Consider the following 48,618-nt stretch of genomic DNA (forward strand, 5'->3'; position numbering starts at 1 on the left):
GCGGCTGCCGCTATCCCATGACGCCGGGCCACGAGATCGTCGGCCGGATCAGCGAAATCGGCCCGGCCGTCACCGATTTCGCGGTGGGCGACAGGGTGGGCGTCGGCTGCCTGGTCGACTCGTGCGGGGAGTGCGAGTTCTGCCTGGCCGGGCAGGAGGAGAACTGCTCGGGCGGCAAGGCCGGCACCTACAACTCGGTGGACCTGGTCGACGGCTCGATCACCCAGGGCGGCTACTCCACCCACATCCCGGTCAAGGACGACTTCCTCATCCGCATCCCGGAATCGCTGGACCCCGCAGCCGCGACTCCCCTGCTGTGCGCCGGGATCACCACGTACAAGCCGCTGGCGCGCTGGGGCGCGGGACCGGGCAAGCGGGTCGCGGTGGTGGGCCTGGGAGGGCTGGGCCATGTGGCGCTCAAGCTGGCCGTCGCCATGGGCGCCGAGGTCTGGGTCGTCTCCCACTCCCATGCCAAGGACGACGATGCGCTGCGGTTCGGGGCGGCGGGCCTGATCCACACCGGGGACGACCCCGCGGCCCTGCGGGCGCACCCATCGGAGTTCGACCTCATCATCAACACGATCTCCGCACAGTTCGAACCGGCCGACTATATGCGGATGCTGGGGCCCAATGGCGCGATGGTGCTGGTAGGGCTGCCCCCGGAGGACCTGCCGGTGCCGGCCGGATCCCTGACCGGCGGTTCGAAGGTCCTGGCGGGCTCGAACATCGGCGGGATCAAGGAGACCCAGGAGATGATCGACTTCTGCGCCGCCCACGGGGTCACCGCGGAGATCGAACTGATCAACGCCGACCAGATCAACGAGGCCTACGACAGGGTCGTCGCCTCCGATGTACGCTACCGCTTCGTGATCGACGCCGCGACGTTCTAAGACGGTCACGGACGGTGGCTCCAAAAATGCACGCGTGGCTTGAAAACTCACGATTTTTCGAGCCACAGATACATTTGTGGAGCCACTCCGGCATGGCGCAGGCACCCAAGGCGACCGGCGGTCTCCGGTAGGGCCATTCCTCCGTTCCTGACCGCATCGCATGCGCAAACCTGCAACACATACGGACATACGCGTATGTGTTGCAGGTTTGCGCATGCGATGTCGAGAAGTCGAGGACGACCCGGCCGGTCCGCCCGGATAGCTCAGTGCATCAGCGACTCATCGGCGCGCGGTCGCCGTCGAACCTACGCTGGCGCCCACCACCAGGGCGATCGCGGCCAGACCCAGTACGCCGATGCTCTGGCCCAGCAACAACCAACCGGCCAGGGCCGCGATCGCGGGTTCCACGCTCAGCAGCACCCCGAACGCGGCCTTGGGCAGCCTGCGCATGGCGGAGAACTCGAGCGAATAGGGCAGCACCGAACTCATCACCGCCACGGCCAGGGCCATGAGCAGCAATTTCGGATCGGCGCTCAGATGGGGCACGGTGGCGGGCACGAACGGCAGGCTGAGCGCCCCGCCGATGCTCACGCCCACCGCCAGACCCGCCTTGCCGGGCACCACGCGGGATGTCTTCTCCCCCACCAGCACGTACATCGCCCAGAAGCCGCCGGCCACCAGCACCAAGACGACGCCGATCGGGTCCAGCGCCTTGCCTGCGCCCGCGTGCACCCCGGAGACGGCCAGCAGGTCGCGCACGAAGAACAAGGCGATACCCGCCAGGGCCAGGCCGGTCCAGGCGAAGTCGGCGGCCCTGCGGGACAGGCAGGCCGCCAGGACCAGGGGACCCAGGAATTCGATCGCCACGGCCACACCCAGGTCCAAACGGGCCAGGGCCGCGTAGAAGAAGCCATTCATCCCCGCCAGCACCAGGCCGTAGAGGACGACCGCACGCCACTGTTGCCCGGTGAATCGCCAGAACTTGGGCCGGAAGACCAGCAACAGGATCAGCCCGGCCAGGCCCAGCCGCAGCCCTGTGGTCCCCCAGCTGCCCAGCACCGGGAACAGTTGCACGGCGAAGGCCGCGCCGAACTGCAGGGACAGACACGACCCAAGGACGAACAGCGCACCCTGTACGGGGCGGTGGCGGGGGCCGAGCGCGCCGGGGCCCGGAGCGGTGCCCAGCGCAGTACCGGACGCACCAGAGACACCACTGGCACCGACGATTCCAGTGTTTCCGGCGCCGGCGGGAACGATGGGCAAAGAGGCCGTAGAGGGCCCGGGGACTTCAAAAGAGGAGGTGGTCACGAATCAATATTCGCGCTCGTAAACGGATAAATCTAGTTAACGTTTATGATGCGAATAGGTGATCTTCACTAATGTTTCCAGGAGGCCCCGTGCTCAACCTCAAACACCTGCGGGTGCTCCACGAACTGGCCCGGCAGGGCACCTTGGCCAAGACCGCCCAGTCCCTGCACTTCACGCCGTCCGCGGTGTCCCAACAGCTCTCCGCCCTGCAGCGCGAGGCCGGGGTGCCGCTGCTGGAACATGTCGGCCGCCGAGTGCAGCTGACGCCGGCGGCCCAGCAGTTGGTGGAGCACACCCAGGCCGTGTTCGACCGTTTGGCCCTGGCCGAGTCCGAACTCGCCGCAGCGCAGGACCGCCCACGCGGCAAGATCCGCGTAGCGTCCTTCCACACCGTGCTCCTGGAGATCGCCCCGCTGGCCCTGTCGAAGCTGGCCAGGTCCGCACCGGAGCTCGACGTCCAGCTGATCCACCAGGAGGTCGAGGCCGGGCACGCCGGGCTCTTGGCCCACGACTTCGACCTGGTCCTGGGCGAGGAGTACCCCGGCCTGCCGGTACCCGCGCAGCCGGGCGTGCACCGCGAGGACTTCTACACCGACCCACTGCGTTTGGTCGTGCCGGCCCGCGGCATCCCGGGGCCCGCGCCCGCGGACGAAGCCGGCCAGGACCTCGGCGACGGAGAGGATGCCGTCCCGGATGCGCCGCGGACCCTGGCGGATCTGGCGCAGGCGGCCTGGGCCTTCGAGCCGCCGGGCACGCGGATCTACGAGTGGGCGGCAACGCAGTGCCGCACCGCAGGGTTCCATCCCCGGGTGCTGTTCGAAACCCCGGATCCGCTGCTGCACCTGCAGTTGGTGCGCCGCGGCCACGCGGTCGCCTTCGTCCCGGCATTGCTGGGCGATGTGCACCTGGCCGGGGTGGTGCCCCTGGACCTGCCGGGACATCCTGCGCGCACCCTGTTCACCGAGGTGCGCGCAGGCCGGCAGTCCCATCCGGCACTGTTGGCGGTGCGCCAGGCCTTCCAACAGGCGGCCGAGGCCCTGACCCGCTCCCCCGCCTCGCGCACCCTGGAGGCCTGAACCCGCGGTGGCTCCACAAATGCACGTGTGGCTCGAAAACTCACGACTTTTCGAGCCACTGATGCATTTGTGGAGCCACTCCGGCAAAGCGCGCGCACCCTGGAGGGATGACGGGTTAGAGCTCCAGTTTGCGCAGGACGCCGCGCTGGACCTTGCCCGATTCGGTCTTGGGCAGCTGGTCGACGAAGTGCACGCAGCGCGGATAGGCGTGGGCCGAGTAGTTCTCCTTGACCAGCAGCTTGAGCTCGGTGGCCAGGGCGTCCGAGCCGGCGACCCCCGGGGCCAAGACGACGAAGGCCTCGGCCAGTTCGCCGCGCACGCCCGAGGGGTCGGGACGGCCAACCACCGCCACATCGGCCACCGCGGGATGGTTGATGATGACGCTTTCGACGTCGAAGGGCCCGATCCGGTAGCCGGCCATCAGGATGATGTCGTCATTGCGGCTGATGTAGTAGAAGTAGCCGTCCTCGTCCGTCCGGCCCAGGTCGCCGGTCAAGTACCACTGGCCGTCCGCGGTGTAGCGCGTGGCGGTCTTGGCCGGGTCGTCGGCGTAACCCATGAACCACAGCATGGGGCTGTCGGCGGCGAATGAGATGACCCCGTCGCGGATCGTGCCCTCGATACCGGGCAGCGGCGTGCCCATGGACATCGGCTTGACCTGGGTTTCGGCGACCGGGTTCCAGTGCGTGCAGATGAGCATGCCGGTCTCGGTCTGGCCGTAGTGATCGCGCACCTCGGACCCGAGGACGCGCTGCGACCATTCGGTCACATCGGCCGTCAGCGGCTCACCGGCCGAGGACGCGACCCGCAGCCGGGCGGTGGTCGGCAGGCCCGACTTCGACAGCGCTCGGTACACCGTGGGCGCCGAGGCGAAGTTCGTCACCTGGAACTTCTCCATCACCGCGAAGGTCGATTCGGGGGTGAAGTGCATATGGTGCAGGATGTTCTTCAGCCCGCGGATCAGTGGGCCGACGATCCCGTAGTACAGGCCGTAGGCCCAGCCGGGATCGGCGTTGTTCCAGAACACGTCGTCGGCCCGCTGGTCCAGGCTGACCTCGTGATAGGCGTGGAAGGCGGCCATCGCGCGGATCGGCACCGGCACGCCCTTCGGGCTGCCGGTCGTGCCGGAGGTGTAGAGCTGCAGGAACGGGGCATCGGGCCCCAGCGACGCCGAGGTCTCCAGCGGTTCCGCGGCCTCCGCGGCTGCGAAATCCGGGCCGGCCACGAGTTTCTGGATGTCCGGCAGACCGGCGAGCTTCTCCACCTGGCCGGGTTCGGTGACGACGAGCTTGGCGCCGGCGGCCTGCATCCGCATCTCGACCGCACCGTGGGCGAAGGCGGTGAACAGGGGGATGTAGACCGCGCCGACCCGGGCCAGGGCCAGCAGGGTCACGGGCAGTTCCGCGCGCTTGGTCAGCAGCACGCCCACCCGGTCACCGACCCCGATCCCGCGCTCGTGCAGGGTGGTGGCCAGCCGGGCCGAGCGGTCGTGGAGTTCGCCGAAGGTCATCTCGCGGCTGGACAGATCGTCGTCGACCAGGGTGAAGGCGACGGTGGCCGGATCGTGCCGGTCGCACATGAGGTACGCGGCATTGGCGTCGGGGCCCGCGTACTGGGCCAGGAGGGAATCGACATAATCGGGCGCAATCGCCATGGGGACCTTCTCGCATACTGTCGGTGGGCCCCGCCGGGGCGTAGGTGCCCCGAACGGCCCACCGACCGGTTCGATGTTCCCTGCCATGGTGGCACCCGGGGCCCGGAAATGCGCCGAACGTCCACATGGGGATATTTCGGTAACGGACCCGGTAACCGGGGCCTGCAGCGGGTACTCCGCGTGTCCTGGGTCTCAGGAAACGGCCCCTGTTCGCGGGTGGGGCCTCGCTGTAGGATACAAGGAATCCTGCCGTAAAGGACATGTTGGGAGGACACCATGCGGGATATCATCCTCGCATTCGCCCTGGGCATCGGTTTCGCCTGCAGCGTGCTGGCGGGCACGTCCGGACCCGGCTTCGGTCCGCGGGTGATACTGCTGGTCGTCGTCTTCCCGGCGGTCGCTCTGACCGGAATCATCGTCCTCGCAGTGCAGCACAGACGGGCGGGCGACCGGCGATGAAACAGGACTTCCGACCGCTGTGAACCAACGCTTCACCGCCACGCCTCACAACCCCTCGGGCGAACCCTCCGGGGCGACGGCCGAGACCGAGAGCCTACGGATCCCGCCCAGCTCCCACTCCTTGAAGATCTCCGCGGTGTCCGCGTCATCGCCCAACAGCACGATGCCGCAGTCCCCGCCGCCGGCGCCGGACGGCTTGGCCGCCCCACCGTGGCGTTCCGCGGTCTCGCACAGGGCCTCGAGTTCGGCCGTCTCGATGCTCGAACCGGCCGCCTTGCCCAGGCCCTGCAGCAGCAGGCGGGCGCGGCGGATGCCGGCCAGGACCTCGGCGGTGCCGGCGGTATCCCCGGCCTCCCAGGCGGCGATCAGGTCCGCGACGCAGGCGCGGGTCTCGTCGAGGAAGGTCGCGTAGCTCGCGGCGAATTCGGGTTCGGCCTTCTTCACCCGCGTGACCAGGCGCTCGGTCGAGGCCGGCGACCCGGTCCAGCCCACCAGCAGGCGCAGGCCGGGCGGATGCGGCAGGCGGCGCACCTTGCACAGGTCCCATTCCGAAGCTGTCAGGGCCTCGCGCACGGTGGACACCGCTGCGCGCAGGCGCAGGGCCTCGCGGTCGGGCGAGGTGTAGGCGATCCAGCCGCCGAAGGTGCTGGTCGCGACGTCCCCGCCGCTGGCCGCCGGGGCCACCTGGATCGTGGTGAGCATCGCCAGTTTGAAGCGCTCCACGCGGGACAGGCCCATTTCGTAGAACTCCTCGATCGCGGCGATCACCGCGACGGCCACGGCGGCCGAGGACCCCAGGCCGAACTTCCGCCCGGACTTGTCGTCCAGTTCGCTTTCGATCGCGATGTCGAAGTAGCGCGGCTCGAGGTTCAGCTCCGCGCGCAGCCGCTCCATCAGGTTGATCGCCGCGACCACATAGTCATAGGGATTGTGTTCGAGGATGATCCCGTCGCCGTTGGGGTCGCGCTCCCACACCAGCGGCGCACGGCCGTACTCGCTGGAGATGACGCGGCCCTGGTCGGCCGTGCCAGGGGTCAGGCGCACGGTCAGGTAGCGGTTGACGGCCACCAGCAGAGCGGTGTGGCCCGGTTCCACCACGGCGTATTCGCCTGCGATGTACAGTTTGCCCGGCGCACGGGTCTCGATCACGGCCGAGCTCATTTCGTTCCCTCCGCAGTCGCTTCCGAGGTCGTCGCTTGCGCGCTTGCCCCCATTCCCGGGGCGGCCGCTCCCGCGCTGCCCGCGCCCGGGGCTGCGGTCGCCTCAGCGGCAGCACCGGTCTCAGCGGCACCCGCGGCCAGCGCCTCCTCCAGCGTCGTGGCGCCGACCAGCGCTGCGCCGGGGCCGGGGCCCACCACGCGCACTGCCCCGGCGTCGCCGATCACGGCGGTCGCGGCCTCGGCCACGGCAGCGGCATCCTCCGGGGTGGTCAGGATCGCGACGTTCGGGCCCGCGTCAGCGGTGCCCCAGGCCTGCAGCCCGGCCGCGCGCAGGCGAGCGCACTCGTCGAACAGCGCGATGGACGCCGGCTGCAGGTAGCGGATCGGCGGTTCGCAGGACTGGATGAGCGCGTGCATGCGCATCGCGTGGGTTTCCGTGAGCGCTCCGATGCGTTCGAAGTCTCCGGCGGCGCAGGCGGCCTGCATATCCTGCAGGCTCTGTTCGGTCGAGGTGATCCAGGCGGGGTAGAACGGGCTGGTCGCAGCGGTCGCGCGCATCGCGGTGCGGCTCGACACGGCCTTGGTTCGCCCATCGACCGTGACGATGACCAGGCGCATATCCGGAGCGGCCAGGACCTCGGCGAAGCAGCCGGCGTCGGCGGCCCGACCCATGCCCTCGCCCGCGTGCCAGATCGCGGTGCCGGGGATGATCGAGCGGCTCGCCGAGCCGGAGCCGCGGCGGGCCAGGCGGGACAGTGCCGCGGAGTCCAGCTCGAGGCCATAGGCGGCCGAGGCGGCGGTGGCCAGGGCTGCGAATCCGGCGGCCGAGGACGCGAGTCCGGCACCGGTGGGCGCCTCATTGTGGCTGCGCACCCGGGCGGCGCGGCCGGCGGTGGGCAGTCCGGCCTCGGCGGCCAGGGCGCGCACCACGTCGAGGAACGCGGTGACGCGGGCGGTCGCCTTGGCGTCGGCGGGCGCCCCGCCCAGTTCGAAGGTGTCGGCGGGCGAGGAGGAGGTGCCGTCGGGCACAGCGGCTGTGGGCACAGCGTCGGCGAGCGTCACCTCGGTCGTGGTGGCGAAACCGTCCAGAGTCAGCGACATTGAGCCGGCCACCGGCAGCATCCAGGCCTCGTCGCGCTTACCCCAGTACTTGATGAGTGCGATGTTCGGATGCGCCCGTGCGATCGCGTGGCCCGGCGTCGCGTCTCCCGGCGCAGCCTTTTCCGGCGCGACATCTCCCGGCGCAGCCTTTTCCGCCGCGGAGTCTCCCGGTACCGCGTGCCCGGCCGCAGTCGTCGTGCTCGTCATATCGCGTTCACCGTCGTCTTCCAGGTTCGTGCGGCGCCGGCGCGCAGCAATGCGGTTTCGATCGTGCGGGCGGAATCGTCCTGCGCGGCATCCGTGTCCCCGGCTGCCAACGCGACAATGCAGCCGCCGCGGCCCCCGCCGGTCAGCTTGGCGCCCAGCGCACCGGCGTCCTGCGCGCAGCCGACCAGGGTGTCAAGGCCCGGGGTGCTGATACCCAGACCCGCCAACAGGGAGTGCACCCGGGTCATCCGGGTACCCAGGCGGACGTCATTGCCCTGGCCCAGGTCCCCAGCTGCGGCGTACGCGTGTTCGGTCAGTGCACCCAGAGTCTTGTCGAAGAACGACGGGTCGGCATCGTGGCGGGCGCGTACCTGGGCGACCGCGGTGGAGGTGGAGCCGGGCACGCCGGAGTCGGCCAGCACGAAGGTCAGCGGCCTGCCCACCCGCAGTGGCGAGGCGACGCGGTTCTGGAAGCTGATGGGACCCTCGGACACCACGGTGTTGGGGTCCAGGCCCGAGGACGAGCCGTGCGCCACGCATTCGGCCTGGCGGATGATCTCGAGGAACTCGGGCCGGTCCAGGGAGTCCTCGGAGGTCTCCGTCAAGTCCATGAAGGCGCGCACGATCGCGGCCCCCACCGCCGCCGAGGACCCCAATCCGCGCTCATAGGGCACTGAGGAGTCGATCCGTAGAGTCATATCCGCATCCAGCACCGACACGTGGCGGGAAGCGGTGTTCGGTGCCAGGCGCTTGCCCGCGATCCGCAGGGCGGTGAGCACCGGGGCCAGACGCTCGGGGGCGTCCTTGGCCTCGCCGGTGTAGAGCTCGCATTCCAGGGCCAGGCCGGCCCCGGGCTCGCGCGAGGTGATGCTGGCGGTGGCCGCCAGGGCGCGCACGGGGATGGCGATGGCCGGCGCCCCGTAGTTCACGGCGTGTTCGCCGAACAGAATGGCCTTGGCGTGCGCGCGGCCGCGCGCGGGAAAGTGCAGCAGATCGCCCTGCAGGACCGAGGTCCGAGCCGGGTCGGAGCCGGTGAACCCGGTGGCAGCCGGCGGAGCCGCCGACGGGTCTGCGGGCACAGCGCGTCCCTCCGCTTGCATATCCGACCCCATCCGGCCCTTTCCTTCCAACTGCGGTCTGGGCCCGAGCCCAGGGCGACAGACGACTGGTTCTTCAACTGTCCCAGTGTACGCACCGGCCCTGAACCCTCCCTGCGGCTGTCCAAGAGGCCTTCATCACAGGCGGCCCTGGCGGGTACCGCTACGCAGCGCGGCACAGACAGCGCCCGGACACCGTAAACACCACTTCAGCGCGCGAATGACTTGCTGCAGCAGGTAATCCGCGCGCCAAGGTGGTGTCTATGGACGTGCTTCAGTCCGCCCGCCTCAGTCCGCCAGGGTCTCGCGGGTCGCCGGACGCTCCACCACGGTGCCCGGATCGAACTCGCCCTTCGCGTGGCGGCCGGACAGCAGCCCCGTCAGCGCCACGATGATGGAGACGGCCATGATGATGGCCAGCGGCAGGGTGGATTCGCCGGCGATGCCCACCAGGCCTGATGCCACACCGGCGATGACGAACTGCAGCAGCCCCAACAGGGCCGAGGCCATTCCAGTGGACCCGGCGGGGACCTCTCCCATGGCCAGTGCCGTGGAGTTGCCCAGCACCAGACCCAGCGGAGCGATTGCGACGAACAGCGGGACGATGAGCGTCACGGCCGGCGCACCCACCACTGTCAGAACGACGACGGCCAGGATGCCCACGGCGCTGATGAGCTCGCCGATCAGCGTGACGCGGCGCAACGGGAACTTCCCGGCCAGCTTGCCGGCGATCGCCCCGCCGATCATCATGCCCACAGCGTTGACCGCGAACATCAGGCCGTAGGCGACATGCCCCATGCCGATCATCTGCTGGTAGATGAACGGGGAGGCGGAGATATAGCCCATGAGCACGCCCATCGCGAAGCCGAAGGACAGCAGATTGCCCACGAAGTGACGCCGACCCAGGGCCTTCGAGGCGCCCGGCTGCTTGTTCGCCAGGCGCTCGGCCCGGACCTCGGCCGGCAGGGATTCGCGCAGGAACGCGAAGGTCATGATGAGCACGACGGCGGCCAGCGCCGCGACGATCGCCAGCAGGCCGCGCCAGCCCAGGGAAGCGGCCAGGGTGGACCCCAGCAGCGGGGCGATGACGGGGGCCACCCCGCCGATCAGGACCATGACGTTGAGCGCCTTGGCAGCGGCAGCACCGGTCTGGAGGTCGAGGATCATCGCACGGCCGATCACCATGCCGGACGAGGCGCCGATGCCCTGCAGGAGGCGCGCGATGACGAGCACGGCCACGCTGGGCGCGCACACCGACACGATGCTGGCGACCAGGTAGAGCACCAGGCCGGAGACCAGCGGGACCATCCTGCCCTTGCGGTCCGACCACGGTCCGAAGATCACCTGGCCCACGCCGGAGCCCAGCAGGAATGCGGTCAGGGACAGCTGCGCGCCAGTCGTGGTGGTGTGCAGATCGGTGACCATATCCGGCAGGGCGGACAGGTAGAGGTCGGTGCTCAGGGGCGCGGCCGCGTTGAGGACGGCCAGGGTGATCAGGCCGATGACGCTGAGCCGGGTCACAGTCCCGGACGCCGTGGTGGGGTGGTTCATGATGCCTTTCGACGGTGTTCCGTCGGATGCGGCGGATGAGAGAGCGCGTGGGAGCCACTGCAGGAGTCGGCAGTGGGAATCACGCTAGATGGTTATGGTTTAACAACCAATTCAAGCTTAGAATCTAACACATGAACACGCAGCGCGTAAGCGGAAGTGACCCAGCCGACGCCACGGGAGCAACGGGAGCTGGGACCGCCTCGGCCCCTCACGCAGAGTCGGCTGAGGACGCCTCTGCTCTGGTCGACATCGCCGAGGCCGTGCAGCACCTGGCGCGCAAACTCTCCGCCCGGGTGCCGGCCGACGACGGACTGGACCCGCTGACGCCCCTGGAGACCCTGGTGCTGCAGAGCATTCAGCGCAACCCGGGCATCGCGCCCTCGGCCCTGGCCCAGAATCTGCGGATCCAGCGCTCGAACACCTCGGTGGCCGTGCGCAGACTCGAAGAGCTGGGCCTGGTCGTGCGGGCCAGGGATCCGCAGGACGGCCGGAGGATCGGGCTGGAGCTGACGGACAAGGCGCGGACCAATCTGCGCCGCATCCAAGCAGCCTGGCAACACCTGCTGGGAACAGGTGAAGGCGCAGGTGCCGGACCCAGCCCCACCGACCTCCTGACCACCGCCCGCACCCTGCAAGCCCTGGATGCACACCTGGCCGAAACGCATGTTGTACCCCCAGTCCCATATCACCGCTGAGTTCAGGGGTGTTAAGGGACTGGGGGTACAAGATGCGGGGCCGTTACCCGCGCGCCGCGCGCCAGCGGGTGGCCACGCCGGCGGCCACCCGCCGCCAGCTGACGTCGCGGATGAAGATCGAGTCGATCGCGATCATCGCCAGGGAGAACCAGGGCAGACCCATGAGCACGCCGATGGCCACATGGAAGAACATGATGCCCGCCAATCCGACCAGCCGAGTGGGGCGCGAGAGCAGTGCCAGCAGGAAGGTCATCTGCAGGATGATCGAGCCCCAGGTCGCCGCCGCCACCGCGGGTCCCCAGGCGGTGGCCAGATCGGACAGCACCGGCCAGGTGCCGAACCGCGCGGTGTGTAGCGGGTTGTACACGGCATAGCCCTGCTGCCACGGCGCGCCCTCGGCCTTGTACAGGGCACCCGAGGCGTAGACGAAGGCCACCTGCAGGGTCAGCGCCACCAAGGTCAGATTGTGCAGAACCGTGCCGATCTGGTTTCCGGAACTCCCCTCGTCGCTCCAGGCGCGCCGCCAGGCGGGAACCCGGGAGCGGTCCGCGGCCTCGCGCGCCCGGCGCCGGGCATCGAGCGACCAGCGGGCGGCCGGGTCTGCGAAGAACAACAGGATCAGCGCGATGCGGAACATATTGTCACCCTGATCGCCGACCATATCGTTCATCTCGATGAAGCCGATCCACAGTACGAAGAAGATCGGGTGCACGATCCGGAAGCGCCAGCCCAGTACGAACAGCACGGCTAGAACCGTCAGGACCAGATACCAGAAGGTCAGCCAGAAGTCCGAGCCAGCAACATTGTGGAACAGACTGAACAGCCAGATCTTGGGGAAATCACTGACCGGCTGGCGCATTTCGCCGTTCCAGGCCGAGCCGGAGCCGAAGGTGTAGAGCCGGGTGTTCCAGTTCGTCGCCAGGATCCCCAGGGCCGTCAGGCCGAACAGGATACGGGTCACGGCCAGGCCGTACAGGGCCTTCTTACCGGTGAAGAGCCAATCCTCGACGAAGGCCACGATCCGGCCCACGGTCTCACGGAAGGCCCGCCAGAGTCCTGCGATCAGACTGCCGATGAAGGTCGCGATGGATGACAACAGGTTCACTTCGACATCCTCTCGTAGGCACGCACGAAGGTCTTGCGGAAGTTCTCGTCATTCTGTCCCTGCTCGACGACCGGTGCCCTCCAGCCGGGCAGCACCACCACGGGATCTGGCCGCTTGGCATCCGGATCGTGCCGCTTCTCGAAGGGCACCACGTTCTGCCGTGACACCCGGTACTGCACACGCTTGACGTCCTCGCCCCAGATCGCCCTGGCCACCTGCGTGGCATAGGCGGTGGAGCGGTGCTCCTGCGCGGCCAGTTCTGTGCGCTTGGCGGCCGGGGACTGGCGGGTGGATTTTCCACTGTCGGCCGCAGGGGCCGCGCCCGGTTTGGCTGCCAGCGCCGCCTCCAGCCCCACTTCCCAGTTCGAGGCGGTGAAGTCCCCGCGCACAATCGCCTTCTCCCTGTCCGTCAGCCCGTCGAAGGAATCCTTGTACGCCGAGGCCAGCTCATTGGACTGGATACCGGCCCGCGGCGGAGCCAGGTTGTAGCGGATCATGGAGATCTCCACGTCGGTGGCGCTGACCCAACCGGTGGTGGTGTCCTTGCCATCGGCGCCGGGGACGATCGCGCGGACGTTGAAGTGATAGTCGCCGTTGATCGGCTCGGGGGCGAAGACCGACCAGGACTGCCCGAAGAACGGCAGCATGTACTTGCTCAGCGTATTGCCAGGGACGACCTCGCGCGCGCTGGAGGAATAGGGGGCGATCCACAGGAAGGACGCCAGGATGTGCCAGGCCGTCAGAAGCACCGCGAGCCAGGCGACGATGCGGACCCAGGTCTTGCGGCGCGGGGCCGGGTCGCCGGGACCATCTGCCGCGGTCGCAGTCGCGGTTGCGACTGCGGTCGCAGTCGCAGTCGCTTCGGCCGTGTCATCTGCAGCCGCTGCAGTCTGGGCCCCGCTGGACTCACCGGGCCGAGCGGACTCCGGCTGTTCTGAGTTCACTGCGCTTCTCCTCAAGGACATGTGATGAACACTGGACGCCATCGGCTTGCACGTTACACGGCCCGGTGGCACCCCGGCGCGGACGCGGGACGCGGACCGGACGAGGGTCAGACGCAGGCCGGGTGAACTTCGCGCTCCGGGGCCCGGCATCCACTAGGTTAGACACCATGGTAGATAACGCCGCGGTCGTCGGCGCCGGGCCCAATGGCCTGGCAGCCGCCGTCACCCTGGCCCGCGCCGGGGTGCCGGTGACCGTCTTCGAAACCGCCGACACGATCGGCGGCGGCACCCGGACCAGGGAGCTCGTGGCACCGGGGGTGCTCCACGATGTGTGCTCGGCGATCCACCCGATGGCGCTGGCCACAGGATTCTTCCGCGCCTTCGAGCTGACCCGCCGGATGGACTTCGCGGTCCCCGTCGCCTCCTACGCCAATCCCCTGGACGATAGCCCGGGCCGAGCCGCGGCGCGCGGGGCGGGTCGGCCCGCCGCGATCGCCTACCGGGACCTCGGCCGCACGGTGGCGGAACTGGGCGTCGACGGCCCCTCCTACGCCCGCTATTACCGGCCCCTGCTGGAACATCTGGAAGAAGTGCTGGACTTCGGACTGGGCGGCTCGATGCTGCGGATCCCGGGCACCGGGCCCGGCCCCGCACACCTCCGCCTGCCCGGGACGGAGGGCTCGGACCCGAGCGTGGGCGGAGGGCTCGGCGCTGCTGCCGTGAACCTTGGGTCCGGCATCCGCGGGGCCGCGGCCGGAACCCTGGCGACCGGGCTGCGCACGCTCGAACAGGGCACCCACCTGTGGAACCTGCGCTTCGCCGAGGACGCGGCGCCGGCGCTGATCTCCGGAGTCGCGACCCACAGCATCGGGACCATGCCGTCCCTGGCCACCGCGGCCGTGGGCGTGATGCTCGGCGCACTGGGGCACGCGAGCGGCTGGCCGGTGCCCATCGGCGGCTCCCGCGCGATCACCGACGCCCTGGCCGCCGACCTGCTGGCCCACGGCGGGGTGATCGAGACCGGCCACCAGGTGACCGGATTGGACGAACTGGCCGGTTTCCACGTCAAGGTGTTCGACACCTCGGCCGCCGGGCTCGAGGCCATCGCCGGGGACGCGCTGCCGGCCGGCTACCGGCGCGCGCTGCGGCGCCAGCGCTTCGGCAACGGGGCGACGAAGGTCGACTTCGTGCTCGACGGGCCGATCCCCTGGGCCGATGAGCGGGTGCACCAGGCGCCCACGGTGCACCTGGGCGGCACCCGCGCCGAGGCCGCCACGGCCGAGCGCACCGTGGCCCGCGGCCGCCACCCGGGCCGGCCCTATGTGCTGCTGGCCCAGCCAACGGCCTTCGATCCGGGGCGCAATCCGGCCGGGGTGCACGCGGTATGGAGCTATACGCACGTGCCGGCCGGGTCCATGGTGGACGTGTCGCGGCAGGTGGTGGCGCAGATCGAGCGCTTCGCCCCCGGGTTCACCGACCGCATCGTGGACATGCGGGTGACGACCGCCGCCGAGCTCGAGGCCTATAACGAGAACTACGTGGGCGGGGACTTCAGCGCCGGTGCCGTGACCATGCGCCAACTGCTGGCCCGTCCGGTGCTCTCCGGGGACCCCTGGCGCATACCTGCCCGGGGTGGTGGCTTGGGCGCGAGTTCGGGCGCGGGTATCTACCTGGGATCCTCGGCCACGCCCCCGGGCCCCGGGGTGACGGGCCTGCCCGGTTGGTACGCGGCCCTGTCCGCGCTGGAGCACGACTACCACCTCCCCACCCCCCACCTCGGTCTCTGAGGGCGGGTGCGCGAGGATGGGTCCATGAGCGAGATCATCGATGCGGGAACCGGCTCGACCGGCGAGGTCCAGATCGACAATGAGAGGTTCCGCGCCACGCGCTGGACGATCGAACCGGGCGGGCACATCCCCATGCACCTGCACGAGTTCGACTACGTCGTGGTGCCCGTCAACGCCGCCACCATGCACGTCACCCAGGCCGACGGCACCGAACTGGACGCCGTGATGGAACCCGGCGTGAGCTACACGCGGACCGCCGGCCAGGAACACATGTGCGCGAACCCCGGCGGGCCGGGCGATCCGGACGTCGTCTTCGTCGAGGTCGAACGACTGAGCTGAAGAACCGAGCGGGACGGCTGAACGCGGCGGTGGACACCGACAAGACGCCTTGTTAGCGTGGATGGCGTTTCAGCACGCAGGACCCGTGCCACGGCCGGCTCCTGGCGATCGCCTGGACACGGTCGCCCCGCGTCGGCCCCGCCCGGGTTCGAACTCCACGACAGGAGGTTCGGACACAATGACATCGGCTTCACAGACCTCACCCGGTCCCCACAACCCAACAGGGCCCGCACCCGCGCCACCCACCGGACCCGATCCGGCCACGGTGCGCAAGGCGACTGCCGCCTCGGCCATCGGAAACGCCACGGAGTGGTTCGACTACAGCCTGTTCGCGGTGTCCGTCGCCTACATCACCCCGCACTTCTTCCCCGGGGCCTACGGCACCGTCCTGACCCTGTTGACCTTTGCATTCTCCTTCGTCGTCCGTCCCCTGGGCGGCGTGTTCTGGGGCCCGATGGGCGATAGGATCGGGCGGCGACACGTACTGTCGCTGACCATCCTGCTGATGGCCGGCTCCACCTTCTGCATCGGCCTGCTGCCGACCCACGACACGGTCGGCATCTGGGCGCCCATCCTGCTGGTCGTCCTGCGCATCGTCCAGGGCTTCTCCTCGGGCGGGGAATACGGGGGCGCCGCGACCTTCATGGCCGAATACGCCCCGAAGCGGCGCCGCGGCTTCTTCGGCAGTTTCCTGGAGTTCGGCACCCTGGCCGGGATGGCCCTGGGCTCGCTCATCGTGCTGCTCGGCGAGCTGACGATCGGCAACGAGGCGATGATGGCCTGGGGCTGGCGCGTGCCCTTCCTGCTGGCCGGTGTGCTGGGCCTGATCGGCCTGTACCTGCGGCTGCGCCTGGACGAATCACCGGTGTTCCAGGAGCTCACGGAGGCCGGCGCGGACGAGAAGGTCGGCGGAGTGTTCCGGATCCTGTTCACCCAGCACTGGCGGCAGCTGCTGATCCTGGCCGGAATGGTGGTGGCCGTCAACGTCGTCAACTACACCCTGCTGACCTATATGCCCACCTATCTGGAGAACCAGGTGGGGATGTCGACCCAGACCTCCCTGACGGTCATGTTCCTGGCCCAGGCGGCGATGATGGTCGTGATCCCCTTCGGCGGGAGGCTCTCCGACCGCGTCGGGCGCAAGCCGGTCTGGTACTTCTCGCTGATCGGGCTGTTCGTCTTCTCCGTGCCCATGTACCTGTTGATCGCGCAGGGCTTCTGGTTCGCACTGTTGGGCTTCGCGGTACTGGGGCTGCTCTACATCCCGCAGCTGTCGACGATCTCGGCGACCTTCCCCGCCATGTTCCCCGCGCAGGTCAGGTTCGCGGGCTTCGCGATCTCCTACAACGTGTCGACCGCGGTGTTCGGCGGCACCGCGCCGGCCGCCAACGACGCGTTGATCTCGGCCACGGGCAATCCCCTGGTCCCGGCCTTCTACATGATGGGCGCCTGCCTGATCGGGCTGGTGGCCACCGTCTTCATGAAGGAGACCACGGGGGCCTCGCTGCGCGGGACGCAACTGCCCGATGCGCAGCGCGAATAGCGCGGGAACACTCGATGTTCCACGTTCGCATCGAGTGGCCGGTTCATGCAGCGCTGCCGTGTGTCATGTCTCAGGACATCGGGGCCACGTGATGTCTCAACCAGGTGTGTCCATTGATGTCTCATGACTTCGTGTCCATCTCGGGTCGATGCGTGTATTTCGGATCGTTGAGGAATCCTCTGGGGCGTCCGTTTCCAACGTAGTGGGTCTGCGGGTCGGTGGGTTTGATGAATGACAGGATCTGCGTTCCCGCCTCGTCGTAGACGTGGACGTGGCGGAGGTTGTGCATGATGATGACCGTTGTGCCGATGTGGTCCTTGCCGATCCGGTAGCGGACGCGGTCGATGAGGATCGCTGCCGTTTTCGGGATGACTTTTCTCAGCTGGATCCAGTCGTCGGCGTCCATGGGTTCCGGTGGTGTGGGAGGGTCGGCGGTGGGGACTTCGGCGTGCCGTTCGGCCGGGGTGAGTCCTGCCAGGCCCTGGTGTCCGCGGTGGTGGTTGTATTCGGCGTCGAACGCGTCGACGTGTTCCTGGAGTGTGAAGAGGGCTTTGGCCGTTGGTCGGGCGGCGAGGTATTTCTGCAGGGTCTGGTGGGAGCGTTCGTTCTTCCCCTGTGTGGTGGGGTGGCCGGGTTTGCCGGTCATGCACGTCACTCCCAGGGATTGCAGGAATGTGGTGAGCTGTCCGATGCGTCCGCGGCGGGAGACGTTGAACGCGGTGCCGTTGTCGGAGAGGAAGCGTTGGGGTGTCCCGTAGCGGTCGATGGCGGTTTTGACCGTGGTCAGGGCTGCTTCGGAGGTTTCGCCTTCGGCGACGTGGGAGGCCAGGATCATGCGGGTGCAGTCGTCGATGATGACGATGATGCAGGCGTGGGTGCCGTCGGCGAGGGTGTGGTCCATCCCGTCGATTTGCCAGAGGTCGTTGAAGCGGGGCCAGACGAATCGGTGGTAGGAGGCTCTGGGGCGTTTCTTCGGGGCTGGTGTGATGACGCCGGAGCGGGTGAAGATTCGGGCGACGGTCGCGCGTGAGGGCAGGTCGGTGATGCCTTCGCGTTGCAATCGGTCGAGGACGGCCAGGGGTCCGTGGTCCCAGCCTTCTTTTTTCAGGTGTTCGCGTTTGGCCAGGAGCAGGTCGATGGTGGTTTGGTCGGTTGTGCCCGGTCGGGTTTTCGGTGCGCGTGAGGCGGGTTCGATGGTGGCGTTGATGCCGTGGGTTTTCGCGCGTGTTCTGATTTTTTTGAACCAGGATCGGGAGACGCCGTAGCGGGTGCAGAATTCCCCGATCGCGCCGTGTGGGGCGGGGTCGGGGAATTGTGCGACTTTCAGGCGGATGTTCGGGTCTTGTGTGGGCTTGTAGTCACGGGTCATGAGTCCACGTGACCATGGGTATGGTCATGATGTGGTGAGACATGGTGGTCATGATGTTGTGAGACATCTGTGGTCACGATGTCCCGAGACTTCACAGCAGCGCTGCCGTGCGTTCGACTGCATGAACCGGCCACTCGATGAGGCCCTCCGCCATCGAATGACCCCGGCGTAGAATGGAAGGCGGAAATCCGCGGGAGTCCCGCGAGTGCTGCGCACACAGCACATGCAGCACGCAGCAGGACTGAGAGGGCGAAAGCCGACCGCTATACCTGATACGGATCATGCCGTCGTAGGAAGGACGTTCATGCGCATCATCGTCGCAGGCGCCGGGGTCGTGGGCCTCAGCATCGCCTGGGAGCTTCTCAATCGCGGACACCAGGTCACCGTCTGCGACGCCACCCCCGGCAACGGCGCCTCGCACGCCGCGGCCGGAATGTTGGCACCGGCGGCCGAAATGGTCTGGGGCGAGGACGAACTCGCCCCCATCATGGCCCGCGCCGCCCGCCTCTACCCCGATTTCGAGGCCTCGGTCCGCCTGGCCTCGGGCATCGACGCACACCGCAAGACCGAGGGCACCCTGGTGATCGGCGCGGAACGCTCCGACGCCCAGCGGATCTGGGAACTCATCGAGGCCCAGCGCGCCGCCGGCAACCCCACCGAACGACTGACCGGCTCCCAGGCGCGCCGCCTGGAGCCCGCCCTGGGCCCGCGGATCGTGGGCGGGGTGAGCCATCCGGGCGACCACCAGATCGACCCGCGCACCTATGCGGTCGCGCTGCAGGCGGCACTGCTGGCCAAGGGCGCGACCTTCGTGCGCGCGAATGTGGCCCGCGTAGTCGAGGCCCCCGCCGGGGGTTCGGCCACCGCGATCCTCGACGACGGGGACACATCGCCGGCCGGCACAGCATCTGCCGGCGCGACAGCGTCCCCCGAAACGGCCCCGTCCTCCCCCGCGACCGGCTACATCCATCCGGCGGCCGAACACCGGATCGGCGCCGAGGGCACCCGCCTCGAGGCCGATGAGATCATCCTGGCCACCGCCGTGTGGCAGGTCCCCGGAGTCGAAGAGCTCAACGTCCGCCCGCAGCGCGGCGATGTGATCCGCGTGCGCATTCCCGCCGGCCACCCGCCGCTGGTCTCACGAGTGGTCCGCGGTCAGGTCGCAGGCCGGCCGATCTACCTGGTGCCGCGCTTCGACAACTCGCTGGTGATCGGCGCGACCACCCGCGAGGACGACCTCGAGGCACCCAGCACCGAGGGCGTCTGGCAGCTGCTCGACGACGCCCGCCGCATCGTGCCGGGCATCGTGGACACGACGATCGACGACGTGGTCGCGCGTTCGCGCCCCGGCACGCACGACGGCCTGCCGATCATCGGCCGGCTGGCGCCGGGCATCATCGCCTCGACCGGCTTCTCGCGCCACGGCATCCTGCTCAGCCCGTGGGGCGCGGCCGTCACCGCCGACGTCGCCGAGGCCGCGCTGCCCGATGGCGCCGGCACCCGGGCGCCGCTGACCCCGGAGGAGCTGGCCGCGAGCGCGACGAGTTCACTGTCGACGACGACCGGAGCCGAGGCCGCCGCGGCCCTGGCGGCCGACCCGCTGGCCACAGCGCCGCTGCAGGCTTCGGCGGCGGCGCCGCAGGCCGAGCCCCTGCAGGCGGCACCGACCCGGGCCTGAGCACCCCGCACACAATCAGAACCCTGACCTCACCGCACTATCGGAAAGGCCACTCATGAACACCGAAACACCTGATACGACGACATCCGACACGACGACCGACACCATCACCGTGAGCGTCGACGGGACGCCGCGCACCTTGGTGCAGGGCACCTCGGTCCGGGCACTCGTCGCCGAACTGCTGGGACAGGAGATCACAGCGGAGGGAACCGCCGCCTCGGGCAAGCGCCTGGGCGTGGCCGTGGCCGTCGACGGCCGGGTCGTGCCGCGGGGCAAATGGGACGGGCACGTGCTGGCCGCAGGCAGCGCGATCGAGGTCGTCACCGCCGCACAGGGCGGCTGAGGAGGAGACACCATGACATCAGCAGACACTTTCACCGATCCGCGCCCGCTCGTCATCGACGGGGTGCAGCTGGACTCGCGGCTCATCATGGGCACCGGCGGGGCGACGAGCCTGGCCAGCCTGGAGGATGCGCTGGTGGCCAGCGGCACGCAGCTGACCACCGTGGCGATGCGCCGGTATTCGGCCACGGGCACGGGCATCTTCGACCTGCTGGGCAAGCTGGACATCCGGCCCCTGCCCAATACCGCCGGCTGTTTCACCGCGCGCGATGCGGTGCTCACCGCGCAGCTGGCGCGCGAGGCGCTGGACACGAACTGGATCAAGCTCGAGGTCATCGCCGACGAGGAGACCCTGCTGCCGGATGCGATCGAACTGTTCGCCGCGGCCGAGGAGCTGGTGGCCGATGGCTTCACCGTGCTGGCCTATACGAACGACGACCCGGTGCTGGCCCGCCGCCTGGAGGACGCCGGGGTGGCCGCGGTGATGCCCGCCGGAGCGCCGATCGGCACGGGCCTGGGCATCCTCAACCCGCACAATATCGAGACGATCGTGGCGCGCGCGAACGTGCCCGTGGTCCTCGACGCCGGGGTCGGCACGGCCAGCGATGCCGCGCTGGCCATGGAGTTGGGCTGTGACGCGGTGCTGCTGGCCTCGGCGGTGACCCGCGCCCACGACCCGGCGCTGATGGGCCTGGCGATGGCGCGCGCCGTCGAGGGCGGGCGGGCCGCGCGGCTGGCCGGCCGGATCCCGCAGCGCTCCCTGGCCCTGGCCTCATCGCCGACCGAGGGCATGGTCGCCACCGGGCTCGAGGCCGCGATCTGATGGACGTGGATATGCGCGCCGGAGCAGGTGCCCTGCCGCCGCTGGTCGCGCAGGGGCCCGAGCTGAGCCCCGCCGATATCTCGCGTTTCGCCCGGCATCTGCCGCTGCCCCAGGTGGGCGTAACCGGGCAGCGCCGACTGCGCAATGCGCGGGTGCTGGTGATCGGCGCGGGCGGCCTGGGCTCTCCAGTACTGCAATACCTGGCGGCCGCCGGCGTCGGCACACTGACCGTGATCGACGCGGACACGGTGGAGGATTCGAACCTACAGCGCCAGGTCATCCACTCGACGCCCGCGATCGGCACACCCAAGGTCGATTCCGCCGCCGCCCGCCTGGCCGAGACCGCGCCTGGCACCCGGGTCAATGCGCTGCGCGAGCGGATCACCGCCGCCAATGCCGTGGACCTGTTCAACGGCCACGATCTGGTGGTCGACGGGGCGGACAATTTCGCCACCCGCTATGTCTGCAATGACGCCGCCGAACTCACGGGCACTCCCCTGGTGTGGGGCACGTTGTTCCAGTTCTCGGGCCAGGTCTCGACCTTCTGGCCGGGCCGCGGCCCCATGCTGCGCGACCTGTTCCCCGATGTGCCCGAGGCCGACTCCGTCCCCAGTTGCGCTCTGGGCGGGGTGTTCGGCGCACTGTGCGGCTGGGTCGGATCGCTCATGGCCACCGAGGCGATCAAGCTGATCTGCGGCATCGGCGATCCGCTGCTGGGCCGGCTGGCCCGTGTGGACGCGCTGGGCTCGCGGATGAGCGAACTGCACTTCGAGGCCGATCCCGACCGGCCGCCGGTCACCGCGATCGAGACCTTCGCCGATGTCTGTGCCCCCGACCCGGTGACCGAGGTCGATCCGGCGCAGCTGGGTTCGGCACGGCTGAACCAGGCCGGTCCCGTGACGCTGGTCGACGTGCGCGAGGACTGGGAGCGCGAGGTCATCGCCCACCCGAGCGCGCACGCCGTCCCGCTGGGCGAGATCGAGGCGCGCGGCTGGGAGGCCCTGGACGGGGTCCTCGCGCAGAGCACAGGCCCCGGCACCCTCGTGTTCATGTGCAAGACGGGTGTGCGCTCGGCGACCGCGGCGCGGCTCCTGGCCGCCGAGGCCACTCCAGTCGCCCACCCGGCCGTCGCCTCGCTGCGCGGCGGGATCCTGGCCTGGGCGGAACACGTGCACAACCCGATCCGGTACTGAGCCCGGCGAGGAACGGTATATCTCACCATTCAAGACATCTTGTACGGTGACTTATACCACTCTTTCGCTGCTTCTTTCCGTGATGCGCGTGTGTTTTCCCTGAGGTTTCGTCGATATACACCGTCATTCGTGGGTGTCGCGTCACATTCCGGTCCGCCGCCGGACGTAGCATTGACGTGTTCAACACACCACAAGGCCGTGCGCAAGCCCGGCTAGGGCCGCGCATGGGACCTGGAATAGGAGCCCCTCCGCATGAGCGCATCCACCACGGCTGCTCCCCACAGCAGCCCGGGCGATCACAAACCGCAGTCGAAGTTCAAAACCCTGATGGGCACCAGCGTGGGCAATGCGCTGGAATGGTACGACTGGAACGTCTACGCCAGCTTCGCCGTCTACTTCTCCACACAGGTCTTCGACAACAGCAATCCCCAGTCGGCCTTCCTCAACACCATGGCCGTCTTCGCCGTGGGCTTCGTGGCCCGCCCCTTCGGTGGCTTCGTCTTCGGCTGGCTGGGCGACCGCGTGGGCCGCAAGCACTCGCTGACCCTGGCCGTGATCGCCGCCTCCCTGGGCTCCCTGCTCATCGCCATCTGCCCGACCTACGACAAGTGGGGCTGGGGCGCCTCGGCGCTGCTGGTCTTCGCCCGCCTGCTGCAGGGCCTGGCCCACGGCGGCGAGCTGCCCAGCGCGCAGACCTACCTGGCGGAGCACTCCCCGCAGGACAAGCGCGGCCTGTTCGCCTCCTCGATCTACGTCACCGGCACCATCGGCCTGCTGGTCGGGCTGGCACTCGGCCTGATCCTGCAGAGCACGCTCGACGAGGCGCAGATGGACGCCTGGGGCTGGCGCATTCCCTTCGCCGTGGGCGCGGTGATGGGCCTGGGCGCCCTGTGGATCCGCTCCTCGATGGAGGAGTCCGAGGTCTTCGAAGAGCACCGCGCGGCCGTCAAGGATGCCGGTGAGAAGGAGAAGAACATCTTCGCCGAGGTCGGCCGCAACTGGCGCGTGGGCCTCAAGGTCATCGGCATGACCTGCGGTCTGACCGTCGCCTACTACATCTGGTCGGTGTCCATGGCATCAGTGGCGAAGTCGTCCTTCGGCTACACCGCCGACGATTCCTTCACCGCCTCGCTGATCGGCAATGTCGTCTTCATCGTGGTGCTGCCCGCCTGGGGCTTCCTGTCGGACAAGATCGGGCGCAAGCCCTCGATGCTCATCGCCCTGATCGGCACGGCCATCCTCTACATCCCGATGATGAAGCTGGTCATGAACGGCGGTCACATGTGGGAACTGGCCCTGGCGATCTCGCTGCAGCTGGTCCTGCTCGCGGGCTTCCTGTCCCACGCCCCGGCCACCTATTCGGAGATGTTCCCGACCTCGCAGCGCACCGCGGGCTTCGGCATCTACTACGCGATCGTGATCGCCGTGTTCGGCGGTACCGCCCCGTATGTGCTCACCGCCATGGGCTCGGATAAATTCGCCTGGTACTCGATCATCCTGTTGGTGGTCTCCGCCATCACCGTCCTGTTCCTGCCCGAGACCAAGGGCAAGGACCTTTCGACGCACAACACCCTGGAAGACGAGGCGGCGGACCGGGCATAGTCGGCTGATCCCGCCGGGATCCGTCCCGGCGGGATCAGCTCCGTCCCTCGATAACACGCGACAGCAGGCGCTTTGGTACGAACCCCCGCGTGGGTTTCGGACCAAAGCGCCTGCTGTTCTTGTGGGCACCGGCACCGGCCGCCGGGAGCCCCGGGGGCAGAAAGGTCTTGGGCGCCCCCGGAGGCCCTGAGACCCTGTGGCCCAAGACCTTGACAGGCGTCCAGAATCTCCGGGTGCTGTGAAGGTGCACGAACGGATCCACCATCAAGGGAGATAGTCATGAAGGCCGCCGGCCTATGCCACTCCGACGTCGGCATCCTCGAGGACCCCAAATGGATGGAGCTCATGAAGGTCCCTGCCATCCCCGGCCACGAGATCGCAGGCGTGGTCGACGCCGTCGGCGATCCGGACACCGGCTACTCGGTGGGCGACCGCGTCGCAGTGTGGCCGCTGGGCAATAAGGGCGACACCTACGGCTACGCCCGGCCCGGCGGCTGGGGAGAATACGTCGTGGCGGACAAAGAGGATGTCATCGCGATCCCCGACGAGGTGCCCTTCGACATGGCCGCCGCCGCAACCGACGCCGGCATGACCTCCTACGGCGCCATGATGGAGACCGGCGGCCTGCAGCCGGGCGAGAAGGTCGGCGTGATCGGCTTCGGCGGCCTGGGCCAGATCGGCGCCCGCGTCGCCCACCTGTCCGGTGGCGAACTCTACGTGGCCGAGGTCAACGAGGCCGTGTGGGACGCCGCCTACGCCGCCGGCGCCAAGAAGGTCGTCAAGGACATCACGGAGCTCAAGGATGTGGGCCTGACGCTCATCGTCGACTATGCGGGCTTCGGCACCACCACCGCCGGCGCGATCGAGACCCTGGCGCCGAACGGGCGCCTGGTGCAGGTCGGCATGGGCCGCCTCGAGGCCACGCTCAACATGTACCCGCTCATCACCAAGCGCCTGAAGCTGCTGGGCAACAATGGCGGTTCGCGCGATGCGATCGCCAATGTCATGAAGTTCATGGCCTCCGGCGACCTCAAGCCGGCCGTGGAGCACACGGACTTCGCCGGCATCCCCGAAGGGATCCAGCGGCTGCACGACGGCGGGGTGCGCGGGCGCCTCGTCGCCATGTACGAGGACTGAGCAGGCCTGCGGAACCGAACGAACGGGTTCCGAGGGCACACCGAGACCATCCCCACCGAATGAGCGGGCGCCCGCGTTTCCCACTCGATGATGCCGGGGGTCACCCAGTGGCCGGTTCATGTAGCTCTGCGCCTCAGAAACCGCATGAACCGGTCACTGGATGATTCGCCTGGGCATCGACTGTCCCCTCATGGTTAGAGTGAGCGCATGAGTGTCGAATCCCCCGCCTCCCCTCACACCGAGCTGCTCCTGCGCGCAGGCTTCACCCCGGTCGCCGTCACCGGCCTGCGCCGGCTGGGCCCGCGCGTCCTCGAACTCACCCTGGACCGACGCGAGCCCTTCTCCCCCGGTTCCCATATCGAGGTCGCCCTAGCTACTGAGCCCATCCCCGCCACAGGCCGGCGCGAGGCCGCGGGCACCACAGCGGTCCCGCTGATCCGCCACTACTCCCTGAGCTCGGATCCGACCGGGGCCACGCCCTGGACCATCGCGGTCCAGGACTCAACCGTGCAGGGCGACACCGCGCAACCGGCCGTCCCCTCCGGAAGCGCCGCCCCCAGCCTGTCGCATACCCTGCACACCATTGCGCAGCTGCGCGAGTTGTTCATCCGCGGCCCGCGCAATAACTTCCACTTCCGCACGGCGCGGCCCGCGTACTTCGTCGCAGGCGGCATCGGCATCACCCCGCTGCGCTCGATGCTGACCTTCGCCGCGGGCCTCGAACTGAACTGGCACCTGCTCTACGTGGGCCGCGGCGCAGGCTCCAGTGCCGGGGACTCCAGCGCTATGGACCCCCTGGCCTATGCCGGCGAACTCCTCACCGCCTTCGGCCCCGAGCACGTGACGATCTGGGACACAGCGAAGAGAGGGCGCCCCGATCTGGCCGCCGAGGCCGCAGCCTGGCTGGGCGGGCACCCACAGGCGCTCGTCTACACCTGTGGTCCCGCGGGATTCGCGGACGCGCTGCGGGCAGGGCTCGCGGCGCGCCCGGAGACCGCGCAGACGATCGTCGAATCCGAACTGTTCGATCCGGCAGCCGAGGGCCCGCAGGCCGTATCCGCAGGGGCAGGGTCAGGCGGCACCGTGCAGGGCGACGCCGCCGCACCGGCGTCCCAACCGGCCGTGCAGGGTGCCGTCGGCACTACGGGCGGTGGGGCCTCGGCGGGCGGAAATCTGCCCTTCACCGTTGAACTGGCCGATGGGCGCACCGTGCCGGTGGGAGAGGGCGAGTCGATCCTGCAGGCGCTGACCGGCGCGGGAGTGCGCGTGCTCTCGAGCTGTCAGCGCGGAACCTGCGGCACCTGCGAGACCCGCATCCTGGCCGGCCGTGCCGACCACCGTGACCATGTCCTCGACGCCGCGGAGCAGGAGGCGAACGAGACCATGATGATCTGCGTGTCCCGCAGCTGCGATCCGGTGCTGAAACTGGACCTATAGGAAACAGTCCTGCGCGCGGCCACCGGGCCCGCGCGCAGACCTCCCACTCACCCCAGATGCAGGCGCATGGGGGCGCTGGCATAGGAGCGCAGGGTCGTGTGGATGTAGGGCTCGGCCGGGGCCAGGGGCTCCAGGGAGGACACGCGGCGCAGGAACTCGGCGAAGAAGGAGTCCATCTCCATCCGGCTGATCGGTTGGCCCACGCACATGTGGATGCCCATGCCGAAGGTCAGATGGCCGGAGGCATCGCGCTCCATATCGAAGGAATCCGCGTCGTCGCCCCAGCGCGCGGGATCGCGGTTCGCAGCACCGGGGAAGACGATGAGCTTGGAGCCCGCGGGGATCGTCACCCCGCCGATCTCCACGTCCCGGCTGGTGGTGCGGAAGAAGGACTGGAAGGGCGAGTCGAAGCGGAAGCACTCGTCGATCGCGTACTTCATCAGCCCCGGGTCGGCGCGCAGCCGGGCGTACTGCGCGGGGTGGCGCGACAGGGCGACCAGGGTGTTGACGATCGCCAGCACCGTGGTGTCCAGGCCGGCGGAGAGCATCGCGCGCACCAACAGGGTCGCCTCCTCGTCGAGGATGTCCCCGGAGTCCGCGAACTCCCAGATCTGCGCGCCCATGCCCCCGGGCGCCAGGCGATCGCGAGCGCAGGCCTCCATCACCCATTCGACCACTCCGTCGGCGGCCTCGAAGTGTTCCCGGGCGACCTCGTTCATCGGCCCCATCCGGGAGAAGTTCATGGCGCCCTGCAGGATCAGCTTGGGGTCGCGGTCGGCCCGCGGGATGCCCACTGCATCGCCGAAGACGCGCAGGGTGAACCGTTTGGCCAGGTCGAACACGTCGAGGTCCACGGCGGCCGCGGCCTCTGCAGACCCCAGCACCTCGTCTAACAGTTCTCGCGCATAGGCGTCGAAGTCGGCGCGGCGGGCCCGCAGCCGGCCGGGGCTGATGACCGCCGACATGGCCTGGCGCATCCGGGTGTGGATGGGCGGGTCGACCTCCAGGATGCCCGGGCGCCAGAAGGCCGGGCGGTTGACCGCGTAGTTCGCCGGCCCCACCCCGGCCCCGGAGATGAAGGTCTGCCAGTCGTCGAGGATCGCGCGGACCTCGGCGTCGCGGCCGAAGGCGTAGACCCCGTAGCGCTCCAACCAGACCGCGGCTCCGGCCTCGCGCAGGCGGATCAGGAAGGGGTAGGGGTCTGCCAGGGTGGCGCGCGAATACGGGTCGTCGGGCAGGCTCGCATAGGCGTCGGCGGGCACGGGGGCGACGGCCTCCGGTTGGGCCGAGGCCTGGGACAGGAAGGCGGATTCGGCCGCTTGGGCGGTGGGTGCGGACTGCGGGGATGTGGTGCGGGATACACTCATATCCGTATATTACGAGGGCGATGTTCCCCTCGGGCTCGGGGGCCGGTCAACCGACCGGCCCGCACGCAGGTACGAGATCTGGACACCCGCGTGGTGTCGGGAGCCCTCCACCACGGCCTGCACCCCGTAGACCCGGGCGATCAGCTCGGTGGTCAGTACCCGCTCCGGAGTGCCGACGGCCCGCACCCGCCCATCCTGCAGGACGATCGCATCGTGACAGTATCGGGCTGCCAGGTTCAGATCGTGCAGGGCGGTGACAACAGTCAGACCGGAGTCGCGCAGTAGGGACAGAACCTCGAGCTGGAAGCGGATGTCTAGGTGATTCGTCGGCTCGTCGAGCAAGATCACCTCCGGTTCCTGGGCCAGGGCGCGTGCCACCTGGACCCGCTGCTGTTCCCCGCCGGACAACCGTGCCCAGGACCGGTGCCGCATTCCGACCAGGTCGACTCGCTCGAGAGCCGCCTCGACGACCTGGGAGTCGTATCCGGTCAACGCGCTGAATGCCCCGCGATAGGGTGTTCGGCCGATCGCCACGGCCTGTTCGACCGTGACATCGAGATGGGCGCTGGGACTCTGTTCGACAATCGCCAGACGGCGGGCGACCGCGCGACGCGATAGTTCGGCCAGCGGCACTCCCGCCAATTCGACGATGCCCGCCGAAGGCGCACGCAGTCCTGCCAGGATTCGCAACAGCGAGGTCTTGCCCGCCCCGTTCGGTCCCAAGATTCCCAGCATGCGGCCGGGGCGGGCGCTCAGATCGATGCCGTGCAGGATCCGGTTGCCCCCGCTGCCCCAGACGACTCCCCGAGCGGACAGCGCCGGTGCCGGAGTGACCGCCGCCTCGTCCGTGGCCACTCCGGTGGGCGCTCCGGTGGGCGCTCGGAGCTCTTCCCCGTTCATCGTGTCCCCTCCTTCTTCAGCACCAGGGCGAAGACCGGCGCACCCAATAGTGCGGTGATGACTCCCACCGGGATCTCGTGCGGGGCCAGGGCCCAGCGGGCCAGTGCGTCGACCCAGATGAGGAACACCGCACCGCCCAAAGCGGTCAGCGGCAACATGATCCTGTGTCCGGAGCCCGCCAGCAGGCGCACGATGTGTGGTACCAGCAGACCGATGAACCCGATCGCGCCGGAGGCTGCGACGGCCGCCGCGGTCATCAGCGCGGCCAGGACCATGAGGAGCCCCCGCATCCGAGCCACTGGAATGCCCAGCGAAGCGGCGGTGTCCCACCCGAAGGTGAAAGCGTCCAGCGCACCCGCACACCATACGACCGCGAACGCCGCGGGCACGATGACGATGGCGGCCACCGCCAGAGGCTGCCAACGCGCTCCGCCGAGGGAGCCAAGCAGCCAGTAGGTGAAACCCCGGGTGGCATCCGCGTCACCGGAGAGCATGAGAATGAGCGAGGTCAGGGCGGAGAAGAACTGGGAGACCAGCACACCGGTGAGCACGACCCGGGAGGGATTGGACGCGCGGCCACCGCCGATCAGGACCAGCACGATTCCGAAGGCCAGCAGGGCACCTGCGAATGCGCCGGTGGACAGGGACACCGCGCCTGCGCCGACCCCCAGCAACAGCACCGCGACCGCACCGGTCGACGCGCCCGAGGACACTCCCAGCAGGTACGGTTCGGCCAGCGGGTTGCGGGTCACCGCCTGCAGGACGGCACCGGACAAAGACAAGCCGACTCCCACGACGACTGCCAGGAGTACCCGCGGCAGCCGGGACTCCCAGATCAGTGCGTCGATGAGTGAGGAGGCGGCACCGGGGTCCGGCACCAGAGCGCCCAGGCCCAGATGACGGGCCAGAATCGCGACTACCTGGGAATAGCGGATATCCGCCGTACCGATGAGGCAGGCAGCGGGGATGGACACCAACAGGGCCACGGCGAAGATGGGGATCCAGAAGGCTGTGCCCATGCGGGCCGGGGCTGCAGTGCGCGGCGCCTCGGAGCCGGCGGCGGCATCAGCGGACACCACAGACGATGACATCGTCAAGGTACCTCCAGACGGGGGCGGCCTCTGAGAAGCCGGCGCAGGTCAGCGCCGCCAGATGGAAATCGAGCGGGGCCGGGGGCGTGGGTGGGCGGTCTGCGAAGCGACGGGCCCGCTCTGCCAGGTGACATGCGAACTCCGGCACCCCGGCCAGTTCCTCCCACCATTGGTCCCAGGTCAGGGCACCCGCGGCCTGATCGCGAGTCTGCGTCGCCAGGTCATCGGCCGCTGCGGCGGCTGACAGGAAGGGTTCGGCTACGGAGTCGTACCGCAGGTGGTCGGCGTCGAGCAGCAGACCGCCGGCGGGCAGAAGCCCGGCTGCACGGGTGTAGACGTCGACCAGCTGGGCCGGGTGCAGCCAGTGCAGAGCGGTCGAGGACACGACCGCTCCGATCGGGGGCAGGGCCTCGGCGGAGAGAAGCGCGGACACCGCCTCGGCCCAGCCGCAGCCGGCGAGGTCCGAGTCGAGCGGATGGAACCGTCTCGGATACGCCTCGGCCAGGTGAGTCGCGGCCAGGTGCAACAGAGCCGGGTCGTAGTCCACGCCGATCACGTGGACTCCGGGCAGCCGCTCGAGCACGCGCGCGGACAGGCTGCCCGGTCCGCAGCCCAGATCGAGCACTGTCAGGGCGGATGCGGTCGGAGCCTCTGCCCGACTGGTGAGCATGCGCACCACCAGAGCGACAACGGTGGAGAAGCGGTCCTCGCGCCGGTTGACCAGGGCCGCCTGCTGGGCGTCCCAAGCTGCGACCAGGCGGGCCGCAGCCGAGGTGGGGCCCCTGTCCGCTTCGGTGGGATCGGCCCCGGTGGGATCAAAAGCGCCGGATATCATCGACCCTCCTCATCTTGGATCTTCAGCAGCCCCTCGGACACGTGCTTGACCGCCTGGACACTGTCGAGCCCCGGGTCCATCTCCGGTCCCGAAATGGTGATGAACCGATTGTGTTTCACCGCATCCATCTGCTTGGTCAACGGATCGTTCTTGAGGAAGTCGATCTTCTCCTTGGCAGTGTCACCCGGGTATCCACGCGTCAGGTCGCCCAGGATGATGACATCGGGGTTCCGGTCGGCGACTTCGTCCCAGCTGACCTCCGGCCATTTGGTGTCACCGTCGTCGAACAGGTTCTTCGCTCCCACCATCTGGGTGACCGTCTGCGGCAGTCCGCCGGGCCCCGCTACGGACGGAGTCGCCTTCGACGCCGCGGTCGAGTAGAACCATACGAGTTTGGGTGTACCGGTGATCCTCTTCGCCTTGGCCACGGATTCATCGATGATCTTCCGTTGCTGGGCCACCAGATCTTCACCGGCCCGCTGCACATCGAAGATCCGCGAGATCTGCCCGACCTCGTCGAAGAGCATGTCGAAGTCGGCACCACCCTTGACGGACTCGTGGTAAGTGCAGTCGAACTCGGTCAGATAAGTGGGCACGCCCAGGTCCTGCAATTCCTGACGGGTGCCGGCGTTCTCCTCTTTGAAGAAGGAGGCGTAGGACGAATAGACGAAGTCCGGTTGGGTGTTCAGCAGAGTTTCGTGCTTGACGATCCCATCGGACAGCAGAGGGACCCTCTTATATGCCGCGGCAAGATCAGCGGGGATCGGGTTCGTCTGGTAGGCGGTGCCGGCCAGGCGGTCTCCCAATCCCAGGCGCAACATGAGTTCCGTGGCCGATTGGTTGAGGGACACGGCCCTCTGCGGTGAGCGCTCAACGGTGACATCGGTGCCACAGTTCGTGTACTTCAACGGATAGGCGGTGGCCCCGGAGGTTTTGGGAGCCGAGGGCGTCTGGCCGTCGGGATCCTTGTCCGCTCCACCGGAACAGCCGCAGAGCAGGAGGGCGACGGCGAGCGCCGGCAGTATTGATTTCAATCGCATACCCGATAAGGTATGCCCCCACATCGGTAGTAAACCAATGTTTATATGCGCAGGTGGCGATGAGTTCCACGGCGTTTCTGCGCGTGGTGTTCAAAGTTGCGGTGTGCAGAGTCGCAGGGTTCAGCCCAGTCCGTCGACGGTGGCGGCCAGGCGCTTGACTGCACGGGTCAGCTCTTCGTTCATGATCCGGGCGCGGTCGGGGGTTTTGAGCCGCATGAACAGTTTGAGGGCGAAGGTCTGGAGCTCCGGGGTGGCGGTCTGCGCATAGTCCTCGACCGTTCCCATCCCCTCGGATTCGAGCCAGGCCAGGATCGCGGCGCGGTCACCCTGGTTCATCCGGTCGAATGCCTCGGCGTCGTGCTCGCTCAGCCCCTCGGCCAGGCGGTCGCCCACCCGGGTGCGCATATCGGCCATGGCGGTCTCGACCAGGGCAGTGCGCTGTTCGGCCGGCAGCCCGGCGACCACCGCGTCGACTGCCGCGGTGGGGTCGACTGCCGCGGTGGGGTCGACTGCCGCGGTGGGGTCATCGTCGGCGAAGAACGCGGATCCCATTGCTTTCCTCCCAGGGTTCGTGCGGTCACCACCGGGCCCGGCGGCGACCGCGTCCATCCTACCGGCGCGAGGCTCCCGCACCTCCACGCGATTCTTCATAGACACCATCCCAGCGCGGAAACGACCTGTTGCAGCACGTCGTTTCCGCGCTCAGGTGGTGTCTATGCCTGCTCCCGCACCTACCCCCGAACCCTGAGCACCATCCGGCCCGCGCCCGCGTCGAGTTTCCGGTGCGCGGCGACGACCTCGGCGAAGGGTAGGACCTCCGGCTCGGCCACGCTGATCGTCCCGGCTGTAATCCCGGCCGAAACCGCTTCCAGGGCCACATGATCGGGTTCGACGATCATGCCCGTGAGTCGGATCCCGGCCGCTGCCGCCCGCTCTACCAGTTCGCTCTTGTCCCCCGAGGGCACGCTGACGACCAATCCACCCGGAGCTGTCACCCCGATCGCGCGCTCACTGTATTCGCCACCGACCAGGTCGATGACCACGTCCGCCGAATCGACCGCGTCCTCGAAGCGCTGCCGGGTGTAGTCGATCGCCTGGTCGATCCCAAGGTCCATCAGTCCCGCGAGCTTGCCCGTGGAGGCCGTGCCGATCACGTACGCGCCCCGGCTCTTCGCCAGCTGTACTGCGAACCGACCCACGGCTCCGCTGGCACCCAGCACCAGCACCCGCTGCCCGGCCCGCACCTCGGCCACGTCGACGACGATCTGATAGGCGGTGGTCGCCGGCAGCGGCACGGCTGCGGCCGTGCTCAGCGACAACCCTGCCGGAACCTCGACCAGCTGTCTGGCGGGCGCGGTGAGGTATTCCGAATAGGCCGCGGCCGGATAGGGGAAGCGCGGCATCCCATAGACGCGGTCGCCCACGTCAAAGCGCGTGACTCCCATACCCACCGCGGTCACGATCCCGGCCACGTCCCAGCCCAGGGGCAGCGGCGGGCCACCGGCCACAGCGCCCATTTTGCCGCCCTGCCGGGTCTTACCGTCCACGGGGTTGATCCCGGCGTAGTCGACCCGCACCTGCACCTCGGTGGGGACCGGTTCCGGGACGTCCACGGTCTCAAAGCGGAGCACCTCGGGCCCGCCGTATTCGCCGATGATCACCTGCTGCATCCGGTCCACCTTCGTCTTCCTCCCGCGATCTCACATCGTGTTCCATATTCGCCTGGCCCCCGCGGCTGCGAGAGGCTTGGACCAGCATCGCACGCCGCGGCACATTCCGCACCACGCGCATCCGGCTCCAAAGAAGGCTCCAAAGAAGAGGTCGTCCACCATGTCGCACACACCCGTCACAGACTCCGCCGCAACGCCGCTGGGAGGCGGCGAATCGCCGAACCCCCGGGCCGAGGCCGCAGCCGGCCTGCTCGTGCGCGCCCGCACCGCCGGCGATAAGTTGGACGCCCTGCCCGCGGAGGCCAAGCCCGGGGACAAGGCGGATGCCTATGCGGCTCAGGTGCTGATCGCCCAGGCACGGGCCGAGGACACCGCAGGGTGGAAGATCGCGGCGACCAGCATCGACGGGCAGCGGCACATCAACGTCCCCGGCCCCCTCGGCGGGCGCCTGCTGACCTCAGAGGTCTACGGCGATGGCGAGACCGTCGATCTGGGCAACAACGCCATGTGGCTGGCGGAACTGGAGTTCGTCTTCGTCTTCGCCCAGGACCTGGCGGCACGGCCTGAGGAGTACACGCGTGAGGAAGTGCTCGCGGCGATCGGCGAGCTGCGCCTGGGGATCGAGCTGCCCAGCAGCCGGTTCGTCGACCCCGCCACGGTCGGGGAGCTGGGCCTCATCGCCGACAATGCGTGCACCGGCGAGTTCGTCCTGGGGCCGGTCGTGGCCGCAGGCTGGGAGCCCGAGGTCCTGCCGCAGACCCGCGTCACCGTCACCGTGAGCGGCGTGGCCGCCGGGCGGGGCGAGGACGCGGCCGGCGCTCAGGCCACACCGGCCGGCACCGAATCAGCACAGCCCGGCGAGCCCCGGGTCTCCTACGGGATCGGCGAGAACGTCATGGGCGACCCGGTCGAGGCCCTCCGCTGGCTGGTCAACGAGCTGTCCGCCCTGGGCCATCCCCTGCACGCCGGCCAGTTCGTCACCACCGGCACCTGCTGTGCGCCGGTGCCGGTGAAACCCGGAGAGGCCCTGAGTGCGGACTTCACGGGCCTGGGCACCGTGGGGTGCAGTTTCGTTTAAGCGCATACCGGCAAACACCATCCTGGCGCGGAAACGACCTGCTACAACAAGTCGTTTCCGCGCCAGGATGGTGTCTATGCGCTCAGATGTCCAGGGCGCCCCTCACCGGGCCCAGGTGACTCCGCCGTCCACGGCGACGGTCGTGCCCACCACATAGTCGCCGGCGCGCGAAGCCAGGTAGATCGCGACCCCGGCCATGTCCTCGGGAGTGCCGATCCGCCCGGAGGGAATGCCCTGGGCCACGGCCTCTGACTGATCGCGGGCCTCGCGGTTCATGCTCGAGGGGAAGGCACCGGGTGCGATCCCGTTGACCACGATGCCGTCGTCGATCAGGTTCAGCGCCAGTTTCTTCGTCAGGTGGATGACCCCGGCCTTGGCCGCGACGTAGCTGTAATTGTCCACCGGGTTGATGCTCATCCCGTCGATCGAGCCGATGTTGATGACCTTGGCCAGGTGGTCCCCTGCCCGGCCCACGGCGCGCAGTTCGGGCGCGAGATCCTGGATCAGGAAGAACAGGGCCTTGACGTTGAGGTCCATGACCTTGTCCCAGCCGGATTCGGGGAACTCGTCGAAGGGCGCGCCCCAGGCGGCACCGGCGTTGTTGACCAGGATGTCGAGGGCCGATTCGTGTTCGCGGAACTTCGCCACGACCTCGGCGCGGCCGGCCGTGGTCGAGATGTCCCCGGGGATCGAAACGCAGGTGCCCAGTTCGGACAGTTCGGCGGCTGTCGCATCACAGGCCTCGGCCTTGCGCGCGGTGATGTAGACCCGCACCCCGGCGCGTACGAAGCCCTCGGCGATCATCTTGCCGATGCCGCGCGAACCGCCGGTGATGAGGGCGCAGCGGCCCTCCAGTGAGAACAGGGTCGAAATGTCCATTTTGCTCCTTTGCAGATGTCGTCCGGATCACTTTACCGCGGAACGCGCCCGCACCCAGATCTTGCGCAGTTCCTCGGCCCACAGCACCAGGGAGGCGCCCAGGGTCGCCACGACCCAGTCGGCCACGGACATCCCGGCGGTGCCGAAGGCCACCTGCAGGAACGGCACGTAGACCACCGCGATCTGCAGCAGCACGCTGATCGCGATCGCGCCCCACAGCAGCCGGTTGTGGAACAGGCCGTGGAAGGCACTGCCCACCCCGGAGCGGGCGTTGAACACGGAGAACAGATTGGCCAGCACCAGGGTGGTGAATGCGGTGGTGCGTGCCTCGTCCAGGCCGTCCACGCCGAAGGGCCCGATGGCCGGGATCAGGCCGCCCGGCAGGCACAGGTCCATCACCAGCAGCAGGCCGAAGGCCATGGTGAATCCGGTGGTGAAGATCGCGACCCACATGTTCCTGTCGATCACGCGCTCACTCCGCTTGCGCGGGGGCCGGCCCATCACGTCGTCAAGCTCGGGGTCCACGCCCACGGCCAGGGCCGGCAGCGTGTCTGTGACCAGGTTGAGCCACAGGATCTGCGTGGCCAGCAGCGGCACCGCCAGGGCCGCGCCGGTTTCCTCGGCGGCGGCGGTCAGGCCGATCACGCCCATCAGCACCACGCCGAAGAACATGCCCAGCACCTCGCCCATATTGGCGCACAGCAGGTAGCGCAGGAACTTCTTGATGTTGTCGAAGATCGTCCTGCCCTCGTGCACCGCGCGCACGATGGTCGCGAAGTTGTCATCGGCCAGCACCATCCGGGCGGCCTCCTTCGACACCTCGGTGCCGGTGATGCCCATTGCCACGCCGATGTCGGCGGCCTTGAGCGCGGGCGCGTCGTTCACCCCGTCGCCGGTCATCGCGACGATCTGGCCCTGGGCCTGCAGGGCGGAGACGATCTTGAGCTTGTGTTCGGGCGCGACGCGGGCGTAGACGGACACGTCCTCGACCGCCTGGGCCCAGCCGGCATCGTCCAGGGCGTCGAGTTCCCGGCCGGTCAGGGCCGGCGCATCGGGGGCGACGATGCCCAGCTGCGAGCCGATCGCCCTGGCCGTGGCCGGGTGGTCGCCGGTGATCATGACGACCCGGATGCCGGCCCGGTGGGCCTGCCCGATCGCGTCGCGGACCTCGGGCCGCGGTGGGTCGATGATCGCGACGGTGCCCAGATAGCACAGGTCTGATTCGTCGGCCTCGGTCAGTTCGGAGACCGTTCCGGCGCCGTGGCCGAGGTCCCCGCCGGCTGATTTTCTCGCAGCCGAGGTGCCGGCCGGGTTACTCGCAGGCGCAACCGCAGCAGGTTTGGCAGCCACGCCGATCGCGCGGTAACCCTGGGCGGACAGGGCCTCGATCCCGGCCAGGAGCTCGCGGCGCCTGGCCTTGTCCAGCACCACCGCATCATCGCCGACCTGCTCGGCGGTGCACCGGTCCAGCAGCACGTCCGGGGCGCCCTTGGACAGGATGACGCGGCGCCCTGACAGCCAGTGCAGCAGCGGGTCGTCGCCAGCTCCCGGATCACTGGCCGCGCCTGCCACGGCACCGTGTCCACCGGAAGCGGTCCCGCTCTGTTCCGCGGCCGCCACCTGGCCGACGGCCTCGTCCACATGGTGCAGGGTCGTCATCATCTTGCGCTCGGAGGAGAATGGGATGTCGTCGAGTCGGGTGGCGGGCAGGCCCGATGCACTCTCACGGGCGGCCGCCCGCAGTTGCGGCACCTTGTGCACGGCCACCAGGAAGGCCGCATCGGTGGGGTCACCGGTGATGTCCCAGCCGGCGGCCGTGTGGACCAGTTGCGAGTCATTGGCCAGGGCGCCCGCGCCCACGGCCAGGGCCGCCTCGCGCAGGGCCCGGGCGGCTCCCGCCCCGCCCACGGTCCCCTCTGAACCACTCGCGCCCGGGGCGCCGACTGAACCGGCCGAGCCGGACACACCAGCAAACCCGGCCGGCTCAGCGGGCGTCGCAATGGCCCCGCCCGCGGGGTCGTAGCCCACCCCGGTGAACTCCGTGGTGCCCGAGGCCGTGACGACGCGGGCGATCGTCATCGCGTTCTGCGTTAGCGTGCCCGTCTTATCGGTGCAGATGACCGAGGCACTGCCCAGGGTCTCCGCCGAGTTCAGGTTCTTCACCACGGCATTGCGCTTGGCCATCCGCTGCACACCCAGCGCCAGGACAACCGACAGGATGGCGGGCAGGCCCTCGGGCACCGCGGCCACGGCCAGGGACACGCCCAGCAGCAAGATCGTCACCCAGTCAGTCGCCGAATGCGGGGTCTGCACGATCGCGATCGTGAGCATGATGACGATGGCGATGATGACGACGATCCGACCCAGTAGCCCGCTGACGTGGTTGATCTCGCCGGTCAGCGGGGATTCGGTCTGCTCCGTCTGGTCGAGCAGGCCGGCCACATGACCCATTTCGGTGTCCATCCCAGTGGCGGTGACGATTGCCAGCCCGGTACCGCTGGACACCCCGGTGCCGCGGAAGACCATATTCGTCCGGTCACCCAGATCAGCGGGTTCGGCCAGGACGGCGGTGGACTTCTCCACCGGCGCGGATTCGCCGGTCAGAGCGGCCTCGGCAACCCGCAGCGCCGAGGCGTGGAACAGTCGGGCATCAGCGGCCACCTGGTCGCCCTCGGCCAGGCACAACACATCGCCCGGCACCACATCGTGACCGGGAATGGTCTGACGCCGGCCGTCGCGCAGCACGGTCGCACGGGCCTCGGTCATCGAGGCCAGGGCCGCGACGGCATCCGCCGCCTTGGATTCCTGGACCAGCCCGATGACCACGTTGAACACGACCACGAGGACCACGACCAGCGCCTCGATCGGCGCACCGTGAGCGCCCTCGAGCGCCCAGGCCCCCACCGAGATGACCGCGGCGATGAGCAGGAGGATGACCAGGGGGTCCTTCAGCTGCGCCAGAATCCGTTTGATCAGGGGCGTCCGGCCGGCCGATCTGAGTTCATTGGGGCCGTGTTCGGCCAGCAATGCGGCGGCTCGATCACCCGACAGGCCAGCATCGCGTTTCACGTGAAACGCGGTCGCGACAGCCTCGGCTTCGAGCAGGGTCGGGTCGGTAACGGATGCATGGGCGGTGTCGTTGACGGCCATGCGGCCAGCCTACCGAGGCGGCTCACGGCTCGCCGGGTCGCTTGCCGCCTGGAAGCCCCGGTCTCGCTGGACGGACCACGCCGGATGTCGAGCGGATCACTATCACGCTCAGTAGCATGCTACTCTTGCTTCGTCGGTTCCCCACCCGACGATTCACAGGGACGACGACGAATCGGTGAGCAGCGCGGAGGGGCGGCCACAAGAAAGTACGGCTACACCAATGAGGGAATGAGCTATGACATCTCGCACGCAAACCGCCCATGACGCACCCCGCCTCGCCGGCCACGCCGTCGTCGAACAACTCGTCGAGTACGGCGTCGACACCGCCTATGCGGTCCCCGGTGAGAGCTACCTGGCCGTGTTGGACGGAATGTACGAACACGCCGACGAGATCCGCCTCGTCACGGCCCGGCAGGAGGGCGGCGCCTCGATGATGGCCGCCGCCTACGGCCGTGCCACGGGCCGGCCCGCCGCCTGCCTGGTCACCCGCGGCCCCGGCGCCACCAATGCCAGCATCGGCGTACACGTCGCCTCCCAGGACGCCAGCCCCATGCTCCTGCTGGTGGGCCAGGTCCCTGAGCACAACCGCGAGCGCCGCGCCTTCCAGGAGATCGACTACGCCGCGATGTTCGGCACCATCGCCAAGGAAGTCGTCGAAATCCACGATCCGAACCGCGTCCCCGAACAGATGTCCCGTGCCATCGCCGCGACCACCGCGGGCGAGCCCGGCCCCGTGGTCGTCGTCCTGCCCGAGGACATGCTGATGACCGAGACCTCGGCGCCGGTGGTCAGGACCGCAGCGGTCAGCCGCCCGATCCCCGCCCCCGCCGACGTCGAGCGCGTCGTCGCGGCCCTTGCCGCCGCCGAGCGCCCCGTGATCGTCGCCGGGCGCAACAACTGGAATGAAACCACCAGGACCGCCCTGGCCTCCTTCGCCGAGGCCTCGCAGATTCCCGTGGCCACGGCCCTGCGCTGCCAGGACGTCATCGACAACCGGTCTGCGGCCTATATCGGAACCCTGGGTCTGAACACCACGCCGGGTCTGCCCGCCGTGGTCGAACAGGCGGACCTCGTCGTCTTCCTCGGCTCGCGACCGGATGCCCAGACCATGGGCGATTTCTCGCTCCTCACGCCGCCGCGTCCGGCCGCCACCATCGTCCACGTCTACTCCGACGGCAACGCGCTGGGGCGTGTCTACGCCGCCGACATCGCCCTGCCGGTGTCCCCTGAGGAATTCCTCGCGGCCCTCCCGGCCCGCGTCGAGCCGGCCGGCGACCGCGCCGCCTGGCTCACGCTGACCGCGGATGTGCGCCGGAACTACCAGCCGCTGAACGACGACGATGCGGTTGCGCGCGACTTCATGGCCGTGTTCAACGAGGTCATGCCCGAGGACACGATCATGACGTGCGGCGCCGGCAACTACACCGCCTGGGCCCAGCGCCACCGTTCCTTCACCACCTATCCCGCACAGCTGGCCACGCAGAGCGGCTCAATGGGTTACGGCATTCCCGCCGGTGTCGCCGCGGCGATCCAGTACCCGAACCGCACGGTCGCGACCTTCGCCGGCGACGGCTGCTTCATGATGACCGGCCAGGAACTGGCCACCGCAGCCGGTGAGAACGCCGATCTGCTGGTCGTCGTGGTCAACAACAGCCGCTACGGCACCATCCGCGCCCATCAGGACCGCGAATTCCCCGGCAGGGTCAGCGGCACCGATCTGCACAACCCCGATTTCGCCCAGCTGGCACTGGCCTACGGCGCACAGTCGACCCAGGTGCGCACTCCCGAGGAGTTCCGCACCGCACTGAACGAACTGGGTACTGCCTCCGGCCTGCGCCTGATCGAGGTGCTGGTCCCGTGAGCGTCGTTCCCAGTACTGCAGCGGAGATCGCACAGACCCTCGACCTGGCCCAGGACGCCGCGACCGTCTGGGGCGCATACGCCCCGGCTCGCCGCGCCGAGGTCCTCGAGGCCATCGCCGATGCCCTCGACGCCGCGGCGGACAGGTTGATTCCCGTCGCCGTGGCCGAAACCAATCTCACCACGGACCGTCTATCCGGTGAGCTCAAGCGCACCACCTTCCAGCTGCGCATCTTCGGCGAGGTCCTGCGCGAGGGCGGCTTCTTCGACGCGCGCATCGACCACGCCGACGCGGACTGGCCGATGGGTGCCCCGCGGCCCGACGTCCGGCGCACGCTGATCCCGCTGGGACCGGTCGCCGTGTTCTCGGCCAGCAACTTCCCGTTCGCCTTCTCGGTCGCAGGCGGGGATACCGCCTCGGCCCTGGCCGCGGGCAATCCCGTCATCGTCAAGGCGCACTCAGGACATCCGGAGCTGTCCGCCCTGACCGGTGAGATCGCCGCCGAGGCGATCGCCGGGCAGGGGGCGCCGGCGGGGCTTCTATCGGTGGTCTACGGCACCCAGGCCGGTGTTACCGTGCTGCAGGATCCGCGGATCAAAGCCGGTGCCTTCACCGGTTCCATCCCCGGCGGCCGGGCGCTGTTCGATATCGCCGTCTCCCGGCCCGAGCCCATCCCGTTCTACGGTGAGCTGGGCAGTGACAATCCGGTCTTCGTCACCAAGGCGGCCGCCGGGGAACGGGCCGAGGAGATCGTCGACGGGTTCATCGGATCCTTCACCGGCAGCGCCGGGCAGCTGTGCACGAAGCCGGGGATGCTCATCGTCCCGCGGGAATCGACGATCGTCGAACTGCTGCGCACGAAGTCCTATCCGCCGGCGGCCGCGCTGCTCAACGGCCGAATCCAGGACGGCTACGTCGCCGCCCTGACCGCGCTGCAGAATCACGCCGATGTCCGGGTCCTGCACCAGGACGCCGACGCCTACGCCGACCCGCCCACACCCACGCTGCTGCACACGGACTCCGCCGCGGTGCTGGCCGATCCCGCGACGCTCCAGGAGGAGTGCTTCGGGCCGGCCTCGCTGATCGTGGAATACGACGATGAGAGCGAACTCGTCGAACTGGCCGCGACCTTCGCCGGACAGCTCACCTCGTCCATCCAGGGCACCGACGATGACGAGGTCACCGAACTCGTCGCCGTCCTGTCCCGGATCGCCGGGCGCGTGTTGTGGAACCAGTGGTCCACCGGACTGTCGGTCACCTATGCCCAGCAGCACGGCGGACCCTACCCGGCGACCACCGCGGTGACCACGACATCGGTGGGCACCGCGGCCATCGAGAGGTTCCTGCGGCCCGTGGCCTACCAGGGCTTCCCCGACCGGCTGCTGCCGGAGCAACTGCGCGAGGACAATCCCCTGCACGTGCCCCGGCGCGTGGACGGCGAACTGTCCGCACGCGGCTGATCCCCTCCCCGCTCAGCGAGCGGCGCCTGCCCGGGCGATCCCGGGCAGGCGGCCCCACCCCTTCGAATCCACACAGAATCCGCTTCTGGTCAAAGGAGACACTAGCGAATGGAAATTCAGGCCATTCTCGGAGTCCTGATCGTCGCCGCCGCGATGATCCTCTTCGTCTTTGAAAAAATCCCGATCGCCATCACCGCTGTCGGCGCATCCCTGCTCATGTGGGCGATCGGCGCCCTCGACGTCAAGGACGTCTACGCGCCCTTCGGCAGTCAGGTCACCATCTTCGTGGCCGCCATGATGATCGTCGGCAGTGCACTATTCAATACCGGCGCCATCGACATCGTCGTCGGCTGGTTCCAGAAGAGCGGGATCGAAAAACGCCCCCGCCTGCTGGTCGCGGCCATCACCCTGGTGACGTCCTTCCTGTCCGCATTCCTGTCCAACAGCGCCGTCATCGCGATCTTCCTGCCGCTCATCGCGGTCCTGGCGGCGCGGTCGACGCGCAAGATGAACGTCCAGTTGCTCGTGCTGTCCGCCGGGATCGGCGCCGCCATCGGCGGCCTGGCCACCCTGGCCGGTTCGTCCTCGCAGGTCGTCACGCAGGGCATCCTGCAGGAGACCGAGGGCGCTACGCCGATGCACCTGTTCACCCTGACCGCGGTGGGCGCTCCCCTGGTCGCGATCACGGTGCTCTACATGTCCACCATCGGCTACAACATCGGCAGCAAGGTGCTGACCAGCCCCATCCCCAGCACCTTCTCCGCGATGGGTGAGGACAAGCCGTCCGACGATAAGCCGACCAAGGGCGTCAACTGGCGGATGCCGTTCTCCGCACTCGCGCTGGTCGTCATCATCGTGGCCTTCGCAATGGGCGCGGACATCGCGATCGTCGCCATGATCGGCGCGGTCGTCATGGTCCTGACCCGCTGCCTGCCACTGCCGGATGCTCTCAAGTCGATCGACTGGAACACCATCATCATCCTCAGCGCCGCGCAGGCCTTCGGCGGCGGTCTGACGAAGTCCGGCGGCGGCCAGCTCATCGCCGACTGGGTCTCCGGCACCCTGGGCAAAACCGCAGGTCCGTGGCTTGTGCTGCTGGTCCTCAGCGTCGTCGCCATGATCCTGACCAGCTTCGCCTCCAACACCGCGCTGACCGCGATGTTCGTCCCGATCTCCATGTCGGTGGCCGGCTCCCTGGGACAGAATCCCACCAGCTGGGCCGTCATCCTGACCATCGCCTGCTCCATCGCGATCTTCACTCCGGTCGGCACCCCGTGTATGACCCAGACCATGGTCGCCGGGATGAGGTACACCGACTACGTCAAGATCGGCCTGCCGCTGGCCTTCATCCTGATCATCGCAGCGGTCTTCATCGGCATGGTCGTCTATCCGTAGACCGGCCGTCCACTGACAGGCCCCATTTCCGCCGGCGGCTGCACCCGGTCGCCGGCGGACCCCACCATTTGAAAGGCATACCCGTGAACGCTACCGATTCCGCTCCGGACAACCGCCCCCTCGTCATCGGCCTGGGCCCCGTCCCGCCGGCCGAGGTCGAACCCACTCTGGGCTCCGGCATCCGCTTCGAGCCCAATCCGGGGCCGGCCGACCTGGCCGGCGCCCAGGGCGCCATCGTGCGCGCCTCGGCCCAGATCGACGAGGCGGCGATCGCACAGCTGCCGGCGCTGCAGGTCATGGCCCGCAACGGAGTCGGCTACAACAACATCGACGTGGCCGCCGCCACCGCACACGGCATTCCCGTGTGCATTACCCCCGGCAGCAACACCAGGGCCGTGGCCGAGGGCGCCTTCGCCCATATGCTGCACCTGGTGAAGAACCTGGCGCCGTTCACCGCGCTGGTCCGCGAGGGCCGCTGGGATGAGCGCACCACGATCCCGATGGGCGACCTGGACGGCGCGACCCTGGGCATCATCGGCTTCGGGCGGATCGGCAGGCTGGTCGCCCAGATGGCGGAGGTCTTCGATATGAAGGTCCTGGCCTACGATCCCGTGGCCGAGGTCCCGGCCGAACTCGACGCGAGCCTGGAGACGATCTACGCGCAGTCCGATATCGTCTCGCTGCACCTGCCGCTGTTGGAGTCGACCCGCAATATCATCGATGCCACGGCACTGCAGGCGATGAAGCCGGGAGCGATCCTGCTCAACGTCAGCCGTGGCGGCCTGATCGACGAGGACGCGGCCCTGGCCGCCCTCGAGTCGGGCCATTTGGCCGGTGTCGGCCTGGACGTCTTCGAGTCCGAACCGCCGGCCGACCACGGCCTGTACCAGCATCCGAACACCGTCCTGACCCCGCACATGCTGGGCATCAGCAAGAAGGCGGCACACGCAAACTACGTGATGGCAGCGCAGATCGTCCGCGATGTGCTCGAAGGCAAGGAGCCCACCACCGCGGTGAGCCCGGAATAATCCGGACCCCCAGAGTGGTAAACGGCCGCTGGGCCGCACGAATCCTATTGGAAAGCAGGTTGTGATTTGACTACCACGCTCGACGTGGCCCAGCGGTTCCGCAACGATGAGATGACCCTCGGCGCCTACGTCTCAGACGCCTCTATCTTCCGGCGCCGGCCCAGGGCCGTCTTCGAACCGGACTCGATGGCGGATATCCGCGAGGCCGTGGCCTACGCCGGTGAACAGAACTGGCCGGTGACCGTGCGCGGGGGCGGAACCTCGGTGGCGGGAAATGCCATTGGCGATGGACTCATCATCGACCTCTCCCGCAACTTCAACCGGGTCATCGAGATCAACCCGCAGGCGCGCACCGCCCGCATCCAACCGGGCATCGTGTGCGACGACCTGCGCGAGGCCGCAGCGGAATTCGGCCTGACCTACGGGCCCGACCCGTCCACCCACAATCGGGCGACGGTCGGCGGGATGATCGCGAACAACGCCTGCGGCTCGCACTCCCTGGCCTGGGGCACCGCTGCGCAGAACGTCGTCGAACTGACCGTGCTGCGACCCGACGGCAGACCCGTCACCCTGTTCAAGGGCGGGACCACGGACCCGGACCTGGACGCCGAACTACACGCCCTGGTCGATGCGAACCTGGCCCGGCTGCGCACCGAACTTGGACGCTTCCCCCGGCAGGTCTCCGGCTACGGCCTGCACTACCTGCTGCCGGAGAACGGCTTCGATGTGGCCAAGGCCTTCGCCGGGTCCGAGGGCACCCTGGGCATCATCGTCGAGGCCGTGGTCCGGTTGGTCGAAGTGCCCGCGGCCAAGGCCCTGGCCGTGCTGGCCTTCCCCACCGTATTCGACGCCGCCGCGGCGGCTCCCCTGACCAGGGCCCCGGGCGTGGCCACGTCCGAGGGCATGGGCGGGGATCTGCTCGATGTGCTCAAGATCAGCCAGGGCGAGCACGCCGGCGACATCCTGCCAGGCGGCACCGCCGAGGTCCCCGGCGGTGACCGCCCTGCCGGTGGCTGGCTCTACTGCGAGACCACCGGTGTCACCGCAGCCGAGGCCGACCGCCGGGCCCGGGACCTGGTCGCCCGGTTCTCCGGCGGGGACTCCGGCATCGTCGCATCCACCATCGTGACCGACCCGACCGAGATGCGCGCCCTGTGGAAGATCCGTGAATCCGCCGCCGGACTGGTCACCCGCCTGCCCGATGGCGGTGCCGCCTGGCCGAACTGGGAGGACTCCGCGGTTCCCCCGGAGAACCTCGCCGACTACCTGCGCGAACTCTACCGGCTGCTCGACACGCACGGCCTGCGCGGCATCCCCTTCGGCCACTTCGGCGAGGGCTGCGTGCACATCCGCATTTCCTTCGATCTGGGAACGCCCGCCGGCGTCGAGGTCTTCAACGCCTTCATGCACGATGCCGCCGCTACGATCGGCCGGCTGGGCGGCTCCCTGTCGGGTGAGCACGGCGACGGCAGGGCCCGCTCCGCCCTGCTGCCGGCCATGTACTCCGCTGACATGCTGGCCCTGTTCGCCGGCTTCAAGGCGATGTTCGACCCGGATGGCTCCCTCAACCCGGGCGTGCTGGTCGATCCCGAACCCGTCACCCAGGGCATCCGGCCGGGCCCGGGCGGGCGTACTCGGGAGTTCATCCCGCTGCACGCGCTGAGCCGCGATCAGGGGTCGATCGTCAATGCGGTCAACCGCTGTGTCGGTGTTGGCTCCTGCCGTTCCATGGACGGGGCCATGTGTCCGTCCTTCCAGATCACCCACGACGAGGTCCATTCGACCCGGGGACGCGCCAGAGTCCTGTCCGAACTATTCCGCGGCGAGACCTACCCCGACGGGGTGAAGTCCGAGCAGGTCAAGGACGCGCTCGACCTGTGCCTGTCCTGCCACGCGTGCGCCAGCGAATGCCCGGTCAACGTCGACATGTCCACCTACAAGTCGGAGTTCCTCAACCAGCACTTCTCCGGGCGGATGCGCCCCATGTCGCACTACTCGATGGGCTGGCTGCCGTGGACGTCGAACATCCTGCACAAGATCCCCGGCCTGGCCTCACTCGTGAGTGCCGCCATGTCGGTGCGCCCAATCGAGTGGACCGTCATGAAGCTGGGCGGCGTGGACGCCAGCCGCTCCATGGTGAGGTTCGCCCCGCGCAGTTTCCAATCCTGGGCGAAGCGGGCCGGCCGACGCGCCGCCAGGCCCCAGCCGGCCGGGCAGCCGGCCGGCCGCGGCACACGATCCGGGACCTCGGCGTCGCATAGCGGCAGTGGACGGATCGTCCTGTGGCCCGACAGTTTCACCAATCATCTGGAGGCCGGGGTCGCGCAGGATGCGTACACGGTCCTCACCGCGCTGGGCTATGAGGTGATCGTGCCGCAGGGCTTCGTGTGCTGTGGCTTAACGTGGCACTCCACCGGGCAGCTGACGCAGGCACAGCGGGTCATCACGCAGACCTACGACCGGCTGGGCGATCTGGTCGACGGGCGCACACCGGTGGTCGTGCTCGAACCCTCCTGTGCCTCGATGCTGGCCGAGGAAGCTCCCGAACTGCTGGCCGACGATCCTCGGTCAGCCCGCCTGGCCGGGCAGATCCGCACCCTGGGCGAGGTCGTCGCCGAGCACGTCGGAAAGGATTCCTGGCCGTTCGGTGAGCTGCCCGTTCCCGCGCTATCGCAGGTGCACTGCCATGAACGCTCCCGCCGGGCCCACGGTGGGACCGCCGAGGTCCTCAACGCCCTGGGCGTCGACGAGGCGGAGATCCAGACCGGCTGCTGCGGACTGGCGGGCAATTGGGGATTCGAACCCGGCCACGCGGACATGTCACGTGAGCTGGGCGAACGCGAGCTGCTGCCGCGCGTCCGCGAATTGGAGTCGAGTTCGATGGTCCTGGCCGACGGCTATTCCTGCCGGACCCAGATCCGCGAGGGAGTCGCCGGCACCGAGCATCAGGATAAACAGGGAATGCACCTGGCCCAGGTACTGCGCAGGGCCCTGGGGCCCCAGAGCTGATGGGCTTATCCGGGCCGGATGCGGTTCCGGGTGCGTTCTAGCCGGCGATGAAGCCCGTGCCCAGTGCCGCCCAGAGGCCCTGCGGGTCGCCGTCCTCACCGGCGCGGTGCAGTGCCTGTTCGATCAGGAGCACCGCAGTGGTCTCCAGATGAGCCCGCATGGCCTCCCCTGCTCCTGCCGGGTCCCCCGCCACGACTGCCCCGATGATCGGGTCGTGTTCGGTCAGAATGCTCGAATAGTCTCGGGCATCGCCGGCTGTGGATGCGCCCAACAGCCGGGTATTGGTCCGTAGATTGTCGATGACGGTACGCCCGCGGCCCATCAGAGCCGTGTCCAGGATCAGCCCGTGCAGCCGTTGATCGTAGGCGAAGAAGAGCTTCTCGTCGTCCAGTTCGGCCGCAGCCACCATGCCGGCACGGAGTTCGTCCGCGACCTGGGTGAATTCGTCTGCGCGCCACAGTGCCGCCCGGCGCGCAGCCGGCACTTCCAAGGCGATTCTGATGCCGAAGATCTCCGCCACATCCTCCGGGCGGGTGCGCTTGATGAGGAACCCACGATTCTTCTTGATCACGACCAGGCCGGCGTCCTGCAGTCGCAGCAGAGCATCGCGCACCGGAGTGCGGGAGATGCCCAGGTCTTCGGAGAGCTGATAGACGCTGTACATGTGATCCGGGACCATGGAGCCGTCGACGACGGAGGTCCGGACGTGATCCATTACCCGTTCGGTGAGCAGCGGTTTCCGCGCAGGTTCCATAGACGCCACCCCTTGATTCTATCCGCCCGTGAATGCACTGATGGCCCCCTGGCGAGCACATCCACACGGGGTGGCTACAAGCCAGAAGACCATCAGATATTAAATTAATTGCGGCGGTGACCTACTCTCCCACACACTCCCGCATGCAGTACCATCAGCGCAATCGGGCTTAGCTTCCGGGTTCGGAAAGGGACCGGGCGTTTCCCCAACGCTCTCACCACCGCAAAACCACAGGACACACAGAAATGCGTGACTGGATCGTGCAGTGAAACTAGCAGACGTGAACACCAACCCCACACAGGGCTGTGCGCGCGGACCCCACGGCCCGACTCTCAAACGCTCAATCGTTGTTTACCTTGTGTTACCCAACCCACCACACACCCCACACAGGCACAAAACCCACATGAGTCGTGTTGTTTGGGTGAGTGAACGGTGTATTAGTACCAGTCAGCTCCAATGGTTACCCATCTTCCACATCTGGCCTATCAACCCCATCATCTCTAGGACACCTTAAAGGAGACCTCATCTCGAAGCAGGCTTCCCACTTAGATGCTTTCAGCGGTTATCCCTCCCGAACGTAGCAAACCAGCCATGCCCTTGGCAG

Annotated in this window: 39 protein-coding genes, 2 rRNA genes and 1 riboswitch (1 of these 42 cut by a window edge); of the genes, 20 read left to right on the forward strand and 21 right to left on the reverse strand. The window is 68.5% G+C overall.

Features of this window, described 5'->3' with window-relative positions; all coding sequences use genetic code 11:
* Positions 1-890, forward strand: the 3' portion of a protein-coding gene (locus NQ036_RS03120; RefSeq protein ID WP_257048331.1) for an NAD(P)-dependent alcohol dehydrogenase. It extends 157 nt beyond the left edge of the window; only the last 890 of its 1,047 coding nucleotides appear in the window; the start codon falls outside the window, past its left edge; its stop codon occupies positions 888-890.
* 279 nt (positions 891-1,169) lie between these two features.
* Here the strand turns inward: NQ036_RS03120 and NQ036_RS03125 are convergent, their stop codons facing one another.
* On the reverse strand, positions 1,170-2,153 hold the full coding sequence (locus NQ036_RS03125) for a DMT family transporter (RefSeq protein ID WP_257048330.1): 984 nt from the start codon (positions 2,151-2,153) through the stop codon (positions 1,170-1,172).
* A 134-nt stretch (positions 2,154-2,287) separates the two neighbouring features.
* Between NQ036_RS03125 and NQ036_RS03130 the strand changes: the two genes are divergently transcribed.
* On the forward strand, positions 2,288-3,274 hold the full coding sequence (locus NQ036_RS03130) for a LysR family transcriptional regulator (RefSeq protein WP_257048328.1): 987 nt from the start codon (positions 2,288-2,290) through the stop codon (positions 3,272-3,274).
* A gap of 115 nt (positions 3,275-3,389) precedes the next feature.
* Here NQ036_RS03130 and NQ036_RS03135 read toward each other — a convergent pair whose 3' ends face one another.
* Positions 3,390-4,928 (reverse strand): AMP-binding protein, encoded by a 1,539-nt coding sequence (locus tag NQ036_RS03135; RefSeq protein WP_257048326.1) that lies wholly within the window; start codon positions 4,926-4,928, stop codon positions 3,390-3,392.
* Between the two features lie 276 nt (positions 4,929-5,204).
* Between NQ036_RS03135 and NQ036_RS03140 the strand changes: the two genes are divergently transcribed.
* Positions 5,205-5,387 carry a hypothetical protein gene (locus tag NQ036_RS03140; protein WP_257048325.1) on the forward strand — a complete coding sequence of 61 codons (183 nt, stop codon included), beginning with the start codon at positions 5,205-5,207 and terminating at the stop codon, positions 5,385-5,387.
* 45 nt (positions 5,388-5,432) lie between these two features.
* Here the strand turns inward: NQ036_RS03140 and NQ036_RS03145 are convergent, their stop codons facing one another.
* The 4 genes from NQ036_RS03145 to NQ036_RS03160 form a co-directional block, all read right to left on the reverse strand.
* Positions 5,433-6,548 (reverse strand): phosphomevalonate kinase, encoded by a 1,116-nt coding sequence (locus NQ036_RS03145; RefSeq protein ID WP_257048324.1) that lies wholly within the window; start codon positions 6,546-6,548, stop codon positions 5,433-5,435.
* Positions 6,545-7,855, reverse strand: coding sequence for a diphosphomevalonate decarboxylase (gene mvaD, locus NQ036_RS03150; RefSeq protein ID WP_257057067.1), 1,311 nt, complete (start codon positions 7,853-7,855; stop codon positions 6,545-6,547). Before mvaD ends, NQ036_RS03145 begins: the two co-directional genes overlap by 4 nt.
* Positions 7,852-8,934 (reverse strand): mevalonate kinase, encoded by a 1,083-nt coding sequence (gene mvk / locus NQ036_RS03155; RefSeq protein WP_257048321.1) that lies wholly within the window; start codon positions 8,932-8,934, stop codon positions 7,852-7,854. The genes mvaD and mvk overlap by 4 nt, the downstream gene beginning before the upstream one ends.
* A 306-nt stretch (positions 8,935-9,240) precedes the next feature.
* A complete protein-coding gene (locus NQ036_RS03160) occupies positions 9,241-10,503 on the reverse strand; it encodes a multidrug effflux MFS transporter (RefSeq protein WP_257048319.1) in 1,263 nt (420 codons plus the stop codon).
* 131 nt (positions 10,504-10,634) lie between these two features.
* Here NQ036_RS03160 and NQ036_RS03165 point away from each other — a divergent pair, with 131 nt between their 5' ends.
* On the forward strand, positions 10,635-11,198 hold the full coding sequence (locus NQ036_RS03165) for a MarR family winged helix-turn-helix transcriptional regulator (protein ID WP_257048317.1): 564 nt from the start codon (positions 10,635-10,637) through the stop codon (positions 11,196-11,198).
* 43 nt (positions 11,199-11,241) lie between these two features.
* Here NQ036_RS03165 and NQ036_RS03170 read toward each other — a convergent pair whose 3' ends face one another.
* Positions 11,242-12,303, reverse strand: a complete 1,062-nt coding sequence (locus tag NQ036_RS03170; RefSeq protein WP_257048316.1) for an HTTM domain-containing protein — start codon at positions 12,301-12,303, stop codon at positions 11,242-11,244.
* The gene (locus NQ036_RS03175; RefSeq protein ID WP_257048315.1) at positions 12,300-13,247 is read right to left on the reverse strand and encodes a DUF5819 family protein; all 948 of its coding nucleotides are present in this window, start codon (positions 13,245-13,247) and stop codon (positions 12,300-12,302) included. Before NQ036_RS03175 ends, NQ036_RS03170 begins: the two co-directional genes overlap by 4 nt.
* 167 nt (positions 13,248-13,414) lie before the next feature.
* Here NQ036_RS03175 and NQ036_RS03180 point away from each other — a divergent pair, with 167 nt between their 5' ends.
* The 3 genes from NQ036_RS03180 to NQ036_RS03190 all read left to right on the forward strand — a co-directional run bounded on the left by NQ036_RS03180 (position 13,415) and on the right by NQ036_RS03190 (position 16,916).
* Complete coding sequence (locus NQ036_RS03180) at positions 13,415-15,034, forward strand: NAD(P)/FAD-dependent oxidoreductase (protein WP_257048313.1); 1,620 nt, start codon at positions 13,415-13,417, stop codon at positions 15,032-15,034.
* A gap of 24 nt (positions 15,035-15,058) precedes the next feature.
* Positions 15,059-15,373 carry a cupin gene (locus tag NQ036_RS03185; RefSeq protein ID WP_257048311.1) on the forward strand — a complete coding sequence of 105 codons (315 nt, stop codon included), beginning with the start codon at positions 15,059-15,061 and terminating at the stop codon, positions 15,371-15,373.
* A gap of 178 nt (positions 15,374-15,551) precedes the next feature.
* Complete coding sequence (locus NQ036_RS03190) at positions 15,552-16,916, forward strand: MFS transporter (protein WP_257048310.1); 1,365 nt, start codon at positions 15,552-15,554, stop codon at positions 16,914-16,916.
* Between the two features lie 121 nt (positions 16,917-17,037).
* Here NQ036_RS03190 and NQ036_RS03195 read toward each other — a convergent pair whose 3' ends face one another.
* A complete protein-coding gene (locus NQ036_RS03195) occupies positions 17,038-18,285 on the reverse strand; it encodes a DDE-type integrase/transposase/recombinase (protein ID WP_257057068.1) in 1,248 nt (415 codons plus the stop codon).
* A 180-nt stretch (positions 18,286-18,465) separates the two neighbouring features.
* Positions 18,466-18,598: riboswitch (TPP riboswitch) on the forward strand.
* Between NQ036_RS03195 and NQ036_RS03200 the strand changes: the two genes are divergently transcribed.
* The 7 genes from NQ036_RS03200 to NQ036_RS03230 all read left to right on the forward strand — a co-directional run bounded on the left by NQ036_RS03200 (position 18,590) and on the right by NQ036_RS03230 (position 26,497).
* A complete protein-coding gene (locus NQ036_RS03200; protein ID WP_257049702.1) occupies positions 18,590-19,963 on the forward strand; it encodes an FAD-dependent oxidoreductase in 1,374 nt (457 codons plus the stop codon). (Overlaps the previous riboswitch by 9 nt.)
* Before the next feature lie 55 nt (positions 19,964-20,018).
* Entirely contained in the window at positions 20,019-20,306 is a 288-nt protein-coding gene (gene thiS / locus NQ036_RS03205) for a sulfur carrier protein ThiS (protein WP_257049704.1), read from the forward strand.
* Positions 20,307-20,318: 12 nt separating this feature from the next.
* Positions 20,319-21,128 (forward strand): thiazole synthase, encoded by an 810-nt coding sequence (locus tag NQ036_RS03210; protein WP_257049705.1) that lies wholly within the window; start codon positions 20,319-20,321, stop codon positions 21,126-21,128.
* Positions 21,129-21,139: 11 nt separating this feature from the next.
* The gene (locus tag NQ036_RS03215) at positions 21,140-22,321 is read left to right on the forward strand and encodes a ThiF family adenylyltransferase (protein WP_257049707.1); all 1,182 of its coding nucleotides are present in this window, start codon (positions 21,140-21,142) and stop codon (positions 22,319-22,321) included.
* A 252-nt stretch (positions 22,322-22,573) separates the two neighbouring features.
* A complete protein-coding gene (locus tag NQ036_RS03220; protein ID WP_257049709.1) occupies positions 22,574-23,923 on the forward strand; it encodes an MFS transporter in 1,350 nt (449 codons plus the stop codon).
* Positions 23,924-24,202: 279 nt separating this feature from the next.
* On the forward strand, positions 24,203-25,060 hold the full coding sequence (locus NQ036_RS03225; protein WP_257057069.1) for a zinc-binding dehydrogenase: 858 nt from the start codon (positions 24,203-24,205) through the stop codon (positions 25,058-25,060).
* Between the two features lie 207 nt (positions 25,061-25,267).
* Positions 25,268-26,497 (forward strand): 2Fe-2S iron-sulfur cluster-binding protein, encoded by a 1,230-nt coding sequence (locus tag NQ036_RS03230; RefSeq protein ID WP_257057076.1) that lies wholly within the window; start codon positions 25,268-25,270, stop codon positions 26,495-26,497.
* 47 nt (positions 26,498-26,544) lie between these two features.
* Here NQ036_RS03230 and NQ036_RS03235 read toward each other — a convergent pair whose 3' ends face one another.
* The 7 genes from NQ036_RS03235 to NQ036_RS03265 form a co-directional block, all read right to left on the reverse strand.
* A complete protein-coding gene (locus tag NQ036_RS03235; RefSeq protein ID WP_257057078.1) occupies positions 26,545-27,864 on the reverse strand; it encodes a cytochrome P450 in 1,320 nt (439 codons plus the stop codon).
* 9 nt (positions 27,865-27,873) lie between these two features.
* Positions 27,874-28,764 (reverse strand): ABC transporter ATP-binding protein, encoded by an 891-nt coding sequence (locus tag NQ036_RS03240; RefSeq protein WP_257057079.1) that lies wholly within the window; start codon positions 28,762-28,764, stop codon positions 27,874-27,876.
* Positions 28,761-29,855 (reverse strand): iron ABC transporter permease, encoded by a 1,095-nt coding sequence (locus NQ036_RS03245; RefSeq protein WP_257057080.1) that lies wholly within the window; start codon positions 29,853-29,855, stop codon positions 28,761-28,763. The genes NQ036_RS03240 and NQ036_RS03245 overlap by 4 nt, the downstream gene beginning before the upstream one ends.
* Positions 29,830-30,690 carry a trans-aconitate 2-methyltransferase gene (locus NQ036_RS03250; RefSeq protein ID WP_257057081.1) on the reverse strand — a complete coding sequence of 287 codons (861 nt, stop codon included), beginning with the start codon at positions 30,688-30,690 and terminating at the stop codon, positions 29,830-29,832. The genes NQ036_RS03245 and NQ036_RS03250 overlap by 26 nt, the downstream gene beginning before the upstream one ends.
* Positions 30,687-31,730 (reverse strand): ABC transporter substrate-binding protein, encoded by a 1,044-nt coding sequence (locus NQ036_RS03255; protein ID WP_257057082.1) that lies wholly within the window; start codon positions 31,728-31,730, stop codon positions 30,687-30,689. The genes NQ036_RS03250 and NQ036_RS03255 overlap by 4 nt, the downstream gene beginning before the upstream one ends.
* Before the next feature lie 120 nt (positions 31,731-31,850).
* Entirely contained in the window at positions 31,851-32,282 is a 432-nt protein-coding gene (locus NQ036_RS03260) for a DUF5663 domain-containing protein (RefSeq protein ID WP_257057083.1), read from the reverse strand.
* 179 nt (positions 32,283-32,461) lie between these two features.
* Positions 32,462-33,400 carry an NADP-dependent oxidoreductase gene (locus NQ036_RS03265; protein WP_257057101.1) on the reverse strand — a complete coding sequence of 313 codons (939 nt, stop codon included), beginning with the start codon at positions 33,398-33,400 and terminating at the stop codon, positions 32,462-32,464.
* 160 nt (positions 33,401-33,560) lie between these two features.
* On the opposite strand from NQ036_RS03265, the gene NQ036_RS03270 reads away from it, so the two are divergent.
* Positions 33,561-34,478 (forward strand): 2-keto-4-pentenoate hydratase, encoded by a 918-nt coding sequence (locus tag NQ036_RS03270; protein ID WP_257057084.1) that lies wholly within the window; start codon positions 33,561-33,563, stop codon positions 34,476-34,478.
* A 102-nt stretch (positions 34,479-34,580) separates the two neighbouring features.
* Here the strand turns inward: NQ036_RS03270 and NQ036_RS03275 are convergent, their stop codons facing one another.
* Both NQ036_RS03275 and NQ036_RS03280 read right to left on the reverse strand, forming a co-directional pair.
* Positions 34,581-35,357: an SDR family oxidoreductase gene (locus NQ036_RS03275; RefSeq protein ID WP_257049724.1), complete on the reverse strand. Its 777-nt coding sequence runs from the start codon at positions 35,355-35,357 to the stop codon at positions 34,581-34,583.
* Between the two features lie 27 nt (positions 35,358-35,384).
* Positions 35,385-38,507: a cation-translocating P-type ATPase gene (locus NQ036_RS03280; RefSeq protein WP_257057086.1), complete on the reverse strand. Its 3,123-nt coding sequence runs from the start codon at positions 38,505-38,507 to the stop codon at positions 35,385-35,387.
* Between the two features lie 235 nt (positions 38,508-38,742).
* Between NQ036_RS03280 and NQ036_RS03285 the strand changes: the two genes are divergently transcribed.
* The 5 genes from NQ036_RS03285 to NQ036_RS03305 all read left to right on the forward strand — a co-directional run bounded on the left by NQ036_RS03285 (position 38,743) and on the right by NQ036_RS03305 (position 47,260).
* Positions 38,743-40,368 carry a thiamine pyrophosphate-dependent enzyme gene (locus NQ036_RS03285; protein ID WP_257057088.1) on the forward strand — a complete coding sequence of 542 codons (1,626 nt, stop codon included), beginning with the start codon at positions 38,743-38,745 and terminating at the stop codon, positions 40,366-40,368.
* Positions 40,365-41,828, forward strand: coding sequence for an aldehyde dehydrogenase (NADP(+)) (locus NQ036_RS03290; RefSeq protein ID WP_257049727.1), 1,464 nt, complete (start codon positions 40,365-40,367; stop codon positions 41,826-41,828). The genes NQ036_RS03285 and NQ036_RS03290 overlap by 4 nt, the downstream gene beginning before the upstream one ends.
* Before the next feature lie 108 nt (positions 41,829-41,936).
* Positions 41,937-43,223 (forward strand): SLC13 family permease, encoded by a 1,287-nt coding sequence (locus tag NQ036_RS03295; RefSeq protein ID WP_257049728.1) that lies wholly within the window; start codon positions 41,937-41,939, stop codon positions 43,221-43,223.
* 83 nt (positions 43,224-43,306) lie between these two features.
* Positions 43,307-44,251 carry a hydroxyacid dehydrogenase gene (locus tag NQ036_RS03300; RefSeq protein WP_257049729.1) on the forward strand — a complete coding sequence of 315 codons (945 nt, stop codon included), beginning with the start codon at positions 43,307-43,309 and terminating at the stop codon, positions 44,249-44,251.
* 66 nt (positions 44,252-44,317) lie between these two features.
* Positions 44,318-47,260, forward strand: a complete 2,943-nt coding sequence (locus NQ036_RS03305) for an FAD-binding and (Fe-S)-binding domain-containing protein (protein ID WP_257057089.1) — start codon at positions 44,318-44,320, stop codon at positions 47,258-47,260.
* 37 nt (positions 47,261-47,297) lie between these two features.
* Here the strand turns inward: NQ036_RS03305 and NQ036_RS03310 are convergent, their stop codons facing one another.
* The 3 genes from NQ036_RS03310 to NQ036_RS03320 all read right to left on the reverse strand — a co-directional run.
* A complete protein-coding gene (locus NQ036_RS03310) occupies positions 47,298-48,014 on the reverse strand; it encodes a GntR family transcriptional regulator (RefSeq protein ID WP_257057102.1) in 717 nt (238 codons plus the stop codon).
* A gap of 108 nt (positions 48,015-48,122) precedes the next feature.
* Positions 48,123-48,239 (reverse strand): 5S ribosomal RNA (gene rrf, locus NQ036_RS03315).
* Between the two features lie 192 nt (positions 48,240-48,431).
* Positions 48,432-48,618, reverse strand: a 23S ribosomal RNA gene (locus tag NQ036_RS03320); the annotation flags it as partial.

This window comes from Brevibacterium sp. 91QC2O2 (assembly GCF_024580695.1).
GTDB classification, from domain to species: Bacteria; Actinomycetota; Actinomycetes; order Actinomycetales; family Brevibacteriaceae; genus Brevibacterium; species Brevibacterium moorei.

What these genes read in the sequence shown, in the direction of transcription:
- NQ036_RS03210 (WP_257049705.1), top strand. Translation starts at nt 20,319, where the DNA reads ATGACATCAGCAGACACTTTCACCGATCCGCGCCCGCTCGTCATCGAC.
- NQ036_RS03310 (WP_257057102.1), bottom strand. Translation starts at nt 48,014, where the DNA reads ATGGAACCTGCGCGGAAACCGCTGCTCACCGAACGGGTAATGGATCAC.
- NQ036_RS03160 (WP_257048319.1), bottom strand. Translation starts at nt 10,503, where the DNA reads ATGAACCACCCCACCACGGCGTCCGGGACTGTGACCCGGCTCAGCGTC.
- thiS (WP_257049704.1), top strand. Translation starts at nt 20,019, where the DNA reads ATGAACACCGAAACACCTGATACGACGACATCCGACACGACGACCGAC.
- NQ036_RS03145 (WP_257048324.1), bottom strand. Translation starts at nt 6,548, where the DNA reads ATGAGCTCGGCCGTGATCGAGACCCGTGCGCCGGGCAAACTGTACATC.
- mvaD (WP_257057067.1), bottom strand. Translation starts at nt 7,855, where the DNA reads ATGACGAGCACGACGACTGCGGCCGGGCACGCGGTACCGGGAGACTCC.
- NQ036_RS03285 (WP_257057088.1), top strand. Translation starts at nt 38,743, where the DNA reads ATGACATCTCGCACGCAAACCGCCCATGACGCACCCCGCCTCGCCGGC.
- NQ036_RS03280 (WP_257057086.1), bottom strand. Translation starts at nt 38,507, where the DNA reads ATGGCCGTCAACGACACCGCCCATGCATCCGTTACCGACCCGACCCTG.
- NQ036_RS03260 (WP_257057083.1), bottom strand. Translation starts at nt 32,282, where the DNA reads ATGGGATCCGCGTTCTTCGCCGACGATGACCCCACCGCGGCAGTCGAC.
- NQ036_RS03165 (WP_257048317.1), top strand. Translation starts at nt 10,635, where the DNA reads ATGAACACGCAGCGCGTAAGCGGAAGTGACCCAGCCGACGCCACGGGA.
- NQ036_RS03190 (WP_257048310.1), top strand. Translation starts at nt 15,552, where the DNA reads ATGACATCGGCTTCACAGACCTCACCCGGTCCCCACAACCCAACAGGG.
- NQ036_RS03245 (WP_257057080.1), bottom strand. Translation starts at nt 29,855, where the DNA reads ATGTCATCGTCTGTGGTGTCCGCTGATGCCGCCGCCGGCTCCGAGGCG.
- NQ036_RS03235 (WP_257057078.1), bottom strand. Translation starts at nt 27,864, where the DNA reads ATGAGTGTATCCCGCACCACATCCCCGCAGTCCGCACCCACCGCCCAA.
- NQ036_RS03185 (WP_257048311.1), top strand. Translation starts at nt 15,059, where the DNA reads ATGAGCGAGATCATCGATGCGGGAACCGGCTCGACCGGCGAGGTCCAG.
- NQ036_RS03275 (WP_257049724.1), bottom strand. Translation starts at nt 35,357, where the DNA reads ATGGACATTTCGACCCTGTTCTCACTGGAGGGCCGCTGCGCCCTCATC.
- NQ036_RS03240 (WP_257057079.1), bottom strand. Translation starts at nt 28,764, where the DNA reads ATGAACGGGGAAGAGCTCCGAGCGCCCACCGGAGCGCCCACCGGAGTG.
- NQ036_RS03195 (WP_257057068.1), bottom strand. Translation starts at nt 18,285, where the DNA reads ATGACCCGTGACTACAAGCCCACACAAGACCCGAACATCCGCCTGAAA.
- NQ036_RS03140 (WP_257048325.1), top strand. Translation starts at nt 5,205, where the DNA reads ATGCGGGATATCATCCTCGCATTCGCCCTGGGCATCGGTTTCGCCTGC.
- NQ036_RS03255 (WP_257057082.1), bottom strand. Translation starts at nt 31,730, where the DNA reads ATGCGATTGAAATCAATACTGCCGGCGCTCGCCGTCGCCCTCCTGCTC.
- NQ036_RS03250 (WP_257057081.1), bottom strand. Translation starts at nt 30,690, where the DNA reads ATGATATCCGGCGCTTTTGATCCCACCGGGGCCGATCCCACCGAAGCG.
- NQ036_RS03180 (WP_257048313.1), top strand. Translation starts at nt 13,415, where the DNA reads ATGGTAGATAACGCCGCGGTCGTCGGCGCCGGGCCCAATGGCCTGGCA.
- NQ036_RS03270 (WP_257057084.1), top strand. Translation starts at nt 33,561, where the DNA reads ATGTCGCACACACCCGTCACAGACTCCGCCGCAACGCCGCTGGGAGGC.
- NQ036_RS03230 (WP_257057076.1), top strand. Translation starts at nt 25,268, where the DNA reads ATGAGTGTCGAATCCCCCGCCTCCCCTCACACCGAGCTGCTCCTGCGC.
- NQ036_RS03295 (WP_257049728.1), top strand. Translation starts at nt 41,937, where the DNA reads ATGGAAATTCAGGCCATTCTCGGAGTCCTGATCGTCGCCGCCGCGATG.
- NQ036_RS03215 (WP_257049707.1), top strand. Translation starts at nt 21,140, where the DNA reads ATGCGCGCCGGAGCAGGTGCCCTGCCGCCGCTGGTCGCGCAGGGGCCC.
- NQ036_RS03225 (WP_257057069.1), top strand. Translation starts at nt 24,203, where the DNA reads ATGAAGGCCGCCGGCCTATGCCACTCCGACGTCGGCATCCTCGAGGAC.
- NQ036_RS03135 (WP_257048326.1), bottom strand. Translation starts at nt 4,928, where the DNA reads ATGGCGATTGCGCCCGATTATGTCGATTCCCTCCTGGCCCAGTACGCG.
- NQ036_RS03265 (WP_257057101.1), bottom strand. Translation starts at nt 33,400, where the DNA reads ATGCAGCAGGTGATCATCGGCGAATACGGCGGGCCCGAGGTGCTCCGC.
- NQ036_RS03220 (WP_257049709.1), top strand. Translation starts at nt 22,574, where the DNA reads ATGAGCGCATCCACCACGGCTGCTCCCCACAGCAGCCCGGGCGATCAC.
- NQ036_RS03200 (WP_257049702.1), top strand. Translation starts at nt 18,590, where the DNA reads ATGCGCATCATCGTCGCAGGCGCCGGGGTCGTGGGCCTCAGCATCGCC.